At 56.8% G+C, this 57,671-nt stretch carries 48 protein-coding genes and 1 pseudogene (1 of these 49 running past the window's edge); 35 read left to right on the top strand and 14 right to left on the bottom strand.

The features are described 5' to 3' along the window. The 6 genes from JNM42_RS14780 to JNM42_RS14755 all read left to right on the top strand — a co-directional run. Positions 1-633, top strand: partial view of an FAD-binding and (Fe-S)-binding domain-containing protein gene (locus JNM42_RS14780; protein WP_294271698.1) — the 3' portion only. It extends 2,160 nt beyond the left edge of the window; 633 of the gene's 2,793 nt are visible here — the last part of the coding sequence; its start codon lies off the left edge, out of view; its stop codon occupies positions 631-633. A gap of 60 nt (positions 634-693) precedes the next feature. Next, a complete protein-coding gene (locus JNM42_RS14775; RefSeq protein ID WP_294271695.1) occupies positions 694-876 on the top strand; it encodes a hypothetical protein in 183 nt (60 codons plus the stop codon). A 12-nt stretch (positions 877-888) separates the two neighbouring features. After that, positions 889-2,712, top strand: coding sequence for a lactate permease LctP family transporter (locus JNM42_RS14770; protein WP_294271692.1), 1,824 nt, complete (start codon positions 889-891; stop codon positions 2,710-2,712). A 174-nt stretch (positions 2,713-2,886) separates the two neighbouring features. Continuing rightward, entirely contained in the window at positions 2,887-3,150 is a 264-nt protein-coding gene (locus tag JNM42_RS14765) for an L-lactate permease (RefSeq protein ID WP_294271689.1), read from the top strand. 281 nt (positions 3,151-3,431) lie between these two features. Beyond that, a complete protein-coding gene (locus JNM42_RS14760) occupies positions 3,432-4,019 on the top strand; it encodes a TRAP transporter small permease subunit (RefSeq protein WP_294271684.1) in 588 nt (195 codons plus the stop codon). Further along, positions 4,019-5,518, top strand: a complete 1,500-nt coding sequence (locus JNM42_RS14755; protein ID WP_294271682.1) for a TRAP transporter large permease subunit — start codon at positions 4,019-4,021, stop codon at positions 5,516-5,518. The genes JNM42_RS14760 and JNM42_RS14755 overlap by 1 nt, the downstream gene beginning before the upstream one ends. A gap of 154 nt (positions 5,519-5,672) precedes the next feature. Here the strand turns inward: JNM42_RS14755 and dctP are convergent, their stop codons facing one another. After that, positions 5,673-6,752 (bottom strand): TRAP transporter substrate-binding protein DctP, encoded by a 1,080-nt coding sequence (gene dctP, locus JNM42_RS14750; protein ID WP_294271680.1) that lies wholly within the window; start codon positions 6,750-6,752, stop codon positions 5,673-5,675. 314 nt (positions 6,753-7,066) lie between these two features. On the opposite strand from dctP, the gene JNM42_RS14745 reads away from it, so the two are divergent. Beyond that, positions 7,067-7,519: a universal stress protein gene (locus JNM42_RS14745; protein WP_294271677.1), complete on the top strand. Its 453-nt coding sequence runs from the start codon at positions 7,067-7,069 to the stop codon at positions 7,517-7,519. Positions 7,520-7,656: 137 nt separating this feature from the next. Here JNM42_RS14745 and JNM42_RS14740 read toward each other — a convergent pair whose 3' ends face one another. The 6 genes from JNM42_RS14740 to JNM42_RS14715 form a co-directional block, all read right to left on the bottom strand. Beyond that, positions 7,657-10,542: an adenosylcobalamin-dependent ribonucleoside-diphosphate reductase gene (locus tag JNM42_RS14740; protein ID WP_294271675.1), complete on the bottom strand. Its 2,886-nt coding sequence runs from the start codon at positions 10,540-10,542 to the stop codon at positions 7,657-7,659. Between the two features lie 356 nt (positions 10,543-10,898). Further along, on the bottom strand, positions 10,899-12,077 hold the full coding sequence (locus JNM42_RS14735) for an acetate/propionate family kinase (RefSeq protein ID WP_294271672.1): 1,179 nt from the start codon (positions 12,075-12,077) through the stop codon (positions 10,899-10,901). Further along, entirely contained in the window at positions 12,074-13,495 is a 1,422-nt protein-coding gene (locus tag JNM42_RS14730; protein WP_294271669.1) for a bifunctional enoyl-CoA hydratase/phosphate acetyltransferase, read from the bottom strand. Before JNM42_RS14730 ends, JNM42_RS14735 begins: the two co-directional genes overlap by 4 nt. A gap of 363 nt (positions 13,496-13,858) precedes the next feature. Further along, positions 13,859-14,863 (bottom strand): flagellar filament capping protein FliD, encoded by a 1,005-nt coding sequence (fliD, locus tag JNM42_RS14725; RefSeq protein WP_294271666.1) that lies wholly within the window; start codon positions 14,861-14,863, stop codon positions 13,859-13,861. Between the two features lie 305 nt (positions 14,864-15,168). Further along, positions 15,169-15,603, bottom strand: a complete 435-nt coding sequence (locus tag JNM42_RS14720) for an EamA family transporter (protein WP_294271663.1) — start codon at positions 15,601-15,603, stop codon at positions 15,169-15,171. A gap of 241 nt (positions 15,604-15,844) precedes the next feature. Continuing rightward, positions 15,845-17,524 carry an alpha/beta fold hydrolase gene (locus JNM42_RS14715; RefSeq protein ID WP_294271746.1) on the bottom strand — a complete coding sequence of 560 codons (1,680 nt, stop codon included), beginning with the start codon at positions 17,522-17,524 and terminating at the stop codon, positions 15,845-15,847. A gap of 842 nt (positions 17,525-18,366) precedes the next feature. Between JNM42_RS14715 and JNM42_RS14705 the strand changes: the two genes are divergently transcribed. Further along, positions 18,367-19,107, top strand: coding sequence for a c-type cytochrome (locus JNM42_RS14705; RefSeq protein WP_294271657.1), 741 nt, complete (start codon positions 18,367-18,369; stop codon positions 19,105-19,107). Positions 19,108-19,357: 250 nt separating this feature from the next. Here JNM42_RS14705 and JNM42_RS14700 read toward each other — a convergent pair whose 3' ends face one another. After that, positions 19,358-20,092: a UPF0149 family protein gene (locus JNM42_RS14700; protein ID WP_294271654.1), complete on the bottom strand. Its 735-nt coding sequence runs from the start codon at positions 20,090-20,092 to the stop codon at positions 19,358-19,360. Positions 20,093-20,096: 4 nt separating this feature from the next. After that, a complete protein-coding gene (queF, locus tag JNM42_RS14695; RefSeq protein WP_294271651.1) occupies positions 20,097-20,516 on the bottom strand; it encodes a preQ(1) synthase in 420 nt (139 codons plus the stop codon). A gap of 267 nt (positions 20,517-20,783) precedes the next feature. On the opposite strand from queF, the gene smc reads away from it, so the two are divergent. From smc to def, 7 genes are read left to right on the top strand one after another with little or no spacing between them, the layout of a single operon-like run. Further along, positions 20,784-24,284, top strand: coding sequence for a chromosome segregation protein SMC (gene smc, locus JNM42_RS14690; RefSeq protein ID WP_294271647.1), 3,501 nt, complete (start codon positions 20,784-20,786; stop codon positions 24,282-24,284). Between the two features lie 8 nt (positions 24,285-24,292). Beyond that, the gene (locus tag JNM42_RS14685; protein ID WP_294271644.1) at positions 24,293-25,564 is read left to right on the top strand and encodes a cell division protein ZipA C-terminal FtsZ-binding domain-containing protein; all 1,272 of its coding nucleotides are present in this window, start codon (positions 24,293-24,295) and stop codon (positions 25,562-25,564) included. A 17-nt stretch (positions 25,565-25,581) separates the two neighbouring features. Further along, positions 25,582-27,636: an NAD-dependent DNA ligase LigA gene (gene ligA / locus JNM42_RS14680; protein WP_294271641.1), complete on the top strand. Its 2,055-nt coding sequence runs from the start codon at positions 25,582-25,584 to the stop codon at positions 27,634-27,636. Continuing rightward, positions 27,633-28,505, top strand: a complete 873-nt coding sequence (gene galU / locus JNM42_RS14675; RefSeq protein ID WP_294271639.1) for a UTP--glucose-1-phosphate uridylyltransferase GalU — start codon at positions 27,633-27,635, stop codon at positions 28,503-28,505. The genes ligA and galU overlap by 4 nt, the downstream gene beginning before the upstream one ends. Beyond that, the gene (locus JNM42_RS14670; RefSeq protein ID WP_294271636.1) at positions 28,502-29,050 is read left to right on the top strand and encodes a hypoxanthine-guanine phosphoribosyltransferase; all 549 of its coding nucleotides are present in this window, start codon (positions 28,502-28,504) and stop codon (positions 29,048-29,050) included. The genes galU and JNM42_RS14670 overlap by 4 nt, the downstream gene beginning before the upstream one ends. 1 nt (position 29,051) lies before the next feature. Continuing rightward, complete coding sequence (locus tag JNM42_RS14665) at positions 29,052-29,807, top strand: S-methyl-5'-thioinosine phosphorylase (RefSeq protein ID WP_294271633.1); 756 nt, start codon at positions 29,052-29,054, stop codon at positions 29,805-29,807. Continuing rightward, positions 29,788-30,321: a peptide deformylase gene (def, locus tag JNM42_RS14660; RefSeq protein ID WP_366504459.1), complete on the top strand. Its 534-nt coding sequence runs from the start codon at positions 29,788-29,790 to the stop codon at positions 30,319-30,321. Before JNM42_RS14665 ends, def begins: the two co-directional genes overlap by 20 nt. A 9-nt stretch (positions 30,322-30,330) precedes the next feature. Here the strand turns inward: def and JNM42_RS14655 are convergent, their stop codons facing one another. Together JNM42_RS14655 and map are read right to left on the bottom strand one after the other, a co-directional pair. Then, positions 30,331-32,934 (bottom strand): [protein-PII] uridylyltransferase, encoded by a 2,604-nt coding sequence (locus JNM42_RS14655; protein WP_294271625.1) that lies wholly within the window; start codon positions 32,932-32,934, stop codon positions 30,331-30,333. Next, positions 32,925-33,734, bottom strand: a complete 810-nt coding sequence (gene map, locus JNM42_RS14650) for a type I methionyl aminopeptidase (RefSeq protein WP_294271623.1) — start codon at positions 33,732-33,734, stop codon at positions 32,925-32,927. The genes JNM42_RS14655 and map overlap by 10 nt, the downstream gene beginning before the upstream one ends. A gap of 368 nt (positions 33,735-34,102) precedes the next feature. Here map and rpsB point away from each other — a divergent pair, with 368 nt between their 5' ends. The 16 genes from rpsB (at position 34,103) to JNM42_RS14570 (ending at position 49,124) form a co-directional block, all read left to right on the top strand. Then, on the top strand, positions 34,103-34,846 hold the full coding sequence (rpsB, locus tag JNM42_RS14645; protein ID WP_294271620.1) for a 30S ribosomal protein S2: 744 nt from the start codon (positions 34,103-34,105) through the stop codon (positions 34,844-34,846). Between the two features lie 119 nt (positions 34,847-34,965). Then, entirely contained in the window at positions 34,966-35,859 is an 894-nt protein-coding gene (gene tsf / locus JNM42_RS14640; RefSeq protein WP_294271617.1) for a translation elongation factor Ts, read from the top strand. An 18-nt stretch (positions 35,860-35,877) separates the two neighbouring features. Continuing rightward, positions 35,878-36,603 carry a UMP kinase gene (gene pyrH / locus JNM42_RS14635; protein ID WP_294271613.1) on the top strand — a complete coding sequence of 242 codons (726 nt, stop codon included), beginning with the start codon at positions 35,878-35,880 and terminating at the stop codon, positions 36,601-36,603. 11 nt (positions 36,604-36,614) lie between these two features. Beyond that, on the top strand, positions 36,615-37,175 hold the full coding sequence (frr, locus tag JNM42_RS14630) for a ribosome recycling factor (RefSeq protein WP_294271610.1): 561 nt from the start codon (positions 36,615-36,617) through the stop codon (positions 37,173-37,175). A gap of 23 nt (positions 37,176-37,198) precedes the next feature. Further along, a complete protein-coding gene (uppS, locus tag JNM42_RS14625) occupies positions 37,199-38,029 on the top strand; it encodes a polyprenyl diphosphate synthase (RefSeq protein ID WP_294271608.1) in 831 nt (276 codons plus the stop codon). Continuing rightward, positions 38,022-38,876 carry a phosphatidate cytidylyltransferase gene (locus JNM42_RS14620; protein ID WP_294271605.1) on the top strand — a complete coding sequence of 285 codons (855 nt, stop codon included), beginning with the start codon at positions 38,022-38,024 and terminating at the stop codon, positions 38,874-38,876. Before uppS ends, JNM42_RS14620 begins: the two co-directional genes overlap by 8 nt. A 9-nt stretch (positions 38,877-38,885) precedes the next feature. Beyond that, the gene (ispC, locus tag JNM42_RS14615) at positions 38,886-40,070 is read left to right on the top strand and encodes a 1-deoxy-D-xylulose-5-phosphate reductoisomerase (protein WP_294271601.1); all 1,185 of its coding nucleotides are present in this window, start codon (positions 38,886-38,888) and stop codon (positions 40,068-40,070) included. A gap of 2 nt (positions 40,071-40,072) precedes the next feature. Continuing rightward, positions 40,073-41,440 carry an RIP metalloprotease RseP gene (gene rseP, locus JNM42_RS14610; RefSeq protein WP_294271599.1) on the top strand — a complete coding sequence of 456 codons (1,368 nt, stop codon included), beginning with the start codon at positions 40,073-40,075 and terminating at the stop codon, positions 41,438-41,440. A gap of 4 nt (positions 41,441-41,444) precedes the next feature. Beyond that, positions 41,445-43,799, top strand: coding sequence for an outer membrane protein assembly factor BamA (gene bamA / locus JNM42_RS14605; RefSeq protein ID WP_294271596.1), 2,355 nt, complete (start codon positions 41,445-41,447; stop codon positions 43,797-43,799). A gap of 51 nt (positions 43,800-43,850) precedes the next feature. Next, a complete protein-coding gene (locus JNM42_RS14600; RefSeq protein ID WP_294271744.1) occupies positions 43,851-44,324 on the top strand; it encodes an OmpH family outer membrane protein in 474 nt (157 codons plus the stop codon). Positions 44,325-44,329: 5 nt separating this feature from the next. Continuing rightward, positions 44,330-45,367, top strand: a complete 1,038-nt coding sequence (lpxD, locus tag JNM42_RS14595; RefSeq protein ID WP_294271593.1) for a UDP-3-O-(3-hydroxymyristoyl)glucosamine N-acyltransferase — start codon at positions 44,330-44,332, stop codon at positions 45,365-45,367. A gap of 5 nt (positions 45,368-45,372) precedes the next feature. Further along, complete coding sequence (gene fabZ, locus JNM42_RS14590; protein WP_294271590.1) at positions 45,373-45,810, top strand: 3-hydroxyacyl-ACP dehydratase FabZ; 438 nt, start codon at positions 45,373-45,375, stop codon at positions 45,808-45,810. Positions 45,811-45,828: 18 nt separating this feature from the next. Next, on the top strand, positions 45,829-46,599 hold the full coding sequence (gene lpxA / locus JNM42_RS14585) for an acyl-ACP--UDP-N-acetylglucosamine O-acyltransferase (protein WP_294271585.1): 771 nt from the start codon (positions 45,829-45,831) through the stop codon (positions 46,597-46,599). Beyond that, the gene (gene lpxB / locus JNM42_RS14580; RefSeq protein WP_294271582.1) at positions 46,596-47,783 is read left to right on the top strand and encodes a lipid-A-disaccharide synthase; all 1,188 of its coding nucleotides are present in this window, start codon (positions 46,596-46,598) and stop codon (positions 47,781-47,783) included. Before lpxA ends, lpxB begins: the two co-directional genes overlap by 4 nt. Then, positions 47,761-48,348, top strand: a complete 588-nt coding sequence (rnhB, locus tag JNM42_RS14575) for a ribonuclease HII (protein WP_294271578.1) — start codon at positions 47,761-47,763, stop codon at positions 48,346-48,348. Before lpxB ends, rnhB begins: the two co-directional genes overlap by 23 nt. Then, a complete protein-coding gene (locus tag JNM42_RS14570; protein WP_294271575.1) occupies positions 48,345-49,124 on the top strand; it encodes an RNA methyltransferase in 780 nt (259 codons plus the stop codon). The genes rnhB and JNM42_RS14570 overlap by 4 nt, the downstream gene beginning before the upstream one ends. A 38-nt stretch (positions 49,125-49,162) precedes the next feature. Here the strand turns inward: JNM42_RS14570 and ppc are convergent, their stop codons facing one another. Together ppc and smpB are read right to left on the bottom strand one after the other, a co-directional pair. Next, complete coding sequence (gene ppc, locus JNM42_RS14565) at positions 49,163-51,955, bottom strand: phosphoenolpyruvate carboxylase (protein WP_294271572.1); 2,793 nt, start codon at positions 51,953-51,955, stop codon at positions 49,163-49,165. 539 nt (positions 51,956-52,494) lie between these two features. Next, positions 52,495-52,947: pseudogene (smpB, locus tag JNM42_RS14560) on the bottom strand (SsrA-binding protein SmpB); the annotation flags it as partial. A gap of 70 nt (positions 52,948-53,017) precedes the next feature. On the opposite strand from smpB, the gene JNM42_RS14555 reads away from it, so the two are divergent. Both JNM42_RS14555 and JNM42_RS14550 read left to right on the top strand, forming a co-directional pair. Continuing rightward, complete coding sequence (locus JNM42_RS14555) at positions 53,018-53,461, top strand: type II toxin-antitoxin system RatA family toxin (protein ID WP_294271570.1); 444 nt, start codon at positions 53,018-53,020, stop codon at positions 53,459-53,461. Next, positions 53,454-53,774, top strand: coding sequence for an RnfH family protein (locus tag JNM42_RS14550; RefSeq protein WP_294271565.1), 321 nt, complete (start codon positions 53,454-53,456; stop codon positions 53,772-53,774). Before JNM42_RS14555 ends, JNM42_RS14550 begins: the two co-directional genes overlap by 8 nt. A 16-nt stretch (positions 53,775-53,790) precedes the next feature. Here JNM42_RS14550 and JNM42_RS14545 read toward each other — a convergent pair whose 3' ends face one another. Beyond that, the gene (locus tag JNM42_RS14545; protein ID WP_294271562.1) at positions 53,791-54,234 is read right to left on the bottom strand and encodes a DUF4124 domain-containing protein; all 444 of its coding nucleotides are present in this window, start codon (positions 54,232-54,234) and stop codon (positions 53,791-53,793) included. A 62-nt stretch (positions 54,235-54,296) separates the two neighbouring features. Between JNM42_RS14545 and guaB the strand changes: the two genes are divergently transcribed. Together guaB and guaA are read left to right on the top strand one after the other, a co-directional pair. Beyond that, entirely contained in the window at positions 54,297-55,757 is a 1,461-nt protein-coding gene (guaB, locus tag JNM42_RS14540; protein ID WP_294271559.1) for an IMP dehydrogenase, read from the top strand. A 58-nt stretch (positions 55,758-55,815) separates the two neighbouring features. After that, positions 55,816-57,393 (top strand): glutamine-hydrolyzing GMP synthase, encoded by a 1,578-nt coding sequence (gene guaA, locus JNM42_RS14535; RefSeq protein WP_294271554.1) that lies wholly within the window; start codon positions 55,816-55,818, stop codon positions 57,391-57,393. Positions 57,394-57,671 lie beyond the last annotated feature (278 nt).

Raw genomic sequence — 57,671 nt, 5'->3', positions numbered from 1 at the left:
CTGCTGGTGCGCGCCGGCTATGACCCGCGCCTGCCGGAAGGATTCGACAAGCTTTGCTGCGGACAGATGCTCGCCAGCAAGGGAATGGCCGAGGAGGCCGAGCAGATGGCCGACACGGTGACCGCTGCGCTGCTGAAAGCGGCGGACGATGGACACGGCGGCCATTATCCGGTGATCATGGATGCCAGCACCTGCTCGGTGCGCATGCAAAAGCACCTTGCAGGTCGCCTGACGTTGCTTGATTTCCATGAATTTGCCCACGATGCGCTGCTGCCCCGCCTGATGGTAACGCGCAAGCGAGGACCCATTGCCCTGCATATCAATTGCAGCGTCCGCCGCGTCGCTTCCGACAGCAAGCTGCGACGCCTGATCACGGCCTGCGCCGAAGAAATCGTCGAGCCCGCCGGCGTCACCTGCTGCGGCTTCGCCGGCGACCGCGGCTTCGTTGTCCCGGAACTAAACGTCCACGCCCTGCGCAAGGTGCACGAGGCCTTGCCCGCCAACTGCTGCGAAGGGGTCTCCACCAACCGCACCTGCGAAATCGGCCTCACCGCCGAGACCGGCCGCCCCTACCGTTCCATCGCTTACCTGCTGGAAGAATGCAGTCGGACAGAAACCATGGAAGCCTGCTGAACTGCTCGCTACCATCGCCACCCGTGTAACACCAATTTTAAAACTATAAGGAGGTTCACAATGCAAGCCTGGCCGCATGTCTACGATCCCTTGGGCAGCCTCTGGCTGTCATCGCTGATCGCCGCGATCCCGATCATGTTCTTCTTTCTTGACCTGTCACCCCCGCGCTTGAGGTCGAATGACTTCAGCATGCTCACCATCGCTCCGGGGTTGCTGTCCTCGAAGCCTGCTTTGAAAAGTTAGAAGGAGACTCTTATGACCTGGCAAATGAATTATGATCCTTTAGGCAATATCGGATGGTCTGCGCTTGTTGCGGCAATACCGATTTTCTTTCTGTTTTGGGCCCTGGCAATCAAACGCATGAAGGGCCAGTTTGCGGCGATGGGGGGCACCGGACTTGCACTGGTAATCGCGGTGACTATCTATGGCATGCCGATTGATCTGGCAGCGCTTGCGACACTGTACGGTGGCGCGTTCGGTCTGTTCCCGGTGTGCTGGATCGTCATCACAGCGCTCTTCATCTACAACATGTCGGTGAAGACGGGGCAGTTCGAGGTGATCAAGAACTCACTGGCTTCAATTACGGACGACCGCCGCTTGCAGGCACTGCTGATCGCGTTTTCCTTCGGCGCCTTCATCGAAGGCGCCGCCGGATTCGGAACCCCGGTTGCCATTACGGCGGCGATGCTGGCCGGTCTCGGCTTCAATCCGCTCTATGCTGCAAGCATCTGTCTGCTGGCCAACACGGCGCCGGTCGCCTGGGGTGCCATCGGGATTCCGATCGTCGTCGGCGGGCAGGTCGCGGGCATTCCCGACTTCGCGCTGAGCCAGATGGTCGGCCGGACACTGCCGATCGTAAGCATTTTCATTCCCCTCTATCTCGTTGTTGTCATGACCGGATGGAAGAAGGGTATCGAGGTCTGGCCCGCCTGCCTGGTCAGCGGAGCCTCCTTCGCCATTGCACAGTTTTTTTCGGCCAACTCGCCGATCACCGCACCGATGCTTCCGGATATCATTGCGTCGCTCTCATCGATCGTGTGCACGGTCCTCTTCCTCAAGGTCTGGCATCCGAAAGAAAGCTGGCGTTTCCCCGATGAACCCGTGAGCCTTGGCAAAGAAGCGCTTAAATACTCCGGCGGTCAGATTTTCCGGGCGTGGGCGCCTTTCATCATCCTTTCGCTCTTCGTCTGCGCCTGGGGCATCAAGCCGGTCAATCAAGCCCTCAACCAGATGACGAAGCTGGTCTTCGACTATGCCATACCTATTTCCGGTCTGGACAAGATGGTCATCGACCAGGCCGGCAAAGCCAAGCCTGCCGTCTTTAACTTCAACATCCTGAGCGCGGCCGGCACCGCCATCCTGTTCGCCTGGCTGTTCTCGATCATGGTCATGGGCGCATCGCTCAAGACGGCAGTTGGCGTCGCGGGCAATACGCTGAAAACCCTCAAATGGCCGATTGTGACCATTGCGACGATCCTCGGCTTTGCCTACATCATGAACTTTTCCGGCATGGCGATCACGCTGGGTTACGCGTTTGCCACGACCGGTTGGGCCTTCCCCTTCTTCGCCAGCCTTCTCGGTTGGCTTGGAGTATTCATGACCGGTTCCGATACATCGACGAACGCCTTGTTTGGCAAGCTACAGGCGGTCACTGCCGAGCAGCTCGGTATCGACCCGGTGATCACGATGTCGGCCAATACCAGCGGCGGCGTTTGCGGCAAGATGATCTCGCCGCAATCAATTGCCGTTGCCACAGGCGCTACAGGATTGGTCGGTCGCGAATCCGAGATCTTCCGGTTTACATTCAAGCACTCGGTTTTCCTGGTGGTGGTCATCGGCATCCTGCACATGCTGTGGACGTATGTATTCCCCGGTATCGTTCCAACTTACGTCAAGCCTGTGGCTGCAGCGGCCGCCGCATTGGCGACCAAGGCCGGGCCGATCGTGATCAACCCGGAAGGCTTGATGTGGCTGGGAATATTCGTTGGCATCGTAGCTCTCGTGACCATCCTATCACGAGTCCTGGGCGCCAATCTGGCTGCCCCGACCGCAGGTCACGACGGAGTCCATTTCCACTGAGCAGTTTTCGCTGGCATAAGGATGTGCACAAAGGTGCCGCAGCGATGATTCATCGCTTCGGCATCCCATGGTCAATAACCATGTGGCGAGGTCTTCAAAGCATTCATTCTCCGATGTTGTCTGCTTTCCCGGATGGATTCCAGGCCACTGCTAAAGTGCTGGAGACAAAATAGCGTGAGGTCGCCGCAGTGTAACCAGCAAGCGATTAGCGCACAGCCGATTGGCATCGCCGATGCGCTGCTGGTCGCGACCAGCACGAGCGGCGGTTATACCGGAAGGATGATCTCGCCGCACTTGATCGCCGTGGCAACCGCTGCGATGGTTCTGGTCCAATCCTTCCACTCCGACGCAGATGCAATGAACCGGAATGAAACCGGGCAGGGTCTGCAGTTATTGTGTATAACGTGCTTGCCAATGATGGTCATCGCCCTGGCATAACGTTGCGCCCTTGTAATTGGCGTCTGGGGACAGGCTGCATCGACCGGCAGGTCGGGCGTCCCAATTTCTTCGCGTCAAGCATCTCCTTCAATCTGGCCATTGGGCAATTCCAGGCGGCTAGTCGCGACCCCGTTCCTGTTCTGAGGCAAATGCTGTATTGACTCAGCGATCCAAGTTGTTTTTTGTCGGGTAGACGGATACATTATCAAGCCTCAGAGCATAAATAGAGCGATCGGGACCGAGAAACCAAAATTTTGCAATGATCTTCGGAGGGATGTTTAGTGAATGCTTTACTCAAGCTCTCTAAATTGATCGATGCACTGACCGAGCGGATCGGCAAGTCGATCATCTGGCTGGTATTGATCGTCACATTGATCAGCGCTGGCAATGCCATCATGCGCTACACCATCAACTACAGTTCAAACGCCTTCCTCGAAATCCAGTGGTATCTGTTCGGGATGATATTTCTGCTCGGCTCCGGCTACACGCTGATGAAGAACGAGCATGTGCGTATCGATGTCATCTCCGGCAAATTTTCGAAGCGCGGCCAGGCCTGGATCGACATTTTCGGCATCCTCTTTTTCCTGATGCCGATGGCGATTGCCATCATGTGGATGTCGTGGCCGATTTTCCTGCTCGCACTGCACAGCAACGAACAGTCCAATAATTCGGGCGGACTCGCCGTCTGGCCGGCACGCCTGATGATACCGGTCGGCTTTTTCCTGCTCGTGATGCAAGGGGTCTCGGAGCTGATCAAGCGCATCGGCTTCCTGCAGGGCTTGTGCCCCGACCCGACCGAGAAACTACACACGCTGACTCCTGAAGAAGAGCTTGCACTCGCCATCAAGGCACAGAAGGGAGACCTGTGATGACCGAGTTCATGATCAACAACATGGCGCCGATCATTTTCGCCTCGATGGTGCTGTTCATGCTCATCGGTTTCCCGGTCGCTTTTGCCCTGGCCGCCAACGGCATATTCTTCGGCCTGGTCGGCATTGAGCTCGGCCTGCTCGGTCCACAGCTTTTCCAGGCGCTGCCAGACAGAATCTATGGCGTGATGGCCAACGACACCTTGCTGGCCATTCCTTTCTTCACTTTCATGGGTCTGATCCTCGAACGATCCGGGATGGCCGAAGACCTGCTTGATACCATCGGCCAGCTCTTCGGCCCACTGCGCGGTGGACTGGCATTCGCGGTGATCTTCGTCGGAGCGCTGCTCGCGGCAACCACCGGCGTTGTCGCTGCCTCGGTCATCTCGATGGGTCTCATCTCGCTGCCGATCATGCTGCGCTACGGCTACGACAAGAAGCTGGCCTCCGGCGTCATTGCCGCCTCCGGTACCCTGGCGCAGATCATCCCGCCGTCGCTGGTGCTGATCATCATGGCCGACCAACTCGGCAAATCGGTTGGCGACATGTATGCCGGCGCATTCATTCCCGGCTTCGTGCTGACCGGCCTCTATGTGGGCTACGTTATCCTCATCGCCATTTTCAAGCCGGAGTGGGTGCCGGCGCTGCCACTCGAGGCGCGCTCGATTCGCGGCGTCAAGCTGCTGCTGAGGGTGCTGACGACGCTGGTACCGCCGCTGTTCCTGATCTTTCTTGTACTCGGCACCATTTTCCTCGGAATTGCCACCCCGACCGAGGGCGGCGCGATGGGTGCGACCGGAGCGCTGTTCATGGCCATCGGTCGCAAGCGCTTGTCATGGAAACTGCTCAGGCAGGCCATGGAAACGACGGCCAAGCTGACGACTTTCGTGGTCTTCATTCTGGTCGGCGCGCGGGTCTTCTCGCTCACCTTTTACGGTGTCGATGGACACAAATGGGTCGAGCACCTGTTGAGCGGCCTGCCCGGTGGCCAGATCGGCTTCCTGATCGTGGTGAACATTCTCGTTTTCCTGCTCGCCTTCTTCCTCGACTTCTTCGAGCTTTCATTCATCGTCGTTCCGCTACTCGGGCCGGTCGCCGACAAGCTGGGAATCGACCTGATCTGGTTTGGTGTGCTGCTCGCGGTGAACATGCAGACCTCGTTCATGCATCCGCCGTTCGGTTTCGCGCTGTTCTATCTGCGCTCGGTCGCACCGCCGACGATCAAGACGACAGACATCTACTGGGGCGCGATTCCTTTTGTCTGCATCCAGATCATCATGATTGCGCTGGTCATCATGTTCCCGCAGATGGTGACTTTCGGACTGGACAAGGACGTGAAGGTCGATCTCGATTCGGTGCAGATCGAGATGCCAAGCTCGTACTATGGCAATCCTGCGACGACACCAGGGCAGGAAAGCACACCGGCAGATTCAAAAGCCGCAGAAGACGCAGCCAACAAAGCCATCATGGATTCGATGAAACCGGAGCCTGCGAAGTAAGTCTCCTGCGTTTTCGCCGGTCAGACAAAACCCGCTTCGGCGGGGCGCGCCATTGAATTTGATCTTGGATGCCGCAAAAGAAAAACGGAGGCAATCGCCCCCGTTCGTCGGTTTGCCAGGAGAGTCCGCTACAACAGACCCACCAGCAGGCCGCTTATCGCTTGCTAAACATGAAGTTCGCGTACGAGCCTTCGGCAACACGGTGCCATACGTTCTGATCGTCCATGAACTTCCTGTAGTCCTCGTACACCTTCTTGAACTCGGCGTTGCTTGACGATGTTTCGGCATATACTTCCATCGCCGCCTTGTAGGAGGCATCCAGTACTTCCTTGGGGAATTGCTTCAGCACCGTACCGGAACCCACCAGTTGCTTGAGCGCTGTCGGGTTTTTGGCATCGTATTTTGCAATCATGTCGACATGGGCATCGGCACAGGCGAGTTGCAGAATGGTCTGGTACTCCTTAGGCAATTCGGCGAACTTCTTGGCATTGATGTAGGCCGATACCTGCGGGCCGCCTTCCCACCAGCCGGGATAGTAGTAAAACTTGGCCACCTTGTTGAAGCCGAGCTTCTGGTCGTCATACGGGCCAACCCATTCGGCCGCGTCGATCGTGCCTTTTTCCAGTGCCGGGTAAATGTCGCTACCTGGGATTTGTTGCGGAACGGCACCCAGCTTGGAGAGAACCGCGCCAGCGAAGCCGCCGATACGGATTTTCAGACCTTTCAAATCGGCTACGGTCTTGATTTCCTTGCGATACCAGCCGCCCATCTGCGTACCGGTGTTGCCACAGGGAATCGGTATGATATTGACTTTGGCGAAAAAATCGCCCATCAGCTTGGTGCCATTTCCATAACGGTACCAGGCGTCCATTTGCCGGTTGGTCATGCCGAAAGGGACGGCGGCGTCAAAGGCGTACGTCGGATCCTTGCCGTAAAAATAATACGAGACGGTGTGTCCCATTTCAACGGTGTTGTCCTTGACGGCATCGAGCACGCCGGGGCCGGGAACAATCTCGCCCGCAGCAAACACCTGAATCTGGAACTTGCCGCCGGTCGCTTCCGAGACGCGCTTGGCCATGTGTTCCGCACCGCCATAAATGGTGTCAAGGCTCTTCGGGAAGCTCGAAGCCAGGCGCCACTTGATGGTCGGGGCATTCTGGGCAAGCGCGGGCATGGCCACGGCACCGGCCGCAATACCAACACCTGCTTTTTTCAAAAATGAACGTCTTTCCATGATTTGTCTCCTCTTGTGGTTTAAATGCTGACAGCAAATTAATTATAGCCAATGCAAACGTGTTTGGCATGCTAGCACCGATTAGTTTATGTTTATTTCCTTGAGTGCTGGCTGAATTGCAGACTGAAAGAATTGTAAGTTTACAGACTTGGCAGGATCGTCAACTCACCGCATTTCAGCCTGAACGCAGGTTTTGGATGATCACTTGAGCTAACCTGTTTGTATAATCAGGCGTGCCACGAGGTCGCCCAGAGTGCTTGTCCAGGGGCCGCTGAGGTTAAAATGGTTTTTTCCGGAATGAATGGAGCAGGAAAATGTACAAGCGAATACTGGTGGCCGTTGACGAAAGCTTCATGACCAACCGTGTATTGGAAACCGCGATTGAACTGGCCAAAGTCAGTACGGCGCAACTGATTATTTGCCACGCCATCGATGAGACGATTTTTTCCAGTCGCAAAATGGAAATGATGCTGCCGAACAGTGTGGGCAAGGCCGAGTACAAGTTGCGCCTTGGCGCATCGGGTTTCCTGGGCAAGGCTGCCGATACGGCGCGTGCAGCGGGGGTCGAGGTTGAAACCCGACTGATCGAATCGGAAGTGAAACATGTTTCCGACATGCTCGCGGATGCGGCGGAAGAGTGGAAGGCCGATCTGATCGTCATCGGCACGCACGGTCGGCGGGGAATGGAACGCTTCTTTGTCGGCAGCGTCGCCGAGCGACTGGTGCGCAAGGCAGAAACTTCGCTGTTGCTGGTGCGCGGCGAGTAACGGGGAGGGGGACCGCGGGCTTGGAGACCGATTTCCACGGCCTCCAAACGTCTATTCTGAAGCTGTTTCCGGAGAAATAAAATCCCCAGGGCTGTAGAAAGCAGACCCTGGGGATTCTGACTACGGGCTAAAGCGAGCTAGCCGCAAGTGCCAACGGCGCCGCAGGCAGTACAGAAGTCGCAACCGTCCTTGCGGATCATCGTGTGGTTGCCGCATTCGCTGCACAGTTTGCCGGCCGTCGGCTTGGCTGCCGTGCTGCCGGCCGGGACTTCAAGAATACCCATCTGTTGCAGCGGTATGCCCTTTTCATCGAGGATGCCGAGCATTGCGTAGCGGTGGATGATGAGTTGCGCCATATAGGCGACCGTTGACGGGTAGTTGGTCTGGCGCCGGGTGCCGGGGATGAAGGCCATGAAATCGCCAAGGGGCTCGGGGTAGTCGAGCAGTTTCCTGAGCTTCATGCCGATCCAGGCCGGGTCGAGGACACGCATGTCGAGCGAGAGGAGCTTGGTCAGGCCGTCAAGGGCGCGCGGATAGTTGCCGGAGAGCCACACCGAGTAGGGGCGGGTCACGCCGTCGGGCAGGGTGATTTCCTTCAGACCGAGAACGAAGTCTTCGTCGGTCGCCGGGTTGAAGATGTCGACCGTCCAGGAGAGCGTGCCGTCGGTGCCGGTCTTTGGCTCTTTGCGGCTGAACAGGGCGTCAAGCACCGGCGTCGGGCCTTCCTTCTTGAAGGCGCCGAGTTGTTCAACGCGGTACTGGATCAGGCGCGCCATCGCGGAGACGAGTGACGGCATGCGCTGGCGCTCGCCATGCGGCGGGAACGCCATGTCGAAACCTTCGCCATTCGGTGTCCTGGCCAGCGATTCGAGCTTGAGCGCCAGCCAGCCGTGGTCGTCGGCGCGCATGTCCATCGACAGAGTCTTGGCCACGGCACCGAGGCCACGCGGCTGCGCCGGTCCGTTGACCCAGGCTTCAAACGGCCAGGAGCGGCCTTCCTGCTCGACATGGCCGACGAACAGAGCGAATTTGCCGAGTTCGTGCTCGATCATGTAGGTCCATGCCATGTTGCCTTCCGGCAGATCCGGGCGACCCGGCCAGCGCAGGCTGGAGAGCACCGGGGCTGGCAGGTTCTTGATTGACAGGCGGCGGTTGGCATCGCCGCCGATAAAGTCCTGTGGCTGCTTCTTGTCATCAACCGGTTTGCTTGTCTCAACCGAGAGCACCGAGCCGAGAACGCTGTTCGGACGGTAGGTCGCCAAGCCCTTGAGGCCGGATTTCCAGGCGCTCATGTAGAGATCCTGAAAATCCTCGTAGGGGTAATCGGCCGGGACGTTGACGGTCTTCGAGATCGAGGTATCGATGTACGGTGCAACGGCGGCGACCATGTCCTTGTGAGCCTGCGCAGAGATTTCCAGCGCGGTGACGAAGTAGTCGGGCAGCGTCCCGACATCACCGCCCAGGTGCTTGTAGAGACGCCAGGCGTAGTCTTCGACGGCGTATTCCTTGAGTGTTCCATCCTGCATGCGCTTCTTGCGGTTGTAAGTCCAGGAGAAGGGCGGTTCGATGCCGTTGCTGGCATTGTCGGCAAAGGCCAGCGAGATGGTGCCGGTGGGCGCGATCGAAAGCAGGTGCGAATTGCGCAGGCCATGCTTGCGGATTTCAGCCTTGATCTCGGTCGGCAGACGCGAGGCAAAGTTGCCACCGGAGAGGTACAGTTCGGCATTGAACAGCGGAAAGGCGCCGCGTTCCCTGGCCAGTTCGACCGAGGCGAGATAGGCCGTGTTGCGCATGTGCTCGGAGATACGGGCGCCCATGACGGTGGCTTCCGGGCGATCATAGCGCAGGCAGAGCATGCACAGGGCATCACCGAGGCCGGTATAGCCGAGACCGACCCGACGCTTGTTGGCGGCTTCTTCGCGCTGGCGCTCAAGCGGCCAGGCCGTCACGTCGAGCACGTTGTCTAGCATGCGGGTGGACACCTTGACCACTTCGCCGAAAGCGGCAAAATCAAACTCGGCGTGCTCGGTAAAGGCGTGCCTGACGAACAGGGTCAGGTTGATCGAGCCCAGGCAGCAGCAGCCATAAGGCGGCAGCGGCTGTTCGGCACAGGGGTTGGTGGCCTCGATGACTTCGCAGTAGTAAAGGTTGTTGTCCTTGTTCATGCGGTCAAGGAAGAGAATTCCCGGTTCGGCATGATCGTAGGTGGACCTCATTACCTGGTCCCACAGGTCGCGGGCGCGAACCTTGCGGTAGACCCAGATACCGTCTTCGCGCAGATAGGCGCCGGCGGATTTCATGTCGACATTGGGTTCGGCGCGATGCACGAGCTCAACCTCGGCATCGGCTTCGACCGCCTGCATGAAGGGGTCGGTGACGCCGATCGAGATATTGAAGTTGGAGAGGTCGCCTTTGTCCTTGGCGTGGATGAAAACTTCAATGTCCGGATGGTCGCAGCGCAGTACGCCCATCTGCGCGCCACGGCGGGCGCCGGCGGATTCGACGGTTTCGCACGAACGGTCGAAAACGCGCATGTAGGAGACCGGGCCGGACGCGCGTGATTGCGTGCCCTTGACCTGTGCTCCTTGCGGGCGGATTGAGGAGAAGTCATAGCCGACGCCACCGCCGCGGCGCATGGTTTCTGCGGCTTCGGCGAGCGCGTTATAGATGCCGGGTTTGCCGTCGACGATTTCGACGATCGAGTCGCCCACCGGTTGCACGAAGCAATTGATCAGGGTAGCCGCCAGCGGGGTACCGGCAGCCGAGTTGATGCGACCGGCGGGGACAAAGCCGTTTTCCTGTGCCCACAGGAAGCGCTCTTCCCAGCGGGCGCGGTATTTTTCTTCCTCAGTGGCGGCCAAGGCACGCGCCACACGGCGGCGCACGTCATGGACGCTGGTTTCGCTGCCTTTGGCATATTTTTCGATGAGGACTTCGGCGGAGATTTCCTGATCGGCGAGTGAATCGCTACCCGGCGTTTCAGCGAGTTCGGTCAAGGACAGTTGATGTGCATTATGGCTCATGTTTTTCCTCTCTTTTTTTGTGGCTGCAAGGTGCGGTGTAGACGGGTGCGCTGGTTCGATGAGATCAAAGCGCAATGACTTTGTGCGACGAGGAGCAGGCTAATCATGCCGAGGTTTTTGCGGAGAATCAAGTAAAAAATACTACATATAGTGCCTCATGGCAGAAAAATTACTAAATGTAGTTGTTTTTGATTGTGCGCAGCAGCCAGCAAAGACAGTCGAATCAGCGTGATTCAGCGAATCGGGCTAATTTTTGCTGCGCCGCACAAAACTGGCTGTGTGGCGAGAGGTGGCAGCAGATATCAAGCGAAACGGCGTTTTGAGACCTGTGCGGTCTGTCCAGCGTATTTTCTGATTTATTGCCTGAGCAGCGCTTGGGTGTGGTCAGCGATCATCCATTCCTCGTCGGTCGGGATGACCAGCACGTCGACGCGGCAGGACGATGTGCCGATATGAATGCGCTGGCCGGTATTGGCCTCGGGATCAAGTTCGAGTCCGAGCCAGCGACAGCCCTCGACAATGCGGCGGCGGATTTCAGCCGCGTGTTCGCCGATGCCGCCGGTAAAGACCAGTGCGTCGATGCCGCCGATGGTTGCGGCCAGCGAGCCGATCTGGGTCACGGCGCGGTAGCAGAAGAGCTCGACGGCTTCGGCGGCAGACGCATCGCTGCTGGCCAGCAGCGTACGCATATCCTGGCTGAGGCCGGAAACGCCGAGCAGGCCGGATTCCTTGTACAGCAGCCTGGTAAGCTGCTTGACGTTGAGCCCCTTGTTTTCCAGCAGGTAGAGGATCACGCCGGGGTCGAGCGCACCGCTCCGGGTACCCATCATCAGGCCGTCGATCGCAGTGAAGCCCATCGACGTGGCCTGGCTGCGCCGGTCGATCATGGCGCACATGCTGGCGCCGTTGCCGAGGTGGGCAACAATGACGCGGCCACTGGCTTTGTCCGAGTGCTCAGGCAGTACGCGTGCGATATATTCGTAGGACAGGCCATGGAAACCATAGCGTTTGACACCCTCGGCGCAGAGCGCCCTGGGCAGGGCAAAGAGCTGGGCGACGCGCGGCTGCGTGCGATGGAAAGCGGTATCGAAACAACCGATCTGCGGTATCTGCGGCAGCCGTGCCGACAGGGCGCGGATGCCGGCCAGGTTGTGCGGCTGGTGCAAGGGAGCCAGTACGATGAACTGTTCCAGTTCGGCGAGCACCTCCGGCGTCAGCACCATCGGCTGCGAATACAATTCACCGCCATGCACGACACGGTGGCCGACCGCGCTGATTTTCCAGTCGTCCTCGTTGTGTCCGCCGAGCCAGCGCAACAGTTCGTCGAAGGCCTCCTGGTGCTGGACGCCCGGTTTCAGTCCGACGTCCGGAAACGCCTGGCCGCTGCCATGGGTGGCGACCAGCCTGGCTTCGGCGCCGAGTCCGTCGATCTGCCCGGACAGTGAGGGATGACGCGCCAGCCCGCCCTTCAGCTCGAACAGCGCAAACTTGATCGACGACGAGCCGGCATTGATGGTGAGGATGCCGTGTTTCATTCCGGGTTCGCTTGATTGTTACGGTTGGCGTGAGCAATCAGCGTGGCGATAACGCAGGAGGCGATGCGCGTCTCGGCGCTGTCGGCGCGGCTGGTCAGTACGATGGGCACCCTGGCGCCGAGAACGATGCCGGCGGTCAGTGCGTTGGCCAGATACTCCAGTTGCTTGGCCACCATGTTGCCGGATTCGAGGTCGGGAACGACGAGAATCTCGGCACGGCCGGCGACCACCGAGTTGATTCCCTTGGTTTTGGCGGCCTCGATTGACACGGCGTTGTCAAAGGCCAGCGGGCCGTCGAGCAGGCCGCCCTTGATCTGGCCGCGATCGGCCATTTTGCACAGCGCAGCGGCGTCGAGCGTGGACTGGATCTTGGAATTCACGGTTTCGACCGCCGAGAGGATGGCCACCTTCGGTTCCGGGATGCCGATGATGTGCGCCAGGTCGATGGCGTTCTGGATGATGTCGACCTTGTCCTCGAGCGTCGGAGCAATGTTGATTGCCGCGTCGGTGATCAGGATCGGGCGTGGGTAGGTCGGCACGTCCATCAGAAAAACGTGGCTGATGCGACGCGCGGTGCGCAGGCCAGCCGCGCGCGAAACCACTTCGGCCATCAACTCGTCGGTATGCAGGCTGCCTTTCATCAGCGCTTCGGCATCACCGTTGCGGATCAGGGTGACGGCCATTGCTGCTGAATCGTGGCTATGCTTGACGTTGACGATGCGGTGCTGTTTAAGATCCAGTCCGTTGTCGGTGGCGACGGCACGAATCTTCGCCTCTGGCCCAATCAGGATCGGGTCGATCAGCTCGGCTTCAGCCGCCATCAACGCGCCTTTGAGCGATTCGAGATCACAAGGGTGCACCACCGCCATGTCGATGGGTGCCAATCCCTTGGCCCGGGCGACCAGGTGTTGCAGTCGAGCGTATTTGTCCGAAATGGTGATATCCGGCAATTCGACGCGTCTGGTTCGCATCTTCTCGGTCGGGGCCAGCACTTCAGCGGTGCCGAGCACCACCTGCATGCCGTCCTGGTTGATGCACGAGCAGTCGCAAATGATGTGCTGATTGTGGGCGAACATCTGCTTGACCGTTACCGTTACGGTAATCGTGTCGCCGAGTCGCACCGGTCGCGTAAAATGCAGCGCCTGATCGATCAGGATGGTTCCCGGCCCGGGGAACTGCGTTCCCAGCACGGTGGTGATCAGCGACGCGCTCCACATGCCGTGGGCGATGACTTCCCTGAACATGCCGCTGTTGGCGAATTCCTGATCGCCGATCGCCGGATTCATGTCGCCGGACATGATGGCGAAGAGTTTTATGTCTTCGGCACGCAGCGAGCGAACCAGGACCGAACTGTCGCCGACGTTGATCTCGTCGAAAGTCCGGCTTTCAAGAAATTGTTGTTGAGTTTCAATACGCATGATCAAGCTCCGAAAAGGACTACTGTAACCACTCGTTCTCTTGCGCCATCGAAGTCGATGGGGTACGGAGGGTTATCTCGGTCGGAAACCTTGCGGTAGCAATCCCGATAAGCAACAGACGGCTACACGCGCAGGCCACACCGTGCCGGCGATGCCTGCGCTATACCCCGTATTCATGAATGCCGAATAATCAGGGCGCTCCCTTGTGTTATATATTGGACGATAAACTGCTGCGCTGCAACATAATAATTTCTGTTGCATTACGGTGATTGCGGGCTGTTCCGCAGATTCCTGTTGTTGCGTCGTCGCACTTGCCAGCCGGATCAAAGGCTGGCCTGGTGTCAGTGTTCCAGGACGAGGCTATCAGATTCTGAAGATCTGATTGTAGGCGGCGAGTGCCTTGGCGATTGGTGTGGACGGTCTGGCCGGGTCGCCCAGCCCGAATTCGGCCTGGAGTGCGGGCTTGTTGTCTGTTATGTAATCGATCGCACGGTCCAGATTGGCCAGCCGGTTGGGGATGAAATTGTTGGCAGAAGTGAGTAACCCGGCCGATTTGGCAAAATTGGCGCTGAACTCGTGAATGGTGCTGACCGCACCATCCTTGTTGCTTGCCAGAGCGGTATCCAGCTTGCTGGTATCGAGAGTGGCAAGGTTGGTCGTCTGGTCGATGCTCAAGCCAAGGTCGCGCAGGCCATGAAAGCCATTTTTTGCTCCATTGAAGATGTTTTCGACGCTCTGCTCGAGTTCGTAGAGGGAGATTTCTGCGGCCTGCGTTCCGGCCAGCAGACCATCGTTCTTCACCGTGCCGTCAAAGCGTTTGATCCACTCATTATATTGCCCGGCAAACGCCTGCAGTTCGCTCTTGATCGCCTCGTTGTCCATCGATTCGCTGACCTTGCCCAAGGCCTGGCCGGCCTGTTGCATGATGTTAACATTGGTTTTCATTTCGCTCAGTTCTGAAAACTGGGCTTTATAGGTGACATCCTTGTTGTTGATTACGCTCATCATGCGGTAGGCAGATTCCGGATTGAACAGCGACAAGTTGCGCCCACCCGGGGAGAGTCCACGCGCACTGGTCGAGAAGCCGAGCAGCGAAAGCGGTTCGCTCGCTCCGGATGCTTTTTTGTTTGCGCCGGTCAGGAAATCCAGGCTGGAAGAAGCCTGGCCCCCGTTGAACACCGAGCCAAGCAGCGAATTGACGGACTGCGCCTGAAGTGCGGCCATGCGCAGCTCCAGCGATGAAGAAAAATCTTCGCTTGTCCGTGTACCGGAGCGCACCGTCTCAGTATTGTTCGATTGGCTGCTGCTGCCAATCCCGATCGATTTAGCCAGACTGAATAAAGTGCTTGCAATGGTCAAGGGTGACATGTCGACTCCTGCCTTTTCATCGTATTGCCGGAAATTCCGGCGTCGTTCGCTTAGAATCAGGCAATAACAAGCAATATACAGGCCAGTTGCATAAACGGAAGCTGGATCAGTCAAGCGGGGTTTTTGGAGCCGGTCCGGGGGTCAAGGCCGGTTTCTGCAGTCGCGTTTGCCGGCCAAGCGGCAAAAACTGCCGCTACTCAGGGAAAAAATGGCCACTCAGCCCAATTCTCAGCTTCTGTCAGTTGAGAGTCAGTGAAGTGCACGCACCCGGTTCGTTTTTGTTACTTCAGGAATAGACCTTGGCCTCAGCGCTTGAAGGCGAGAACAAGAACGCCGGCAGCGACCATGGCAATACCGGTCCATTCGCGTAACGATGGACGTTCGCCCAGGAAGGTGAACGCAAAGACAGCAACGAGAACCAGGCTCAGCTTGTCGACGGGCGCGACTTTTGAAGCGTCGCCGATCTGCAGGGCACGGAAGTAGCATACCCACGAAGCGCCAGTGGCCAGGCCAGAGAGGGTGAGAAAAATCCATGTCCTTGAAGACAGCGTAAACGGATTGCTCCATTTTCCGGCCAGCAAGACAAATGCCGAGAGTACGATCATGACGATTGCGGTTCGCACCAGCGTGGCCAGGTCCGAATCGACGCCTTGAATTCCGATCTTGGCAAAAATTGCCGTGAGCGCTGCGAAAACAGCCGACAGAAGAGCCCAGTAAAACCAGGAAGTAGACGAAGCCATGGTATTTCTCTCTGCTGATAGCCGGACTGCCCATGTCAGGCCTGCTTGATCGGCAAATCAGCTCGCTTGTTGCGCTATGGAACCGTAATGATTTTCGGCTGAAGCCGGAAACTCATGACGTCTGGCCCTTTTCTGCAGAGTTCCGGAACCGTACCATGGCAATGCAGGCAAAGGCCAGGAAAGGACGTTGATTGCAGTCCGAGCAGATCGCCGCGAACAGTAATGGAGTTTGCTGAATGAACTATTTCTCGAAGACGTATGTGCCTGGAGCCGGGCCAAGATCAGGATAGCTTGCCGCCTGGGGATCGAGCGGCGCCACCATTGGTCCGCACTGCGGCGAAAGCCAGGCCAGCCAGTCCTCCCACCACGATCCTGGTTTCTTTTCTGCACGCGCGAACCAGTGTTCGAAATGCTCGTTACGCGCGGGTTCGGCCACCCAGAAACTGCGCTTCGGCGGATTGACAACCGGATTGACGATGCCAAGAATATGGCCGGAAGTCGATAGAACAAAACGCACCGGCGCCTTGACGTTGACGTATTTATGGATTCGGTAGGACTGTTGCCAGGGGACGATGTGATCGTCTTCGGCACTCACCGCATAGAGCGGCTGGGTGATACGGTCGAGGTCGATCGGCTCGCCGGCGATGGTCAGTGCATCGCGCTTCATCAGATTGTTGTGCAGGTACATCTCGCGCAGATAGAAGGAGTGCATCGCCGCCGGCATGCGCGTCGTGTCCATATTCCAGAACAGCACGTTAAAAGCTGGCAGCGGTTCGCCAAGCAGGTAACTTTTCTCGAAGTAGTGCCAGACCAGGCTGTTCGAGCGCAACAGGCGGAAACTCGCTGCCATGTCGTTACCGTCGAGATAGCCGACTTCCGCCATCTTTTCTTCAAGCGCACGGATTGCGCCCTCGTCAATGAACACTTCGATGTCACCCGGCCTGGAAAAGTCGGTCAGCGTGGTGAACAAGGTCCAGTGCGCTACCGGTGTTTTTTTCTGGCCATAATGGCGATTGGCCCACGCCATGTAGGTTGCCACCAGCGTACCGCCGATGCAGTAGCCTGTCAGATGCACCTGCGGCACCGAGCATAACTCGCACACGGTATTGACCACCTGATCGACACCCTCAAGCAGATAATTATCAAAACCGACATCGGCCATATCGGCGCCCGGGTTTTTCCAGCTGGTGATGAATACGCTGTAGCCCTGGTCGGTGAGGTATTTGACCATGCTCTTGCTGGGAGTCAAATCAAGGATGTAGAACTTGTTGATCCACGGCATGATGATGACGATCGGCGTTTTGTGCACCTGGGTGGTGGTCGGTGTGTAGTGGATCAACTCGACCAGGCGGTTGCGGAAAACCACTCGTCCCGGCGTTGTGCCGAGATCCTTGCCCACCGTGAAGGCATCGGCTTCGACCATGCGGATGTTTTTTTCCTTGACATCACGCAGCAGGTGCTTGAGGCCCTGCTTCAGGCTATCGCCTTTGGTCTCGACGCACTTGCGCATGGCGACTGGGTTGGTAAAAAAGAAATTGGTCGGCGCCATGGCATTGAGCCACTTTCTTACCCAGAAAGCCGCGCGCCTGCGCTCCTTGTGGGACAGGCCTGGCGTTTCGAAGAGCATGTCCTCAAGCCGGCGAGTGAACGCCAGATACGACTCCTTGATGATGTCCCAGGTCGGCGTTTCGCTCCACACCGGATCGGAAAAACGCGCATCGTCAGCGTGCGGTTTGATAACGTCATCACTCGGCAGCCCGAAGGCACGGCGCATGACGTGCGTCTGCAAGGCCAGCACGTCGCTGGACATTGCGCTCATCTCGCGCGACAACTCTTGCGGATGCATCATCCACGCCACTTGCGCATTGATTATTGAAGTCGTCACGCCAAAGGGGTCGACGCGCTGTTGCAGCGTCGACATCAACCCCTCGTAGGTTCTAACGCCCGTCAGGTCTATATCGGAAGACTTCTTGCCCACAGAACCGCTTCTGCTCATGACGCTCTCCACTCAATGACAAGCTGCTACGATCCCCCGGATCAACCCGTATTCGGCGGTCAGCCGCGTCGAATCGATGAATTGATCAATCGACTTGCCGCCTGCACTGTGCATCAGAAATCGGAAGAAACCGGGCGCTACTTTCGGGAAGCCGCTGAACGCGTTCCGAAGGGCACCATGATAAGGCCAATTGTCAAACTGACCAAGGCCGGTATTGAGGATTGAGCATTATGGCACGCCACGGAACCAACCCCAGAAAGGGGTTGATCCAGTCATTTTAAAACACACTATCTGTTCGCTGCCCTTTCAGGAACTTTCGTCGTTTCACTCAGGCCTGAAATTCTGGCAAAACAGCCATCCAGAGGGCAATTGCGCCCCGGTGGACAGCCATGTTCCAGTGCGCACTCCCGCTGTGTCTGATCGGTCAGCACCATCGTGTGTTCCGCCTCACAGCGGCCAATTGGGGAATCAAGAAAGGTCATGATGTACTCCTTGTGAACGTCTTATAACCACTATAGACGCTACTACAACAGCATTCAATGTCTTCAAGCCCGATAACTGCGGAAAGATCATTTCTGGCAATGATTGTGTCGAAATCTGGATGCTTGCCAACCGATTACTTTGTGTAGAATTGCGCCCTGAAAATTAATTTTTCTGGCTCGCATTCCTTGGACAAGCTATTGCTTGACTCGCGTTAATAAATGACAGACAGTAAATGAGCTTGAATGTAAACTCTGTTCCCCTGCAACAATTCAAAGGAGATGAGCATGTACAAGGTGCTGACTGTTGCCATCACACTGTCGCTGTCTGTGGTTTACGCACTGGCCGAACCAAGTGGCGAAAAGGCTGGCGGGATAGAGAGCAAGGACTACAAGTGGAACACGCAGAGCGCCGAGAAGACCATGGCCCTCAAGCTCGCAGGTGATGTCAAGGCAGGCCAGGAGGATTACAAGGCTTACTGTGCGGCATGCCACCTTGCAAGTGGCGGCGGCAATCCCGATGGCAGTATTCCGCAGTTGGCCGGTCAGCACTCCAGCGTGATTATCAAACAGTTGGCAGACATTCGCTCCGGCTTGCGTACCAATCCTGTAATGTATCCGTTTGCCATTAAACTGCCCGATGCCCAGGCTCTGGCAAACGTCGCGGCGTATATTGAAACGCTCTGCGTTCCGCGTGATTCCGGGAAGTATGAAGGCCCCGAATCAACTCAACTGATCGCTTACGGCAAGGCGTTGTACGACAGGGAATGCGTTCAATGCCACCAGGCAAACGGCGATGGCATCAAGGAGAAGTTATACCCCGTGATCGCAGGTCAGCATTACAAGTACTTGCTGCGCCAGATGATTGAAATCCGCGATGGAAAGAGAAGGAACAGCCACCCGGAGATGGTCAGGGTCATCGCGAAGTACGACAATGCCCAGTTGGTCGCCATCGCGGCCTATCAGGCGATGTTGGCCACCCGGATGCAGAAATTGACTACCCAGCCGCATTTCTGCAAGCCAGTTTGATCACCCTATTCGTGGCGCAAGCTCTCCGCCAAGCGGCTTTGAGGCGTTAACAGTTCAAGGTTCTGAGCCCTGTGTGGTTACGGAAATCTCGAGTCATCAATGGGATCACCCGAAGCTACATTTCAGGGAGCCTATGCGGCGACTTGCGCGAGAATATCGCAAGATACGTGGATGCCCGATCGGACATAATCCTTTCAATCTGATCAAACAAGCGCTGATCAATGGGGCATGTTCATTTACGCAACAATCGCTAATTCACACCGCAGCACTGCTTGAACTTCTTTCCGCTGCCGCAGGGGCAAGGCTCGTTGCGGCCAATCTTGGGTTCTTCCCGGCGCAGGGTCTGAATGCCGCGCCTGGCTAACCAGAATCGGTAAATGTCGGTTACGGCCTGTGCCAGATCATCCTCGCATTCGTTTTCGATCTGCGCGCGCTCTTCGCCTTGCGGCCATTCCTCGCCGTGTTCGATGGCGGCGGCTTCGGCTTCGCCGGTGAGCACCATCAAGGGGAAGAGGCGTTCGTCGAGGAAGCCGATCTCTTCGCGAATCGCTTCAGTTTCTACTTCCCCCTCCACTTCGCCGAGGAATTCGAACCAGTCGTCTTCGGCGGCATCGACACCGGCCAGATAGGCCTGGCACCAGGGGACATAGTCGCTCGGGCCATTTTCATCGTCATCCCTGGGGTAAAGCAGGAGGACCGGTGGTTCGCCAGCGGCCAGTTCGGCTTCCAGAGCAATGGCGAAGGCACGCAGCAGTCCGGCGGCTTCACGACCGGCTTCGCTGGCCAGCGCTTCTTCATTGCCCAGCGTATCGGCCAGCCAGTCTTCTTCAGGCATTGGCTGCGGGCCGGAGAGGGCGGCGCAAAGATAGCCCTGAATCTCGTCGAGGCGCAAGGCGTCCGGCATTTCAGGGTCGTCGAGCAGCGTTTCCAGACGGTCAAGCTGGTGGTCTGCGAGTTGGGCTTGCAGTGGTGTCCCGGAAGTCATTGTTTCAGCCTCGGCAATTGGATTGAGTGGCAAATTCGGCCAGTTCGACCCGGGGGGACGGTTTCCAGCCCTTTTTGCAGTGTTCGGCAACGACGTTGGTAAAAATACCGCCGCGCACGTAAAAACGGGCTGTCAGGCGCATGAAGCGGGGTCGGGTGGCGTTGACCAGATCGTCGAGGATACGGTTGGTCACCGCTTCATGGAAGCAGCCCTCGGAGCGGAAGGACCAGATGTAAAGCTTGAGACTCTTGAGCTCGACACAGGTTTTTTCCGGGATGTAGTCGAGAATCAGCGTGGCGAAGTCCGGCTGACCGGTTTTCGGGCACAGGCAGGTGAACTCGGGAATCTCCATGTGGATATGGAAGTCGCGCTGCGGTGCCGGATTGGGGAAGGTTTCGAGTATTCTGGCGGGCTGGGTGGTCATGATGGGTCCGGGTGCAAACGATTCTGGCTGGCAAAATGCTATTATAGGCGCCCGATTGTGCCAGTGCGGCGTCATACGATTCTTTCAGGAACCCCTATCCGCGCAACACCCTAGCAGGAAGTCATGTTGAAATACAAGGAAAAAAACTCAAGCGGCAAGCCACTCGGAACACCAGCTTTCATCAATGAAACAAGGCCTTGACTTAGTGCTTCCTGGTGAACTCGGTGGCTTTTCATTTTGACTGACTGCTAGGCTGCGTTCCACTTCATGCGCCTGACCAAACTCAAACTCGCCGGATTCAAATCTTTCGTCGATCCGACGACCATTGCCTTGCCCGGGCAACTGGTCGGTGTGGTCGGCCCCAACGGTTGCGGCAAATCGAATGTGATTGATGCCGTGCGCTGGGTGCTGGGCGAATCGAAAGCCTCGGAATTGCGCGGCGAGTCGATGCAGGATGTGATCTTCAACGGTTCCGGAACGCGCAAGGCGGTGTCGCGGGCAGCGGTCGAACTGGTTTTCGACAATTCGCTCGGGCGTATTGCCGGCCAGTGGTCGCAATATGCCGAATTGTCGGTCAAGCGGCTGCTGACACGCAGCGGGCAGTCGGAGTATTACATCAACAACCTGCACGTTCGGCGCAAGGACATTACCGATCTGTTTCTCGGTACCGGCCTCGGCCCACGGGCTTACGCCATCATCGGGCAGGGGACGATTTCTCGCATCATCGAGGCCAGGCCCGATGAGCTGCGGGTTTTTCTCGAAGAAGCGGCTGGCGTTACCAAGTACAAGGAACGGCGCAAGGAAACCGAGAACCGTATCGCCGATACGCGCGAGAATCTGGCGCGCGTCGAGGATATCCGGCTGGAGCTTGGCGCGCAGATGGAACGCCTGGAAGGGCAGGCCGCCGTGGCCCGGCAGTATCGTGACTTCAGCGCTGAACTGACGCGCAAGCAGCAATTGCTGTGGTTGCTGCGGCGTAACGAGGCGCAGGTCGAAAGCGAACGACTGGCGCGTGAAGTCGAGCGGGCGGGCATTGAACTTGAGGCGCAGAATGCCGCCTTGCGAGAAACGGAAGCCCGACTTGAAGAAGCGCGCGAAAGCCACTTTGCGGCCAGTGATGGGGTGCATGTCGCGCAAGGCGAACTGTTTTCGGCAAATGCCGAGGTGGCTCGGCTGGAAGCCGAGATCCGTCACCGTCGCGAATCGCAGCACGAGTATGAATCGCGTCTGGCTCAATTGGGCGATGACCAGGTGCACTGGCAGGCCCAGTTGCAGCAACTGGAGGCTGACCACGCCCGCTGGCTGGCCTTGTCCGCGCTGAGCGATGAGCGCGTTGAGCAGGGCGAAATGCGTCTGGCTGAACGGCAGGAACGTCTGCCACTGGCCGAAGAAGCGCACGCCAGCGCTCAGGACGAAGTCAATCGTCAGCGTACGGCGCTGGCCCAGGCGGATCAGCGCTTGCAGATTGAACAGGCCCATCGCGGCCATGCCCAGCGCTCGCTGCAGATTCTCGCCGGGCGTCGTGATCGGCTGGCGCAGGAACGCCAGGCACTGCCGGTACCCGACGCTGCCGAGTTCGAATTCAAGCAGGAAGCCCTGGCCGAATTGCGCCAGCGGATCGTCGACGCGCAGGAAGCATTGGTTCATAAGCAGCAGGAGTTGCCGCAACTTGAACAGCGGCGGCGGGAGGTGCTGTCCGAAGTGCAGCAGGTACAGAAGGAGCGTGCCGAAGCGCACGCCCGTCGAGCTGCGCTCGATCAGTTGCAGAAACGGGTGCAGGGTGACGGCAAGCTGGCCGACTGGCTGCATCGGCATCGGCTGGATCATCGCCAGCCCTTGTGGAAATCCTTGCACGTCGAGGCCGGTTGGGAAGATGCCGTAGAGGCCGTTCTGCGCGAGCGAATCAGTGCGCTGACGGCCGAGCACGCCGACCCGGCGTGGAGCAAGGACCGGCCGGGCAGCAAACTGACCTTGCTGTTGCCGGTCGAGGGTGCAACGGCAAGGTTTGCTGCTGACTGCCTGCTGACGCGGGTTCGTTGCGATGAGCAAAAACTGGCCGCGATTCTTGCCGACTGGCTCGGCGAGGTATTTACCGCTCCTGATCTGGCGTCTGCCTTGGCGCGTCGCGACAGCCTGTCTGGCAGCGCCTGCTGTGTCACGCCGGGTGGCGATGTCGTCAGCCGGCAGAGCGTCACGCTGTTTGCGCCTGACGCTGCAGAACATGGTCTGCTTGAAAGGCAGCGCGAGATTGACGAACTGGGCGGACTGATCATGCAGCGCGAGGCGCGGGTAGAGCAGGAGCAGGCGCGACTCGCTGAAATTGAAGCACGCATGGTGGGCGCCCAGAATGCCTTGCAGGAATCACGAAAGGAACTCGACGATCTGCAGGAGCAGGCACACGCCATTCAGGTGGAAACCCTCAAGCTGGCGCAGGCTCTGGAACGCTTCCGCGAGCGGCAGGCGCAGATTGACGCCAGCCTGGCCGAAATGGCTGCCGAGGAAGAGGGCGAAAACGAGCGTTTATCCATTGCCGAGCAGGCGATCGAGGTGCAACGCGAACAGATTCGCCAGTTGCAGCTTGTCACGGATGCTGCCAGGGCGAGCTTCGAGCAGGCCGAACGGGCATTGCGTGACGAGCGTGAGCAGGTCAATGGCGTCGAACGCGAACTGCACGAAGCGCAGTTTTCGCAACGCGAAGGCCGCAACAAGATCGAGGAAATCATCCGTAGCCAGGTACTGGCGCGCCAGCAGATTGCGCGCATTGTTGACGAGTTGGCACGCTGTACTGAAAACGCCGAAGCGCTGCAGGCCGAGGATCTTGAACCGAAACTGCAGGAGGCGCTTGAGCAGCGGGTTTCACGCGAACAGGCGCTGGCGCTCGTGCGCGATGGGCTGGAAGCGGCGACGGCCGCTCTGCGCACTCTGGAAGAGCAGCGCATGCAGCTTGAGCATGGTCTTGAACCCCTGCGCGAACGGATCGGCGAACTCAAGCTGAAGGAACAGGCGGCGCGTCTCAATTTCGACCAGCTGGCAGCACAATTGCTCGAAGCGCAGGCCGATGAACAAAGTCTGTCCGGTGATCTGGCCGGTTCTCGCGCCACGGCGTTGCTAAGTGCCATCAGCACACTGCAACGCTCGATCGAAGCGCTCGGCGCGGTCAATCTTGCGGCTCTCGAAGAGCTTGAAACGGCGCGTGAGCGCAAAGCCTACCTCGACGCGCAGTCGGAAGACCTGACGCAGGCCATGGAAACCCTGGAAAATGCCATTCGCCGAATCGACCGGGAAACGCGCGAGCTTTTGCAGACGACCTTCGATGCAGTCAACCGCAGTTTTAACGAACTTTTTCCGATTCTCTTCGGCGGTGGCGAGGCCAGGTTGATCATGACCGGCGAGGAAATTCTCGACGCCGGCTTGCAGGTGCTGGCGCAGCCGCCGGGCAAGAAGAATTCGACGATTCACCTTCTTTCCGGTGGTGAGAAGGCATTGACCGCGATTGCGCTGGTGTTTTCGATGTTCCAGCTTAATCCGGCACCGTTCTGCCTGCTTGACGAAGTCGATGCGCCGCTGGACGATACCAATACCGAACGTTTTTGCGCGATGGTGAGTCGCATGTCGGCCAACACGCAGTTTCTGTTCATCAGTCACAACAAGATCGCCATGGAAATGGCACAACAGCTCGTTGGAGTGACGATGCAGGAATCCGGTGTTTCGCGTATTGTTGAAGTGGATATGGATGAAGCGTTGCGCATGCGCGAGCAGATTGTTTAGGAAATGACATGACCGAACTGCAATTAGGTTTGATTGGCCTGGGTGGTGCTGCCATTGTTGGCGTGGTGGCCTATAACAAATGGCAGGACTACAGGCACCGCAAGCTTGCTGAACAGCTCTCGCAGGCCCGGCACACGGATGTTTTGCTTGATCAGCCGGATGTAGGCGATACCGGCGCTGGCTTTGCCAAAAGCACTTCGGAAGTTGACGGTGAGCCCGACCTGAGTGTGACGCCTGCAACGGTATCTTCACCTGAGATTGATGCGAATGCTGCACACCCTTCGTTATCGGGCGAGCGTATAGAGCTGCGTCATGATCTTGAGCGTCAGGAACCGACCCTGTTGCGCCTTGAAACTTCAGCCGATCCTGACCTTGCTCCGGATCATGCACCCGATCCAGCTTCTGGGATGGGGTTATCCATACTGGCCGATCAGGCAACCAGAGATATTGCCGAGCCGCATCACTTGCTGTCTCCACTGATCGATTACGTCGCGGCATTCGAAACCGTTGAGCCGGCGCCGGCCTACCAGATCCTCGAAGCGCAGCGCGAAGTCCTGGCGCGTATCCGCAAACCCGTTCACTGGATCGGCTACAACGAACTTTCACGCGAGTGGGAACCGATCGTCGATGACGTAGAGAGCGAATATCGCCACATCCGGGTCGGCTTGCAACTGGTTGACCGCCGGGGGCCGCTGGATGATAGCGATCTGTCGGTTTTCCATATCGCCATGCAGGATCTGGCCGCTGAACTGATGGCCATTACCGATTTGCCAACACGCCAGCCGGCGCTGGACGGCGCTGCGAAGCTTGATGCCTTCTGCGCCAGTGTCGACATTCAGATCGGCATCAATGTGATCAGCCAGGGGCAGGCGTTCCCCGGAACCAAGCTGCGCGCGCTGGCTGAGGCGGCCGGCATGGCGATCGATGGCGAAGGGCGGTTTGTGCGTAGTGACGACGAGGGCAATATACTCTTTGTGCTGCTCAATGCAGAAGCGCCCGGTTTTTCAGCCGAGTCGATGAAGACCATGAGCACGCATGGCCTGACCTTCCTGCTCGACGTCCCGCGCGTTGCGCATGGCGAGCGCGTGTTCAACCAGATGCTCGATCTGGCGCGGCGGTTTGCCGATGTCCTGCGCGGTGCGCTGGTTGATGACAACCACCATCCACTCTCTGAAGGCGCGCTGGAACCGATTCGTCGCCAGGTTGCGCAGTATCAGTCGATTATGGCAGCGCAAGGTCTACCGGCTGGCGCTCCGCTGACGCAGCGCCTGTTCTCCTGAGTCAGGACGTATCGCTCATGAGTGCCCGCGAGCGTGCCCTTGAGTTGCGGGCCGAGATCGAGAAGCACAATCATCAGTACTACGTCCTCGATGCGCCGCTGATAACTGACGCCGACTACGACCGCCTGTTTCGCGAGTTGCAGGCGCTCGAGGCAGAGCACCCTGAGCTGGCGAGCGCCGATTCGCCGACGCAACGAATCGGCGGCAAGGCGCTGGAAGCCTTTGCGCCGGTGCGTCATGCCGTTCCCATGCTTTCGATCCGCACTGAGACCGACACCGAAGCGGGTGGCGCCTTGAGCTTCGATGCACGGGTGCGTCGCGAGTTGAAGCGTGAACAGATCGACCCGCCGATCGAATACATCGCTGAACTCAAGTTTGATGGTTTGGCCATGAGCTTGCGCTACGAGGACGGCGTGCTGGTGCGTGCCGCAACGCGTGGCGACGGTGAAACGGGCGAGGACGTTACCGCGAACGTGCGCACGGTTGGGCAGATTCCTCTGCGCCTGCACACGTCGGAACCGCCAGCCGTACTTGAGGTACGCGGCGAGATTTACATGAAACGAGCCGATTTCGAGCGTTTCAACGCACGTGCACTGGCCGCTGGCGAAAAAATGCTGGTCAACCCGCGCAACGGCGCAGCCGGAGGCATTCGCCAGCTAGATTCGCGAATTGCCGCCAGCCGGCTGCTTTCATTTTTCGCCTATGGCCTTGGTCAGGTGCAGGGCTGGCAAGTGCCTGAAACACACAGTGGCCTCCTCGATGCACTAGCCGACTTGGGTCTGCCGGTTTGTGCCGAGCGTGCCATCGTGTACGGGCCGCAGGCCCTGGCCGATTTCCACCAGCGCATGGGCGAGCGGCGTGCCAGCCTGCCGTTCGACATTGACGGCGTAGTCTATAAAGTCAATTCGCGCGCGCTCCAGGAGCAACTTGGATTCGTCACACGAGAGCCGCGCTGGGCAGTGGCGCACAAGTTCCCTGCCGAGGAGGCCAGCACCCAAGTGTTGGGCATCGATATCCAAGTCGGGCGAACCGGCGCCCTGACCCCCGTGGCCCGTCTGGCGCCGGTTTTTGTTGGTGGCGTGACGGTGACCAATGCCACGCTGCACAATGAGGACGAGGTTCGGCGCAAGGATATCCGTATCGGTGACACAGTCATTGTGCGACGTGCCGGCGATGTGATTCCGGAAGTGCTCCGCGTGCTGCTCGAGAAGCGAGCGATCCTGGCACCCCGGTTCAACATGCCGGTGCGTTGCCCGGTCTGCAACTCAATCGTCGTTAGGGCCGAGGATGAAGCAATTGCGCGCTGTAGCGGCGGCTTGTATTGCCCGGCCCAACGCAAGCAGGCGCTGATCCACTTTGCATCGCGCCGGGCCATGGATATCGAGGGGCTCGGTGACAAGCTCGTCGAGCAGTTGGTCGATAGCGGTATCGTGCGCACCCCTGCCGATCTTTATAAAATGGGGCTGTTGGCGCTGGTCAATCTTGAGCGCATGGCTGAAAAATCGGCAAACAATCTGCTGGACGCGATCGAGAAGAGCAAGCAGACGACGCTGGCACGTTTTATCTATGCGCTGGGTATTCGCAACGTCGGTGAAGCAACCGCCAAGGATTTGGCGCGTCACTTTGGCCGGCTTGATCGGGTGTTTGCGGCAAATGAGGAACAGTTGATGCAGGTTAGCGATGTTGGCCCGGTGGTGGCGCAGTGTTTGCGCCAGTTCGCTTCTGAGCCGCATAATCTGGAAGTGATCGAGCAGTTGCGGGCTGCCGGAGTCATCTGGAATGAAAGTGAGGGTGAAGGCAAAGCGTTGCCGGCTTCAGGCAGTATCATGGCGGGGAAAGTTTTCGTGCTCACCGGAACCCTGCCATCGCTGACACGTGAGGAAGCCAGGGAATTGATCGAAGCGGCAGGCGGCAAGGTCAGTGGATCGGTTTCAGGAAAGACGGATTTTTTACTCGCCGGTGCGGAGGCGGGTTCCAAGCTGGAAAAAGCCCTGAAACAGGGCGTGACGGTGATTGATGAAGCGCAATTACGCTCACTTCTGGCGCAATCACAAAGGAATAATTTTTCATGAAAAAAGTCAAAAAAGCAGTTTTCCCAGTCGCCGGTCTCGGTACGCGCTTTCTGCCGGCGACCAAAGCCAGTCCGAAAGAGATGATGCCGATTGTCGATAAACCCCTGATTCAGTACGCAGTGGAGGAGGCGGTGGCGGCCGGCATTACCGACATGATTTTCGTCACCGGCCGTACCAAACGTGCCATAGAAGACCATTTTGACAAGGCGTATGAACTCGAAAGCGAACTGGCACTGAAGAACAAGGTCGAAATGCTGGAGTTTGTGCACAACCTGCTGCCAAGAAGCATCAACTGCATCTATATCCGCCAGTCTGAAGCCCTCGGACTTGGTCACGCGGTACTTTGTGCCAAGCCGGTGATCGGCGACGAGCCCTTTGCCGTCCTGCTGGCCGACGATCTGCTCGATGGCGAGCCTCCGGTCATGAAGCAGATGACCGATATTTACGACTACTACCGGTGCTCGGTGCTCGGAGCCATGGACGTGCCAAAAGCCGAGACCGGTAGCTATGGCATCGTCAAGTCAAGCCCTGTCGCCGAGCGTCTCGAACGTATTGAGCGTATCGTTGAAAAGCCCAAGCCCGAAGACTCACCGTCGACGTTGGCGGTGGTCGGTCGTTACATTCTGACGCCGCGTATTTTCCATCATCTGGAGAAGGTTACGCCGGGTTCAGGCGGCGAAATTCAGCTTACCGACGGTATTGCCTCGCTACTGATCGAAGAACAGGTTCTGGCCTACCGCTATGCAGGAACCCGCTTCGACTGCGGTTCCAAACTGGGCTACTTGCAGGCGAGCGTTGAATTTGGTCGGCGTCATCCGGAAGTGGGTGCTGCTTTTTCAAACTATCTGGCTAATCTGGAAAGCGCATGAACGACCCGCAAGCGGCGAAGGATCTTCTCGCCAGCGCGGATCTGATTCACTCGGCTACGGTGGTCACCGAGGCAGTAGGTCGAGTCGCAGGCGAAATTACCGAAAAGCTGGGTGAGACGAACCCCTTGCTGCTGTGCGTTATGAGCGGCGGCGTGCCCTTTGCCGGTCAGTTGATGACACTATTGAATTTTCCACTTGATTTTGACTATATGCACGTTACACGCTACGGCCAGGACAAGTCTGGTGGAGCGCTGTCCTGGCGTTCTGCACCGTGGACCCCGGTCAAGGGGCGCACGCTTCTTGTCGTCGATGACATCCTTGACGAAGGACTGACGCTGGCGGCCATTGTCGAGCGCATGATGCAACTTGGAGCCAAGGCCTGTTTTACTGCGGTGGTGACCGAGAAGAAAAATGGCAAGGAAAAACCGATAAAAGCCGATTTCGTCGCGCTGACGGTTCCAGATCGCTTCGTGTTTGGCTATGGCATGGACATCCGTGGTGCGTGGCGGAACCTCCCGGCGATCTATGCCGTCAAGGAAGAATGAGATGCTGGCCGTAATTGGCGGTAGTGGCCTGTCGCAACTGGCCAATCTGGATGTCTCCCATCGCGAGGTACTGCGTACGCCGTACGGTGAGCCGTCGGGTGCTATTACCTTCGGCCAGATTTGTGGCCGCCCCGTCGCTTTTCTGGCGCGTCACGGTTATGGCCACACGATTCCTCCGCATGAAGTGAATTATCGGGCGAATATCTGGGCGCTCTGGAAACGCGGTGCCGTCGGCATTATTTCGGTGGCCTCGGTCGGCAGTATTCGGGCGGATCTCAGACCCGGCGATGTCGTTATCCCGCATCAGATCATGGATTATACCTGGGGTCGAAAATCCACGTATCACGAAGGACAGCAATGCACGGTCACGCATATTGACTTTACCGAGCCCTATGACCGCAAGTTGCGCGAGCAACTGCTGACTGCGGCGAGTTCCGCCGGTATTGCCGTGAGTAACACCGCGGTTTATGCCGCGACGCAAGGGCCGCGTCTTGAAACTGCTGCCGAGATCAACCGCTTTGAACGCGACGGTGCCGATGTGGTAGGAATGACGGGAATGCCCGAAGCTGCCCTGGCGCGTGAATTGGCTATTCCCTATGCTGCCATCAGTGTGGTGGCCAATTACGCGGCAGGCCGGGCCGATAGCCGTGACGGAATCAGCTTCGAAGCGATTCAGGGTGTTTTGCACGAATCGATGGGGCATGTGCGTAGCCTGATCGAAGAAATGGTGGGTTGTTGTGATCAGACCGGTTCTTAAAATGGGTGATCCGCGTCTGTTTCAGCAGGCGCGCCCGCTTGAACTTTTTGCCACGCCGGAATTGCATTCCCTGATTGTCGACATGGAAGACACCATGCAGCACCTGGAGGGTGCGGGTCTTGCCGCACCGCAGATTGGGGTTGGTCTGTGCGTGGTCATTTTTGGCTTTGAGGATAATCCGCGCTATCCGGAAGCGGGCAGCGTTCCCTATACGGTGCTGATCAACCCCGTTCTGACGCCACTTTCAGATGAGATCGAGGAGGGCTGGGAAGGCTGTCTGTCGGTACCGGGACTGCGCGGTATGGTGCCGCGCTGGCGGTACCTGCGCTACACCGGTTTCGATCCATTCGGGCAGCCGATCGAGCGCTCGGTCGATGGCTTTCATGCACGGGTAGTCCAGCATGAGTGCGACCACCTGAATGGCATTCTCTACCCGATGCGAATCAGGGATTTCAGCCGATTCGGGTTCACCGAGGAACTTTTTCCGGACGCAAAAGACCTTCCCGAGGAATGAATTCCTTCATCACTTCAGCCTGTCCAGCAGTTCCGTTTCCAGTTTGATCCTGCTCGCACTTTTGTCTAGATCACCGCCACTGATCAGAAAGGTATCTTCGACCCGCTCACCGAGTGTGACAATTTTTGCGGTGTGCAGATTGGCGCCGTGTGCCGCCAGCGCCATGGCAACGATATACAGCAGACCGGGACGGTCGGAAGCGCTGATCGAAAGAACAAAGAGAATTCCTTCTTCATCCGGCTGCAGCGTGACCAGCGGCTGGATGGTGACTTTCGGCTGGATCGGGAAGTGCTTGACTTGACGTGAAATGCGCCCGCTGGCCGGTGCCTCGGGCGGAGCCAGGCGGGTGAGCCGGTCGATCAGTTCATGTTCGATGTAGCTGATCATGCTGCGGTCACTGTCACGGCCACTGACGTCGAGCAGCATGAAACTGTCGAGTGCATAGCCGTGGCGCGTGGTGTGAATCCTGGCGTCCATGATGTTGTAGCCGGCACGGTTGAAGAAGCCGACGAGACGGGCAAAAAGTTGCCGCTGGTCGAGGGTATAGACCATGACTTCGATGCCTTCGCCGTGCGGATAGATGCGTGCCTTGACGATCGGTTGTTTACTGTCGATACGGTAGTTCAGAATGCGCGCATGCCAGGCAATTTCTTCCGCTGAATGGCGCAGGAAGTAAACAGCATCGAGCTGGTTCCACAGGCTTTCATGCGCTGCCTCCGGAATCGCAAAAAAGCGCATCAGTCGCATCGCTTCCTCTTGCCGCTCCTGAATGATGCCTTGCGTCAAAGGCGCCTGTCCGCCGGCAATCAGGAGGCGGCGGGTCTGGTTGAAAAGCTGCTCAAGCAATTGGCCCTTCCAGCTATTCCAGACCTTGGGACTGGTGCCGCGAATGTCAGCGACAGTGAACAGGTAAAGTGCGGTCAGGTGGCGTTCGTCCCTGACCATCGCGGCAAAGGCAGCAAGGACATCCGGGTCAGAGAAGTCCTGTTTCTGGGCGACGCTCGACATGACCAGGTGGTTGAGTACAAGCCAGACCACCATTTCGCTGTCTTCAGCACTGAGTCCGTGACTGGCGCAAAACTCCTGCGCGTCAACCGCCCCGAGCTCCGAGTGACCGCCACCGCGCCCCTTGGCGATATCGTGGAAGAGGGCAGCAATGTAGAGCACCCATGAGTGATCAAAGCCGCTGATCAACTGGCTGCAGAAAGGGTACTCATGGCCAAATTCGGTTTCGGAAAACCGGCGCAGGTTGCCAAGAACCTGCATGATGTGCTGGTCGACGGTGTAGGCATGAAAAAGGTCGTGTTGCATCTGGCCGACAATGGCACCGAAGTTGGGCAGGTAACGGCCGAGGATGTCAAACTGGTTCATCCGCCTCAGTTCGTGCATCACACCGCGTTTTTGCTTGAAAATCGCAAGGAACAATGCCTTGTTTTCCGGGTTCTGGCGGAATTCATCGTCGATCAGGATGCGTGCCCGCCACAGTGAGCGCATCGTGCGTGCGGTCATGCCTTTCAATTCGGAGTGCTGCTGGAGGAGCAGAAAGGCTTCGAGGATGGCTGAGGGCGTCTCGTTGAAAACATCTTCGTGCACGACGTCGAGCAGTTGGTGCGTGTTCTGGAATCGCTCATTTATGGCGTGCGGGATTTGTTCGGGCAAGGGGAAAATCGCGGCCCCCATGTTCTGCAGGAGAATCGTGTTGAGCTGGATCACTGTTTTCGCTGTCTGAAAATACTCTTGCATCAATTGCTCGCTGACACGCCGTGTCGGTGTCGCCGAAAAACCGAATTGCTCGGCGAGCGCCGTCTGATAATCAAACAGGAGGCGATCTTCACGACGGCCAACATGGAGATGCAACTGGATTCGCAAGCGCTGTAAAAACCGCTCGCGCCACTCCAGTCCCTGTGCTTCCTCGTGCGTAATGAAGCCATGCTGTTCGAGATCCTGCCAACTGTTGCCGAAGCCAGCCGCCTGGGCGATCCAGAGAATGCTTTGCAGATCGCGCAAGCCTCCCGGACTTTCCTTGCAGTTCGGTTCGAGACTGTAGGGCGATTCCTGAAAGCGCAGGTAGCGGTCGTCCTGCTCAATTCGTTTGGCCAGGAAAAACATCTGAGGGTCAAGAATGTTATTGAATTCAGACGAGAATCTTGCGAACAGTTTGTCATTGCCAATCAGCAACCGGGCTTCGACCAGCGCTGTCATGACAGTCAGATCGCCCGCCGCCTCGCCAAGGCACTCCTCAATCGTGCGTACGCTGTGACCAATTTCCAGCCCGATATCCCAGAACAACCCAACGAGTTGCTCAAGCCGTTCGGTGAGCAGCGCATCAGGTTGCTCGGCAAGAAGCAGCAGCAAATCAATGTCAGAAGCAGGGTACAACTCGCCGCGTCCATAGCCACCGACCGCCACCAGAGCAAGGGAATCCGGAAAGCGCAGTTCCTTCCACAATTCGCGCAGAAGTTCATCAATCAGTTGGCTGCGTTCATGCAGCAGGCGGGGAGCATCCGCTTCAGCGAGATAGCGCTCACGGATTGCGCTCTGGCCTGTCTGCAGACGCGACTTGTAGCGCGCGAGGAGGTCAATGCGGGCGGCTGAGTCGATCTTCATGAGCATGACTTGATCCATTCCGGCGGCGTGCGCGCTCCTGCGGAAAGAGTCAGTACCTCGAATCCGCTTTCGTTGACGAGAATGGTGTGTTCCCATTGGGCTGACAGGGAGTGGTCTTTGGTGACAATCGTCCACCCATCGGCCAGTTCGCGTATCGCCGCCTTGCCGGCGTTGATCATCGGTTCGATGGTGAAAATCATGTTGGCCTTCAGTTCGATACCGGTTCCCGGCGTACCGTAGTGCACGACCTGCGGATCTTCGTGGAAGCGGACACCGATACCGTGGCCGCAGAATTCGCGTACCACAGAGTACCCCGATTTTTCGGCATGGCGCTGGATGGCGTGGCCAATGTCGCCAAGATGGGCGCCAGCCCTGACCTGAGCGATGCCGAGCCAGAGACATTCGAATGTCACCTCACACAGCCGTTTGGCCTGAATCGAAACTTCGCCGACATGAAACATGCGGCTGGTATCACCATGATAGCCTTGCTTGATGGTCGTGATGTCAAGGTTGACGATGTCGCCGTTCTTCAACTGCCGGTCGCCGGGGACGCCGTGACAGACCTGATGGTTAACCGATGTACATATCGATTTCGGATACGGTTTGTAGCCGGCCGGTGCGTAGTCAAGCGGAGCCGGGATACAGCCCTGAACATCGACCATGTAATCGTGGCAAAGTTTGTCGAGCTCACCGGTGGTTACGCCGGGTTTGACGAAAGGGGTGATGTAATCGAGCACTTCGGCCGCCAGACGGCCAGCGACCCGCATTTTTTCGATTTCTTCAGGCGATTTGAGAGTAATGCTCATGTTTTTTCGTGGCCATGCGGATGAAGTGGAGTGGCGAAGGATAAAGTAAGGCGCACGCTTAGGCAATTTACCTCTTGAATGGTTCGGGACGCCCGTTCGATCAGCAATCGGCCATTGCTTAACACGAGTACAAGGCCGAAACAAAGCCGACAGTGGAATTTCACCGGGTCCGATGATACAATCGCCGGGTTTTGCTGACCTGTGTTGGTGAAACTTGAATGATGAACGCGTGCCATGGTGGCGCGCAGGATGTGTCGGTAACGGCACGTCAACTACGCACATTCGCCTGTTCAAGGGTGTCCGCCAACTTTTCAAGGCGGGCTGTAGGTGGGCGAATGGTGGTCTAACCCTGATATGAAAGAAAAAGTATGTCTACAACCATGCGTCAAATGCTGGAGGCAGGTGTTCACTTCGGCCACCAGACCCGCTTCTGGAACCCAAAGATGGCTCAGTACATCTTCGGGGCCCGTAGCAAGATCCACATCGTCAATCTCGAACAGACACTTGCCAAGTACAACGAAGCCATGGCTTTTGTGCGCAAGCTGTCGTCCAACAAGGGCAATATCCTGTTTGTCAGTACCAAGCGGCAGGCGCGAGAAATCATCGCCGAAGAAGCCAGCCGTTCAGGTTCCTCGTATGTTGACCAGCGCTGGCTGGGCGGCATGCTGACCAACTTCAAGACCATCAAGCAGTCGACCAAGCGGCTCAAGGACATGGAAGCCATGACCGAAGACGGTTCCCTTGAAAAGCTCGGCAAGAAGGAAGCGTTGATGACGCAACGTGAACTGGCCAAACTGCAGAAGTCGATCGGTGGCATCAAGGAAATGAACACCCTGCCCGATGCCTTGTTCGTCATCGATGTCGGCTATCACAAGATCGCCATCACCGAAGCCAACAAGCTGGGTATTCCGGTAATCGCAGTGGTCGATACCAATCACTCGCCTGAAGGCATTGATTACGTCATTCCGGGAAACGATGACTCGTCCAGTGCGATCCGTCTGTACGCGCGCGGTGTGGCTGACTCAATTCTTGAGGGTCGCAGTCAATTCGTTGAAGAAATTGTTGCTGCCGGGGCTTCCGGCGACGAATTTTTCGAAGAAACCGAGCAGTAACCGGCAGGTTTTTTCGACTGCTTGCAGGCAACGAGAAATGTGAGCAGCTCGTTTTGTTTCAACTGTTTTGGATGAGGGACGGCTGCTTATTAAGGCCGTGTCCGCAAGTGGAGAAAATAATGGCGGCAATTACCGCAAGCATGGTGGCTGAACTGCGTGCAAAGACCGACGCACCGATGATGGAATGCAAGAAGGCGCTGACCGAGGCCGATGGCGATCTGGGCAAGGCCGAAGAAATTCTGCGTGTAAAGCTGGGCAACAAGGCGACCAAGGCAGCGGCCCGCATCACTGCCGAAGGCGTAGTTGGCGTCAGTATTACGCCTGATGGCAAGCTGGGAGCAATCATCGAGATCAACTGCGAGACTGATTTTGTCGCCAAGAATGACGAGTTTTTACAACTGACCAAGGCCTGCGCCGAGTTGGTAGTCAACCAGAACCCATCTGATGTGTCGGCGCTGTTAACACTGCCTATGGGTGAAGGAACCGTCGAATCGACACGCACCGCTTTGGTTGGCAAGATTGGCGAGAATCTCTCGGTGCGCCGCTTCGTGCGTGTCGAAGCCAGAGGCAAACTAGTGTCCTACATCCATGGCGGTGCCAGAATTGGCGTTCTGCTTGATCTGGTTGGCGGCGACGAGCAACTGGGCAAGGATCTGGCCATGCACATTGCCGCGTCCAAGCCCAAATCACTGGATGCGACGGGTGTTCCTGGCGAACTTCTGGACACCGAGCGCCGCATTGCCATCGAGAAAGCGCGAGCCGACAACAAACCCGAAGCCATGCTCGACAAGATCGCCGAGGGTACCGTTCAAAAGTACCTGAAGGAAGTAACCCTGCTGGCTCAGGTGTTCGTCAAAGCCGAAGACGGAAAACAGACCGTTGAGCAATTGCTCAGGAGCAAAGGCGCTTCGGTTGCCGGTTTTACGCTGTACGTGGTCGGCGAAGGGATGGAAAAACGCTCGAACGACTTTGCCGCCGAAGTGGCTGCCCAGGCTGCGGCAGCCCAGAAGTAAGACATAGGGTTTAATGCCATGACTGAAGCCGGTACTCCCCGATTCAAGCGTATCCTGCTCAAGCTCTCGGGAGAAGCCCTGATGGGTGCGGATGCTTACGGAATCAACCGTCAGACGATTTCTGAAATCGTCGGGGAGGTCAAGAGCATAGTTGATTTGGGCGTTCAGGTTGGCGTTGTCATCGGTGGCGGCAATATCTTTCGCGGTGTAGCCCCCGCTGCCACCGGCATGGATCGCGCTCAAGCCGACTACATGGGTATGCTGGCCACCGTAATGAACGGTCTGGCATTGCAGGATGCAATGCGTGTCGCCGGGATGGTTGCCCGCGTCCAGTCGGCACTGAGTATCGAACAGGTTGTCGAACCCTATATTCGTGGCCGGGCCATCCGTTATCTGGAGCAGGGCAGGACGGTTATCTTTGCCGGTGGAACCGGCAACCCATTTTTTACCACCGATACGGCCGCAGCTTTGCGCGGTGCCGAAATCGGGGCGGAGATCGTACTCAAGGCGACGAAGGTCGATGGCATTTACTCGGCCGATCCAAAAAAAGATCCTCTGGCGACACGCTATGACCGGATCAGTTTCAATGAGGCGATTTCAATGAACCTGGCGGTGATGGATTCGACTGCTTTTGCGCTGTGCCGCGACCAGAAACTGCCAATCAACGTCTTCTCGATTTTCAAGCGCGGTGCGCTGAAGCGGGTTGTAATTGGCGAGAATGAAGGCACGCTGGTATATTGCTGAGGGAGATTGACATGTCGATTGCAGATGTAAAAAAAACGAGCGAACACAAGATGCAGAAGTCGCTTGAGGCACTCAGGATCGATCTGGCGAAGGTTCGTACCGGACGTGCCCATATCGGTTTGCTGGATCATGTTCAGGTCGATTATTACGGTTCTATGGTGGCAGTGAATACGGTGGCCAACATCACTATGATTGATTCTCGAACACTGGGTGTTCAGGTTTGGGAGAAGAGCATGGCGCCCAAGGTTGAAAAAGCCATTCGGGATTCCGATCTCGGCCTGAATCCGGCGTCCCAGGGCGAACTCATTCGCGTTCCAATGCCGGCATTGACAGAAGAACGGCGCCGCGACCTGATCAAGGTGGTCAAGCACGAATGTGAAACCGCACGAATTGCCATGCGCAATCTGCGCCGTGATGCCAACGCGACACTCAAAGATCTGCTCAAGAGCAAGGCGTGCTCTGAGGATGATGAGCGTCGGGCACAGGACGATATCCAGAAACTCACCGACAAGTATGTCGCAGAGGTTGACAAACAGTTCGCGCAGAAAGAAATCGAGTTGATGGCTGTTTGAAGACGACCAAAAGGATACGCCAGATGGCTGTCTTCACCAGTTCCACTCGGGATATACCGGGCGCTGCCGCGCTGCCGCGACATGTGGCCATTATCATGGATGGCAACGGTCGCTGGGCCAGGAAGCGCTATTTGCCGCGCTTTGCAGGGCATCGTCGAGGTGTCGAGACGGTCCGCGATACAGTCAAGTATTGCCTTGAGCGTGGGATCGAGTATCTGACGCTCTTTGCCTTCAGTTCGGAAAACTGGCGACGCCCCGAAGAGGAGGTGAGGCTGCTCATGCAGCTTTTCGTGCGTGCATTGCAGAAGGAGGTATCCCGGCTTGATCGCAACGGCGTCCGCCTGAGAGTGGTTGGCGATCTGTCGCGCTTTGATCCGGATTTGCAGTCGCTGATTTTTGCTTCGGAACAGCAGACGGCTGGCAATGAGAAACTGACACTGACCATCGCGGCCAATTACGGTGGTCGCTGGGATATTCTGCAGGCCGTCAATCGCATGGCTGTGGAACATCCGGAAAAGCAGGGTGAGTGGAGTGAAGCCGACCTGGCGCCTTATCTGGCCATGAGTTATGCACCGGAGCCTGATCTCTTCATTCGCACCGGCGGGGAGGAACGGGTCAGTAACTTTCTGCTTTGGCAACTGGCCTATGCGGAATTTTATTTTACCGATACGCTCTGGCCGGAGTTCGACTCGGTGGCCTTCAGTGCGGCGATTACCTCGTATCAGCAGCGTGAACGTCGTTTCGGGCGAACGAGCGAACAACTGATCGGCAATCAACCCGCCGAGGTACCTGATGATTTGACTCTTGATAGCGCAGGTTCGACCCGTCCGATGGACATGAAGATCAATGCTTAAAACGCGGATTATTACCGCGCTCCTCCTTTTTGCGGCCTTTTTTTCGGCACTTTTCTATCTGCCCCTTCTCGGCTGGATCCTATTCGCTACGCTCGTAGCCGCAGTGGCTGCCTGGGAGTGGGGAGCACTAATGGGTTTGGGTGCTTGGTCAAGGCTTGCCCTGGGTGCGGCTTTAGTATTGATTTGTGCGGCTGTTGCTGCATTTGATCCAGTCGCGCTGGGACTGCAGGGAGTGTCGGATTCTGGCAGCAATTTTTCTGATGCGGCATGGCGACTGGGGCGCTGGTTTTATCTTCCGGCGGCATTTTTCTGGTTGTTTGTGGTTCCTTTATGGTTGAGAAAGCGCTGGTCATTGCCTAAATCCGCGCTCGGATTGGCAATCGGCCTTTTGTTAATCCTGCCGACCTGGCTGGCATTAGTGCAACTGAGGCAAGCGGGGGCACTAGCACTTATCGCTATCATGGCCACCGTCTGGGTGGCGGACACCGCTGCTTATGCCTTCGGACGCACCCTGGGTCGACACAAGCTGGCGCCAAACATCAGTCCGGGAAAGACTTGGGAGGGCGCGCTTGGTGGGGGCGTTGCCGTCATCGTTTATGGCTTTATCCTCTCCCCCAAACTGCCTGCTGTTCTTTCTGACCATTACGCTGTGCTGCTCTTCGTCCTGGTCCTTCTGACAGCAATCAGTATCGCTGGTGACCTGTTCGAGTCGCTGCTCAAACGTCAGGCCGGGCTCAAAGACAGCAGCAACATTCTGCCCGGGCACGGCGGTGTGCTTGATCGTATCGACAGCCTGACTTCGACCCTGCCGATGGTTGCGCTGGTCTGGCTGACTGCCTTGAATTGACGGCGGGCGATGATCGTGCAAAAGCTTACGATTCTAGGATCAACCGGTTCCATTGGCGTCAACACACTCGATGTCATTCGCCGCCACCCGCAACGTTTTCGGGTGATTGCCCTCTGCGCCCATAATCAGATCGACCGCCTGTTTGATCAATGCCTTGAGTTTCAACCACGTTTTGCTGTGGTGCGTGATGCTCAATTAGCTGTCGAACTGCAACGCCGCCTACAGGCCGTTGCTTGTTCAACCCTGGTCGAGTCTGGGCCGGAAGCCCTGGTACGGATGGCCGAACTTCCGGAAGTTGATTCGGTAATGGCGGCCATTGTCGGTGCAGCAGGCCTGCAATCCACTCTGGCCGCTGCACTTGCCGGCAAGAAAGTTCTGTTGGCCAACAAGGAAGCCCTGGTCATGGCTGGGCCGATCCTGATGCGGGCCGTAAGAGAAAATAGCGCAATATTGCTACCAATTGACAGTGAACATAATGCTATATTTCAATCACTTCCAAATGATTATTCAGGTAATTTATTAAAGAGTGGCGTGCTCAGTTTAATGTTGACTGCCTCAGGCGGTCCATTTCTGAATACTTCGCTTGCCGACCTCGAATGCGTTAGTCCCGAGCAGGCCTGCGCGCATCCCAACTGGGTCATGGGACGGAAGATTTCAGTCGATTCGGCGACCATGATGAACAAGGGGCTCGAAATGATTGAGGCGCACTGGTTATTCAACGTCCCGGCTGAACAAATCGAGGTTGTCATCCACCCGCAAAGTGTCATCCACTCGCTGGTTCGATATGTAGACGGTTCGGTCATCGCTGAACTCGGTAATCCGGATATGCGAACGCCGATTGCTCACGCACTGGCTTATCCGGAGCGGATCGACGCAGGAGTTGAGCCACTTGATCTGTGCAAAATCGCCTTACTACAGTTTGAGCGACCAGACTTTGAGCGTTTCCCCTGCCTTGCGCTGGCTTACCGTGCACTACGCGAGGGTGATAGTTCCCCGGCAACTCTCAATGCCGCCAATGAGGTTGCCGTTCAGTCATTTCTCGATGGAAGGATCGGCTTTGCATTAATCCCGAAAATCATCAGTGCGGTCCTGGACAGGACACGGGTAACCCCACTGGACTCACTTGCCGATGTGCTGGCCGCAGACCATGCTGCACGCCGGATAGCCGAGCAAGTCATCGGCGGGTTGGCTTGATCATGAGTAACTTCCTTTACTACCTGGCGGCATTTGCCCTGATTTTAGGTGTGCTGATCGTGGTTCACGAGTATGGGCACTACCTCTTAGCACGGTGGGTCGGCGTCAAGGTACTGCGTTTCTCGGTGGGGTTTGGCCGGGCGCTATGGTCCAAACGCATCGGTCGTGATGGAACCGAATGGGCGCTCGGAATATTTCCCCTGGGTGGTTACGTCAAAATGCTCGATGAACGCGAAGGCGATGTTGCTCCTGAAGAACTGCATCGCAGCTTCAACCGGCAGAGCGTAGGGCGGCGCATGGCCATAGTGGCTGCCGGTCCTGCAGCCAATTTGCTGTTGGCGATTGTCGTGTACTGGGGCCTCTTCTGGCACGGCATCGAAGAACTGAAACCCATTCTTGGTACGCCAGTCGCGGCAAGTCCTGCCGCTGCGTCCGGCATGCAGAGCGGCGAGCGGGTACTCAAAGTCGGTGGAGACGTGGTGCAAACCTGGCAGGACATGCACTGGGTATTGATTCGTCACGCTGTTGATCAGGACTCGATCGAATTCGAGGTAATCAACCCGCACAATGAGATCACGATTCGCCACCTTGATGTCTCGTCAGTCCGAGCGGGAGGCTGGGAGGGAGATGCCCTGGCCAGGCTGGGAATCAGCTTTTATCGCCCCAAAATTCCAGCGGTGCTAGGAAAAATCAGCCCGGACAGTGCTGCAGCGGCTGCCGGACTACAAGTGGGAGACGAGATTCTGGTGATTGACGATAAGCCGATCAGTACCTGGCCCGATGTTGTACAGAATGTTCGCAATTCGCCGGGTAAAACACTGGACTTTGAAGTTGTACGCCAGGGTGAACGATTTGTCTTCGAAATTACACCGCTACCCGTTGAGGAAGGTGGACAAAAAATTGGCCGGATTGGGGCCAGCGTCAAGGATACCGGCGCTGCGCGAAGTGAGATGATGATAACGGTTCGATACGGAGTGATATCTGCGCTGGGCAAGGCCATCAACGAGACCTGGGATAAATCGGTTTTCAGCCTGGTAATGATCGGAAAAATGATTACCGGTGAAGTGTCATGGCGCAATATCAGCGGTCCGGTAACGATAGCGGACTATGCCGGCCAGTCGGCAAAACTCGGTATGAGCTACTACCTTAAATTTCTGGCGCTGGTCAGTATCAGTCTCGCCGTGCTGAATTTGCTGCCCATTCCGATTCTGGATGGTGGCCATTTGCTGTATTATGTCGTCGAAATCATAAAGCGTGGGCCGCTCTCTGAGCGCAGCATGGAAGTTGGCCAGCAAATCGGTCTGGCGCTGATGCTGATGCTGATGGCGTTTGCTTTCTACAATGATATCAATCGATTGATTTCCGGCTGACCTAATGAAGAAAAACCTGCTGGCAGGTCTGATCGCCTCACTTTTTGTTTCTGGCGCTTTTGCTTTTGAACCGTTTACCGTCAAGGATATTCGTGTCGAAGGGATTCAGCGCACTGAAGCCGGTACGGTATTCAGCTATCTCCCGGTCAAGGTCGGGGACACCCTGACCGACGAAAAGGCGGCACAAGCAATCAAGGCCTTGTTCGCCACCGGTTTTTTCAAGGATGTACGCATCGAGATCGATGGCGATGTCGTTATCGTGGTGCTCGAAGAGCGACCGGCCATCGCCCAGATTGACTTTGTTGGTCTCAAGGAATTCGAAAAAGATCAACTGATCAAAGGCCTGAAGGAAGCAGGATTCGCTGTCTCGCGTTCCTATGACCGCGCCATGCTCGAAAAAGCCGAGCAGGAATTGAAGCGCCAATATCTCACACGCGGCAAATATGGTGTGGCTATCACCACGACGGTGACGCCTTTAGAGCGCAACCGGGTTTCGATCAACTTCAATGTTGACGAAGGCGATGCCGCCAAGATCAGGCAAATCAATATTGTGGGTGCTCAGGCTTTCAAGGAAAAGGACTTGCAAGCTCTTTTCCAGTTGCAAACACCTAACTGGATAAGCTGGTATACCAAGAACGATCAATATTCAAAGCAAAAACTTGCCGCTGACCTGGAGACATTGCGCTCTTACTATCTCAATCGCGGTTACCTCGAATTCAATATCGAATCGACCCAGGTATCGATCAGTCCCGACAAAAAGGATATTTTCATTACGCTGACTATTGCCGAAGGCGAACGCTATATCGTGTCTTCGGTCAAGCTGGCGGGCGATCTCATTTTGCCGGAAGAAGAATTCAGGAAGGCAATGAAAATCAGGCCGGGTGACGTTTTTTCTCGTGAAAAATTGAATGAGAGTACGAAAGCCATCAGCGACAAGCTTTCGGCCAAGGGCTATGCCTTCGCCAACGTCAATGCGGCGCCGGAACTGGACAAGGAGAAAAGGCAGGTTGCCTTTACCGTATTCGTCGATCCGGGCAAACGGGCTTATGTTCGCCGCATCAACGTATCGGGTAATACTAAAACCCGTGATGAAGTGATTCGACAGGAAGTTCGTCAGATGGAAGGTGCCTGGTTCGACGATGAGCGTGTCAAGCTTTCGAAGGAGCGTATTGACAAAACCGGCTACTTTGGCGAAGTCAATATCGAAACGCCACCCGTGCCAGGCACCAGCGACCAGGTCGACGTAAATATCAATGTAACAGAGAAGTCAACGGGTAATATTTCCCTGGGTGTTGGCTATTCCCAATCAGAAGGGGTGATTCTCTCAGCGTCAATTTCACAGGCCAACATATTCGGTAGCGGGAAATTCGTGTCATTACAGGTCAATACGGGCAAGATCAACCAGACCCTGGCCTTTAGCTACACCAATCCTTACTTTACGGTCGATGGCATCAGCCAGGGCTTTGATGTTTACACCAGAAAATCCAACCCGACATCACTCGGGTACGAATTCAAGACGACTTCATATGGCGGCGGACTGCGTTTCGGCATTCCGCTTTCCGAGAAACAGGCACTTACCTTCGGTGTGGCCATCGATCAGACGCAGGTTGAGATCAACCCCTTGAATCCCAACACACCAAACCAATACCTGAGATTCAACAATCAGTTTTGCGGTTCGGGCAGTTCGGACATTCCGACCGACCTGTTCACCATTCCTTCATCATGCACCAACCTTACGTTGCCGGTGACGCTTGGCTGGATCAGCGATACCAAGGACAGCGCGATTTTGCCGACACGGGGTGCGCTGCAAAAGGCGGCGATTGAGGTGGCTATCCCCGGAGGAGATCTCACGTTCTACAAGTTGAGCTATCAGCAACAACGGTTTTTCCCGATCACCCGCAACATGGTGCTCATGCTCAACGGAGAACTTGGCTACGCCAACGGCTTGTCCGGGCAGCAAGTACCTTTCTACCGGAATTTCTATGCTGGAGGTATTGGATCCGTGCGTGGTTACGATCCTGCCAGTCTGGGGCCCTATGAGTTTACAAATGGCAATGTAGTACGGCTTGGAGGTACGCGGCGCGTGGTCTTCAATGCCGAGTTGTCGATGCCGCTGCCTGGTTTCGGTTTAGATAAATCGGTGCGATTTGGTCCATTCTTCGATGCCGGCCAGGTCTATCCAGACGGAAATCTCCCGAGGGGTGTATTCGACCAAGGCGCAATCCGGACATCGGCAGGTCTTGCGGCGACCTGGATTTCCCCATTCGGACCGCTCAAGTTCAGTGTTGCCGGAGCACTCAACAGCGAGAAAAATGATAAACTTCAAGTCTTCCAGTTCCAGTTTGGACAGGCCTTTTAACCCAGGAGAGATAGCTTGAACAAGAAAATTGCCACGTTGCTGGTCGCGTTGATGGCTTCGCTGCCAGTGCCTTACGCGTCGGCATCAGAAACTTTGAAGATTGGTTACGTCAATACCCAGCGCATTTTTCGTGACGCGCCTACTGCCGTCAAGGCGGCCAAGAAGATTGAGACTGAATTTTCCAAACGCGATCAGGATTTGCAGCGTCTGGCCAAGCAGGTTCAGGCCTTGCAGGAGTCGCTTGAAAAAAATGCTGTGACTATGGCCGAAACGGAACGTCGTTCAAAAGAGAAGGACCTTAACGAACTGTCGCGCGAGTTTCAGCGCAAGCAACGCGAGTTCCGTGAAGATTTGAACCTGCGTCAGAACGAAGAGAATGCCGCAATCATCGAAAAGGCGAACAAGGCGATCAAGCAGCTCGCCGAGAGTGAAAAGTACGATCTGATCGTTCAGGATGTCGTCTGGGTCAGCCCAAAACTCGACGTGACGGACAAAATAATCAAGGCCTTGTCCGAAGGCAAGTAAAAAGCGTGCCTGTGCAAGAAGGTCTGCGGCTCGAAGAAATTGTCTCCCAACTTGGCGGATCGCTTGAGGGTGACGGTTCCGTCCTTGTCTCACAAGTTGCTAGCCTGGCTTCGGCAGGTGCCGGGCAGATTGCTTTTATTGTCAATCCGAAATACCGGCAGCAGTTGCTGAGCACCCGCGCCTCAGCGGTTATCGTATCGCCTCAGTTTGCCGGGGATACCGCGCTGCCGAGGATTGTGCATCAAAATGCCTACGCATATTACGCCCGAGTTGTGGCCTTGCTGAACCCGCAAGGATCGCGTCCTACTGGCGTTCATTCCTCCGCCGTAGTGCGCAGCAAAATTCCTGGCTCGGCTTCTATCGGCGAAAACGTGGTGCTCGGCGATAACGTGGTGCTCGGCGAAAACGTCACCCTGTATCCCGGCTGTGTCATTGGAGACGGTGTTTCAATCGGTGACGATTCGCTGATCTACCCGAATGTGGTGATCTATGGTCATTGCGTGATTGGACGACGAGCGATCATTCAGGCAGGAGCGGTCATCGGTAGCGATGGTTTCGGTTTTGCCAAGGACGGAGAGCGCTGGCTCAAGATTCCGCAAATCGGTCGCGTTGTCATCGGAGACGACGTGGAAATTGGCGCCAATACATCGATCGATCGTGGCGCACTTGACGATACCGTCATTGGTCATGGAGTTAAACTCGACAATCAGATCCAGATTGCACATAACGTGCTTATCGGCGAGCACACGGCGATGGCCGGTTGTGTTGGTATCGCGGGTAGCGTAACCATCGGGCGTCGCTGTACTGTCGGAGGTGCCGGGATGATTTCCGGCCATCTCGAACTTGCTGACGATGTTCATGTTTCGGGGGGCACACTGGTCGCCAAGAGTCTGCTCAAGGCAGGGCAATACACCAGCGTTTTCCCCATCCAGACGCACGCCGATTGGTTGCACAACGCTGCACAGATCAAACGACTGGCCAGGCTGGCCGAGCGGGTTACCGAACTTGAGAAAAAACTTGAACTAATGGAGAATACATTTTGAATGCAATGGATATTAATGAAGTAATCGAACACCTCCCGCACCGTTATCCTTTCCTGCTGGTCGATCGTGTCATTGACTGTGAGCCGGGAAAATCAATCCATGCCTACAAGAATATCTCAATCAACGAACCCTTTTTCGTCGGCCATTTCCCCAATTTTCCGGTGATGCCTGGTGTCCTGATCACGGAGGCTCTGGCGCAGGCGGCCGGTATCCTGTCCTTCAAGACCCTTGGCGTAAAGCCCGACAACAGCTTTCTGTTCTACCTGGTTGGCGTAGACCGCGCGCGCTTCAAGAAGCCGGTATCTGCCGGCGACCAACTGCATCTGCATGTCCAGATCCAGCGCCAGATGCGTAACATCTGGACCTACAAAGCGGAAGCAAAGGTTGACGGAGAGATCGTTGCCGAGGCCGGATTGATGTGTGCCAAGCGCGAACTGGCCTGACTGTGATTTGAAAAAAACATGATCCATCCAAGTGCAATCATTGATCCCGGGGCGCAACTGGGCCATAACGTATCAATTGGCCCATTTTGCATTATCGGCGAGCATGTCGAGATCGGAGACAATACCTCGATTGGTCCGCATGTTGTTATCTCCGGGCATACGCGTATTGGCCGCGATAACCGGATTTTTCAGTTCAGTTCGATCGGTGGGGTGCCGCAGGACAAGAAATACTCGGGAGAGCCGACGCGCCTCGAAATCGGTGACCGCAACACCATTCGCGAGTTCTGCACGTTCAACCTCGGAACGGCGCAGGACGCGGGTGTAACCAGGCTCGGGAACGACAACTGGATCATGGCCTACGTGCACATCGCGCACGATTGCCAGGTCGGAAACCACACAATCTTCGCCAACAACGCCCAACTTGCCGGGCACGTGCATATTGATGACTGGGCAATACTTGGTGGCTTCACTGGCGTGCATCAGTTCTGCCGCGTCGGCGCCCATACCATGACGGCTGCAGCGACCGTGGTGGTGCAGGACGTTCCCCCCTACGTGATGGCCGCCGGCAACACGGCAACTCCTTTCGGCATCAATGCCGAAGGATTGAAGCGCCGCGGCTTTTCACCCGACGCCTTGCTAACGTTGAAGCGTGCTTATCGGACACTCTACAAATCCGGATTAATGCTTGATGAAGCTCGCACCAAGCTCCAGGAAGAAGTCAAGGCACATCCTGAAATCCAGCCCATTCTCGATTTTCTTGCGGTATCGAAGCGCGGCATCATCCGATGACGGCTGGCGTAGTTCGTATCGCCATGGTCGCCGGCGAGGCTTCGGGTGATCTACTGGCCAGCCACCTGATTCGCTCACTCAAGGCCAGACTGCCCAATGCCGAATTCTATGGTGTGGGTGGTCCGAAAATGGCGGGTGAAGGATTCAAAGCCTGGCATCCACTGGAAAAACTCTCGGTTCGCGGCTATTTCGAGGTACTCAGGCATTTCCGGGAGATCGCCGGTATTCGCCGTGACTTGAAGCGCCGCCTGCTGGCCGATCCGCCCGATGCGTTTATTGGTATCGATGCGCCGGACTTCAATCTGGCGCTTGAAAAAGTACTCAAAAACCGAGGAATTCCGAGTATTCATTACGTCAGTCCGTCGATCTGGGCTTGGCGCGGGAAACGTATTCACAAGATTGGCGCCGCGGTATCGCGCGTTTTGGCACTTTTCCCCTTTGAATCGCCACTGTACGAAAAACAAGGCATTCCGGTGAGCTACGTCGGTCACCCGCTGGCCGATATCCTGCCCGTTGACGATGCGCGTGATGATGCGCGCGAGTTGCTTGGACTTCCAGCGCAGCAGCCGATTTTTGCCCTCCTGCCCGGAAGCCGGCAGTCCGAACTTCACTACATGGCCGAAACCTTCATCGAGACGGCACGCCAGATTAACCGGAAAATGCCGAATGCACTGTTTCTGGCTCCTCTGGCCACCCGAGAAACCCGCTTGTTGTTCGAGACTGCGCTATATCGTTGCGCGGCGAACGAACTGCCGATCCGCCTGCTGTTCGGTCATGCCCATGAAGCGATGATGGCGTCCGATGTGGTACTCGTCGCCAGCGGCACCGCGACACTCGAAGCGGCGCTACTCAAACGACCGATGGTCATTGCTTACAAGATGGCATCGCTGACCTACCGTCTGATGCAGCATATGGAAGGTTATTTGCCTTACTATGGTCTGCCCAATATTCTGGCCGGTAAATTCGTTGTTCCCGAATTCATCCAGGACGACGCGACCTCCGAAAATCTGGCACAGGCACTGCTCAATCTTTATGCCGACAAGGCGACCTGCACCCGCATCAGCGAAATTTTTCGCGAGATACACTTGCAACTAAAGCAGAACACAGCGGAAAAGGCCGCAAAGGCGATTCTCGAGTGCCTGCCGGTCGCGGTGTGCAACCATGCCCTTACTGCAAGCATCTGAAGGCCTGGTTTGCGGCGTTGATGAAGCCGGTCGCGGTCCGCTGGCCGGTCCGGTGGTGGCGGCGGCGGTGATTCTCGACCCTGCCTGCCCGATCAAAGGTCTGAATGACTCCAAGCAGCTATCAGCCAGGCGTCGCGAGGCACTGGCGATCGAGATTCGCGCCAAGGCCCTGGCTTGGGCGATAGCCGAGGCCAGTGTCGAGGAAATCGAGCGCATCAATATCCTGCAGGCCAGCTTGCTGGCCATGCGGCGTGCGGTTGAAGCGCTTGCAACCCCGCCGAGTCAGGCGCTGATCGACGGCAAGCACTGCCCGCACTTGCCTTGCCCGGCGCAAGCCATTATTGGCGGCGATGGCAAGGTGGCTTCGATTGCGGCGGCGTCCATCCTGGCCAAGACCTTTCGTGACGCCGGCATGCTGGAATTGCATCTGCTCTATCCGCAGTACGGCTTCGACCGCCACATGGGTTATCCAACGGCGTTGCACCTCCAGGCGCTCAAGGAACATGGTGTCAGTCCGGTACATCGTCGCAGCTATGCGCCGATCGCTCGGCTCCTGCGCTTATGAGACAGATCGCCTCGCGCGAGAATTCGCATTTCAAAGCGCTGAAGAAGCTCTGCCGCAGTGGTCGCGAACGGCGTAAGACAGGGCAGGTGCTGCTCGACGGTATGCATCTGATCGAAGTTTGTGCCCAGCTTTCAGTCCCGTTGCAGGAACTGGTGGTCAGCGAAAGCGGCTTGCAGCGTATCGAAATTGCCGACTATCTCGCAAGCGGTGACACCAGCGATCTGCTCACTGTATTATCCGACGTCCTGTTTGCCGAACTGGCAACGGTCGAGACGCCGAGCGGCATCATGGCGATGATCAGGCAACCACTTCCGGCGCACGCACTGAATCATGCGATCGACACGGTACTGCTCGATGGTATTCAGGATCCTGGCAACCTTGGCTCGATCCTGCGTAGCGCGGCTGCAGCGGGCTTTCGGCAGGTTCTTCTTGCGTCCGATTGTGCCCAGGCGTGGTCACCGAAAACCCTGCGCGCAGGGATGGGAGCGCATTTCCGGCTTGACCTTCATGAAGGCTGCGATCTGCCGGCCTTTCTCGGAGCTTATCGTGGACAGGCCGTCGTAACCGCGCTGGATGCGCCGGCCGCCCTCTATTCGCTGGCCCTGAGCGAACCTGTAGCCTGGGTTTTTGGCAGTGAAGGGCAGGGTGTGCGGCCGGATGTAGCTGAATCCACGCGACTTCGGGTTCGTATCCCGATGCCGGGAGAGAGCGAATCGCTCAATGTGGCTGCCGCTGCTGCGATCTGTCTGTTTGAGACAGTCCGGCAGCGTCGGTAGCCTTTCCGCCCTATCTTTTCTGCACCTTGTATGCAGATTCAGCCGCTGTTGCGCAGGCCAGCGGCGATGCCGTTGATTGACAGATGAATGCCGCGTCGCACCCGTTCGTCGACCGGTTCAGTTGATTGTGCTGCCCGATGACGGCGCAGGAGTTCAATCTGCAGGTGATTTAGCGGATCCATATACGGGAAGCGATTACGTATCGAACGGCGTAGCAGTGGATTGTCTGCGAGCAACTCGTCCTGTTGCTCGATAGCCAGGAGATAACGCCTTGTTCGCTCGTATTCGGCTCCAATTCGGCCGAAAATCTGTTCACGCAATGTCGAATCGCTGACCAGTTCGGCGTATCGCGAAGCAATCGTCAGGTCGGCCTTGGCCATTACCATATCCATATTGGACAGCAGGGTACGAAAGAAAGGCCAGTTGCCGTGCATTCGGCGCAGCGCTTCCAGTCCGTCCGGGTTATCCTTGAGCCAGGCCTCAACAGCCGAGCCAAAGCCAAACCAGCCGGGAAGCATCAGGCGGCACTGTGCCCAACTGAATACCCAGGGAATGGCACGCAGATCCTCGATGCGTCCGGAAGGCTTGCGCGCGGTAGGGCGGCTACCAATGTTCAGGCCGGCAATTTCCGCGATCGGCGTCGATTCGTGGAAGTAGCGATTAAAGCCCTCGGTCTCGTAAACCAGCCCGCGGTAGGCCTGGTAAGCCAGTTCGGAAAGGCTTTCAAGTACCGCGCGGTAAGCCGCCGGCTCGGTTTCATGTTCAAGATCGAGCAGGGTCGCTTCGAGTGTAGCAGCGGCCAGAATTTCGAGGTTGCGGCGACCCACTTCGGGATTTGCATACTTGGATGCAATGACTTCGCCTTGCTCGGTGATGCGGATCTGACCGGAGACGGCACCGGCCGGCTGTGCCAGGATCGCCAGGTAGCTTGGGCCACCGCCGCGTCCAACCGAGCCGCCGCGTCCATGAAACAGTCGCAGACGTACCCCGGTCGCAGCAAACACGCGCGTCAGTTCAACCTCGGCCTTGTACAACTCCCAGCCGGAAGTGAGAAAACCTCCGTCCTTGTTGCTGTCCGAATAACCGAGCATGACCTCGTGCTCGTTGGCGCGTGAGGCGACCAGTGCGCGGTAGACGGGAAGGTCGAAGAGGCGCTGCATGACTGCCGGGCAGTTTCGCAAGTCGCCGATCATTTCGAATAGCGGGATGATGTTGATCGCCAATTCCGGAACATTTCTGGATGCCAATGCTGGTGTCAGCAAGCCGGCTTCCTTGAGCAGTAACGCGACTTCGAGCAGGTCGGAGGCCGCGCTGGTCTTCGAAATGATGACGTTGGGCAAGGCTGCGTTGCCGTAGCGCGCGCGCAGCTCGTGCGCAGTAAAAAAAATTGCCATTTCGCCTTTGGTCTCGTCAGAGTACTCGATATGCGGCGAATAGAGCGGACGCGGACTGGCGATCTCCTCGCAGAGCAAGGCAATACGGGCATCTTCATCGAGTGCGGCATAATCAGTCAGATGCTCGATGCGAGCGGCGCGAGCCAGAAGTTCGGCGACCGTTCGCTCGTGCACCTCGGAGTTCTGGCGCAGATCGATCGGCGCCAGATGGAAGCCAAAGATCTGCACGGCACGTACCAGGCGGCGCAGGCGGCCACCAGCGATCAGAGCGGCACCATGTTGCACCAGCGATTCGACAAGAACTTCAAGGTCGGTATGCAATTCTGCGGCAGTGGCGTAGGGCTGTGCTTCGCCAATAGCCTCCCGCAGCGCCTCATGCTGGTCGAGCGATTTTGCGGTGGCGGCCAGGCGTGCGTAGATGCCGGTCAAGGCGCGACGGTAGGGTTCGTCCGATCGATTCGGTGAATGGTCTGGCGAACGCTCGGCTAGTGCGGCCAGCGCCGGCGAGACCTTGAGCAGCATTAGTGAAAGCGGAAGCTCAGCGCCGAGTGCGTGGATCTCCGCCAGGTAGAACTCTAGCGCAGCAGTCGATTGCAGACGCAGCGCCGTTTTCAATATATCGGCGGTAACAAAGGGATTGCCGTCGCGATCGCCGCCGATCCAGCTACCGACCCGGAAAAAGGGCGCAAGCTGCCAGTTTTCATCTGGGAAGCGCTTGCTCAGCAGATCCTGCAACTGGCCATACAGGCGCGGCAGTTCGGCAAAGAAGGTATCGTCGTAGTAACTGATGCCGTTTTTGATTTCGTCGACAACCGCCAGCCGGTTCGGACGTAGCGCCCGAGTGCGCCACAGTCTGAGCACGGCTCGACGCATCGTTTGATCGCTTTCCTCCTGCTCTTCGGGAGTCAGTTGCATGCGGTCGCTGTGATCGAGCAGGGTAGCGATCTCGTGCTGACAATACAGGATACTCTTGCGTGAAACTTCTGTCGGATGCGCGGTCAGTACCGGCGAGACCAGAGCGACATCAAAAAAGTCACGGATCTTCCCGACCGTTACTCCGGCTTCCTGAACGCGGTCAAGCGCGTGCTGCAGGCTACCCTCGCGCGGCAGCGAGCCGATCAGGTCATGCGCACGGCGGCGGCGGATGTGATGCTGGTCCTCGGCGATATTCGCCAGATGCAGGAAGTAGCTGAAAGCCCGGACGACCGAGATCATCGAATCGCGTGGCAGGTCGTTGAGTATGGCTTCGAGTTCGGATCGCGACGCCGGGTCAGACTCGCGGTCCGGGTTCTGGTTCAATTGGACGGAGGTCTTGCGGATGAGCTCGATGACTGCAAAAACTTCTTCGCCCTCCTGCTCGCGTACGGTGTCGCCGAGCAGGCGACCGAGTAGTCTGGTGTCATTGCGCAGCGGGAGGTCTTTGTCGGTGTTGGACATGGTTCGGGCTTGAAGAAGAATTGTAAATCGTCACCACCAGGCCACCAGGAGCACCATGAATTAGCAAAAAAAGAAAAATGAAGTTCAGTAATCCTGGTTCCGGCTTGGCCGGTTAGGGTTTTTCCTGGTGTAACTTTTGCTTCTTGGTGTCCTGGTGGCGTTAGTATTACTGGGCTTTACGATTGACCAGCAAATCGCGCAGCGAGTTCGCTGAAGGTTTGAGTGGCAAGACTAAAGGTTGACGTTCAAGGAATCCATTTCATGCCAAGCACGATACTATATCAGCAGTGGACGGTTAATCGAGAGAGTGATTTGCTCAATGCCGTGAATGAATTCTATTCTTGATTTTTACACCGCTCGTAGGATTTCATTGACTTTGCCAAAGGCCGATGAATCACTGATTAGCCGCATTTTGCCGACCGGGATGTTAGTCCATCCCTGAATGGATGGGTTGCCTGCAAGGCCCAAGTTCTGGCAAACAAAACCCCATCGATACGGATCTGTCGGCGGAATGGTGGAGTGTCCTGTTTCGGCGAAAATCAGGTCTTGACACGCATCAGGCGGGCTTTTTCACGATCCCAGTCACGTTCCTTTTCGGCTTCGCGCTTGTCATGTTGCTTCTTGCCTTTGGCCAGACCGATTTCAACCTTGATACGACCCCGCATGTAGTGCAGATTCAATGGCAATAGCGTGTAACCGGCGCGTTCAACCTGACCGATCAATTTGCTGATCTGGTTGGCGTGGAGCAACAGCTTGCGTGTGCGGATCGGGTCAGGATGAACGTGGGTTGAGGCTTCGGGCAAGGCGGTGATGTGCATCCCGAATAGAAAAACCTCGCCGCTGCGGATAACGACATAGGATTCCTTGATGTTCGCTCGTCCAGCCCGGATCGCCTTGACCTCCCAGCCTTGCAGTGAAATGCCCGCCTCGAATCTTTCTTCGACGAAGTAGTCGTGGAAGGCTTTCTTGTTGGCGATGATGCTCATGGTGCGGCTCTCAGAGGTTGTGCTGCAAGGATGCTAGAATGCGAGATTCTACAGGATTCACGAGGCACGGCTGACGATGGCCATGGTTGAGAAATCAGTTCTGATCGAGCGTTCAGCGCAACAGATGTTCGATTTGGTCGACGAGGTTGAAGACTACCCCAGTTTTTTACCCTGGTGCAGCCAGACTCGGGTTGAGTTCCGGGATGAAAGCAGGACGGTCGCCACGCTGCATATCAACTATCGCAGCGTCAAGTCGCACTTCACCACCGAAAACCAGAAGGAAATACCACTACGCATGTGCATCAAACTGGTTGATGGCCCGTTTCGCCGGCTCGAAGGGCTGTGGCATTTCAGGCCGCTGGCCGAAAATGCCTGCAAGATCGAATTCCGGCTTTCTTATGATTTTTCCAGCAAAATGTTCGAAAAAGTCATCGGTCCGGTTTTCAGCCAGATTGCCAACACCTTTGTTGATGCCTTCGTAAGACGCGCCGACGAGGTTTATGGAGTGATTAATGCCTGAGTTGATGCGCATCGAAGTGATATATCCGCTGCCCGAGAAACAGGAGATTTTTACAGTCAGCTTGCCAGCGGGTGCAAGTGTGCGTCAGGCCATTGAAGCCTCCGGGGTTTTGCTGAAGTATCCTGAGATTGACTTGAGCAAAAACAAGATAGGCGTCTTCGCCAGACTTGCCAAGCCGGATACGCCTTTACGCGATCGGGACCGAGTGGAAATCTACCGGTCGTTGATTGCCGACCCGAAAGAAGTGCGCAAGCAACGGGCGGCAGAAGGCAAAGTAATGAAAAAAGGCGCGGGCGAAGTGGAGAGCGAGTAGAGAACTGCTCTCCAGCTTACTTACAGAAAGATTGCACGGCCTGACGCGTCTTGGCGATTTCCTGTGCACGCTGTGCATCGTCCATGTAATAACGCTCACCCTTCTCGTCACGCAGGGCGATTCGTTCGCCGGATTCAAGAAGCTGCTGTTGACGGCGCGCGTTATCACAGTTTTCGTTCCTTTCAGAGGCCGCCGCTTGCTGTTTGCTTGCTTTCTCCGTTTTCTCCTGGGTTTCTTTCAGGTTTTTGCGGAACTCCAGTTCTAGATCAGCTGTGGTTTTCTGCGTCGGGCTTCCGGTCGCAGGCGGCGCTGATTCGATTTTCCGCAGTTCGCGGGCATTGCCTGGGGGGGGCATGTCTGAGTAATGAGTTTTGCCGCTTTCATCCTTCCACTCGAAGACCTGGGCGTGCACCGCAGCAGCGGCGAGAAGGGCGGCAACAATAAGGGCATTGCGTTTCATGGTCATCCTGTCTAAATAGAGCATGCTGTATAATACTTTTTTGTGACCTCGGATAATAGGCCATGCGTTTAATTCAAAGGGCGCTGACGTTTGACGACGTCCTCCTCGTTCCAGCTCATTCCACAGTTATGCCTCGCGATGTCAGCCTGCGCACCCGCCTGACACGTAACATTACACTCAATATGCCGCTGGTGTCAGCCGCCATGGACACCGTGACTGAAGCCCGTCTCGCCATCGCCTTGGCACAGGAGGGCGGGATCGGAATCGTGCACAAGAATCTCAGCGCGAAAGCACAGGCGGCTGAAGTTGCCAAGGTCAAACGTTTTGAATCGGGCATTCTGAAAGACCCGATTACCGTACCGCCGACCATGTCGGTGCGCGAAGTCTTCGAGCTCACCCTGTTGCACAAGATTTCCGGTTTCCCCGTACTTGAAGGCAAGGTTGTGGTCGGCATTGTGACCAACCGCGACTTGCGCTTCGAAACCAACCTTGACCAGCCGGTACGTAATATCATGACACCGCGCGAGCGGCTGGTTACGGTCAAGGAGGGCGCCACCGTAGAGGAAGGCAAGGCCTTGATCCACAAGCATCGCCTAGAGCGTGTGCTGGTCGTCAATGCTGCTTTCGAGTTGCGTGGCCTGATTACCGTCAAGGACATCATCAAGACCACCGAACACCCCTTTGCCAGCAAGGATGCTTCAGGTCGCTTGTGTGCCGGTGCGGCTATTGGCGTTGGCGCCGGCACCGAGCAGCGCGCCGAATTGCTCGCCGAGGCCGGAGTCGATGTCATCGTTGTCGATACCGCGCACGGACACTCTCAGGGTGTTCTTGAGCGGGTGCAATGGGTAAAGAGGAACCTGCCGCTGGTTGAAGTGGTTGGTGGCAACATTGCTACCGCCGAGGCCGCGCGCGCACTGATTGATCACGGCGCCGACGGTGTCAAGGTGGGTATCGGTCCGGGTTCAATTTGTACGACACGGATTGTTGCCGGCGTTGGCGTGCCCCAGATTACAGCCATCCAGATGGTGGCAGATGCACTCAAAGGTACCGGGGTACCGATGATCGCCGATGGGGGGATTCGTTACTCCGGGGATATCTGCAAGGCTATGGCAGCCGGTGGCAATGCCGTCATGCTCGGCGGTCTGTTTGCCGGTACCGAAGAAGCGCCGGGTGAAGTCGAACTCTTTCAGGGGCGTTCCTATAAATCGTATCGCGGCATGGGTTCGCTGGGCGCCATGGCGGCGGGGGCGGCGGATCGGTATTTTCAGGACAGCGCATCCAACATCGACAAACTGGTACCGGAAGGTATTGAAGGACGTGTACCCTACAAGGGATCGGTGATTGCTGTGATTCACCAGTTGATGGGCGGGCTGCGCTCTTCCATGGGCTATCTGGGCTGCGCGACCATTGACGAATTGCACGAGCGAGCCGCATTCGTCGAAATTACCTCGGCTGGCGTTCGCGAGTCGCACGTCCATGATGTACAGATCACCAAGGAAGCACCGAATTACCATGTCGAATGATTGATTTTGTTTCCTGTGGGGCGGCTGGCAGCCGCCCTTGTTTATTCAAGGCTTGAAAATGGCTCACCAGAAAATACTCATCCTCGATTTCGGTTCCCAGGTCACTCAGCTTATCGCCCGCCGTGTGCGCGAGCAGCAGGTCTATTGCGAGCTGCATCCCTTTGACGTGAGCGAGGATTTTATCCGCAAGTTCAATCCGCAAGGCATCATCCTGTCCGGCGGACCGAACTCGGTTTATGAGGCCGAAGAGTGGCGAGCGCCGCAGGTGGTTTTTGAACTCGGTGTCCCGGTGCTGGGGATTTGTTACGGCATGCAGACCATGGCCCAGCAACTCGGAGGCCTTGTTGAAAGTTCCGGCAAGCGCGAGTTTGGTTACGCGGAAATCCGGGCTCGCGGCCATTCGGAGTTGTTCAGGGGAGTCCAGGACCGGACCAACGACGCGGGGCACGGCCTGCTTGACGTGTGGATGAGTCATGGCGACAAGGTTACGCAGCTTCCGGCTGGTTTCAAGGTGATCGCCAGTAACGAAGCGTGCCCGATTGCCGCCATGGCGGACGAATCGCGGAAGTTCTACGCCGTTCAGTTCCATCCGGAAGTCACGCATACACTGAAGGGCAAGGAAATAATCGCCCACTTCGTGCACAAAATCTGCGGCTGTGGCCGCGACTGGAACATGCCGGACTATGTGAACGAAGCCATCGAGAAAGTGTGCGCCCAGGTCGGCAGTGAGGAAGTCATCCTCGGCCTCTCCGGCGGTGTTGACTCCTCGGTCGTTGCCGCGCTCTTGCACCGCGCCATCGGCAAGCAATTGACCTGCGTATTCGTTGACAACGGCCTGTTGCGTCTGAACGAAGCGGAGCAGGTGCTGCAGACCTTCGCCAGCAACCTCGGCGTCAAGGTGATTCACGTTGATGCCAGCGAGCAGTTCATGGGGCATCTGAAAGGCGTTTCAGATCCAGAAGCCAAACGTAAAATTATTGGTCGCGAATTTGTTGAAGTCTTCCAGGCTGAATCCAGAAAACTTGCAGAAAGGGGTGAAGCGGCAAAATGGCTGGCGCAGGGAACGATCTATCCGGACGTAATCGAGTCGGCCGGCAGCAAGACAAAAAAAGCGCACACCATCAAGAGCCACCACAATGTCGGCGGCTTGCCGGAAACGCTCAATCTGAAGTTGCTTGAACCGCTGCGCGAACTGTTCAAGGACGAAGTTCGAGAACTTGGAATAGCCCTAGGACTGCCGCATGACATGGTCTATCGTCATCCGTTCCCCGGCCCTGGCCTGGGCGTGCGCATTCTCGGCGAGGTGAATAAGGACTATGCCGACCTGCTACGCCGTGCCGATGCCATTTTCATCGACGAACTGCGTGCTGCCGGCTGGTACGAGAAGACAAGCCAGGCTTTTGCCGTTTTCCTGCCGGTGAAGAGCGTTGGCGTCATGGGCGATGGGCGGACTTATGAATACGTCGTTGCCTTGCGTGCCGTGGACACCCAGGACTTCATGACTGCGCACTGGTCTGAATTGCCGCACAGTCTGCTCGGCAAAGTCTCCAATCGCATTATCAATGAGGTACGTGGAATCAACCGGGTGGTGTACGACATTTCAGGAAAGCCGCCGGCGACGATTGAGTGGGAATAAAATATCATCATTTCAAGTCGTCTCACGCCGTCCGGATTTTCTGCAATTTACCAGCTATAACAACCAGTTAGCGTCTCATGGCGTCTCACGCCGTCCTAGTAAAGCCCGACTAAAGTGTCGGTATTGCTGACGGTATCGAGATCTGGTCCTTGAACGACCCAAGTTGATACCGTCAACTACGTTGACGGTATCGGTTGACGGTATCAGTTTACGGAGGATCAGATGCTCACTGACATGCAGTTAAGGGCGTTGAAGCCCACTGGGAAGATTTACAAAGT

This window comes from Propionivibrio sp., assembly GCF_016790145.1.
GTDB lineage: Bacteria > Pseudomonadota > Gammaproteobacteria > Burkholderiales > Rhodocyclaceae > Propionivibrio.
Note: the sequence above shows the minus strand (reverse complement) of the source record. Positions and strands in the feature narration are given on the sequence as shown.

Coding starts and splice junctions, on each gene's coding strand:
- JNM42_RS14775 (WP_294271695.1), top strand. CDS start 694: ATGCAAGCCTGGCCGCATGTCTACGATCCCTTGGGCAGCCTCTGGCTG.
- JNM42_RS14770 (WP_294271692.1), top strand. CDS start 889: ATGACCTGGCAAATGAATTATGATCCTTTAGGCAATATCGGATGGTCT.
- JNM42_RS14755 (WP_294271682.1), top strand. CDS start 4,019: ATGACCGAGTTCATGATCAACAACATGGCGCCGATCATTTTCGCCTCG.
- dctP (WP_294271680.1), bottom strand. CDS start 6,752: ATGGAAAGACGTTCATTTTTGAAAAAAGCAGGTGTTGGTATTGCGGCC.
- JNM42_RS14745 (WP_294271677.1), top strand. CDS start 7,067: ATGTACAAGCGAATACTGGTGGCCGTTGACGAAAGCTTCATGACCAAC.
- JNM42_RS14740 (WP_294271675.1), bottom strand. CDS start 10,542: ATGAGCCATAATGCACATCAACTGTCCTTGACCGAACTCGCTGAAACG.
- JNM42_RS14735 (WP_294271672.1), bottom strand. CDS start 12,077: ATGAAACACGGCATCCTCACCATCAATGCCGGCTCGTCGTCGATCAAG.
- JNM42_RS14730 (WP_294271669.1), bottom strand. CDS start 13,495: ATGCGTATTGAAACTCAACAACAATTTCTTGAAAGCCGGACTTTCGAC.
- fliD (WP_294271666.1), bottom strand. CDS start 14,863: ATGTCACCCTTGACCATTGCAAGCACTTTATTCAGTCTGGCTAAATCG.
- JNM42_RS14720 (WP_294271663.1), bottom strand. CDS start 15,603: ATGGCTTCGTCTACTTCCTGGTTTTACTGGGCTCTTCTGTCGGCTGTT.
- JNM42_RS14715 (WP_294271746.1), bottom strand. CDS start 17,524: ATGTCGACGCTGCAACAGCGCGTCGACCCCTTTGGCGTGACGACTTCA.
- JNM42_RS14705 (WP_294271657.1), top strand. CDS start 18,367: ATGTACAAGGTGCTGACTGTTGCCATCACACTGTCGCTGTCTGTGGTT.
- JNM42_RS14700 (WP_294271654.1), bottom strand. CDS start 20,092: ATGACTTCCGGGACACCACTGCAAGCCCAACTCGCAGACCACCAGCTT.
- queF (WP_294271651.1), bottom strand. CDS start 20,516: ATGACCACCCAGCCCGCCAGAATACTCGAAACCTTCCCCAATCCGGCA.
- smc (WP_294271647.1), top strand. CDS start 20,784: ATGCGCCTGACCAAACTCAAACTCGCCGGATTCAAATCTTTCGTCGAT.
- JNM42_RS14685 (WP_294271644.1), top strand. CDS start 24,293: ATGACCGAACTGCAATTAGGTTTGATTGGCCTGGGTGGTGCTGCCATT.
- ligA (WP_294271641.1), top strand. CDS start 25,582: ATGAGTGCCCGCGAGCGTGCCCTTGAGTTGCGGGCCGAGATCGAGAAG.
- galU (WP_294271639.1), top strand. CDS start 27,633: ATGAAAAAAGTCAAAAAAGCAGTTTTCCCAGTCGCCGGTCTCGGTACG.
- JNM42_RS14670 (WP_294271636.1), top strand. CDS start 28,502: ATGAACGACCCGCAAGCGGCGAAGGATCTTCTCGCCAGCGCGGATCTG.
- JNM42_RS14665 (WP_294271633.1), top strand. CDS start 29,052: ATGCTGGCCGTAATTGGCGGTAGTGGCCTGTCGCAACTGGCCAATCTG.
- JNM42_RS14655 (WP_294271625.1), bottom strand. CDS start 32,934: ATGCTCATGAAGATCGACTCAGCCGCCCGCATTGACCTCCTCGCGCGC.
- map (WP_294271623.1), bottom strand. CDS start 33,734: ATGAGCATTACTCTCAAATCGCCTGAAGAAATCGAAAAAATGCGGGTC.
- rpsB (WP_294271620.1), top strand. CDS start 34,103: ATGTCTACAACCATGCGTCAAATGCTGGAGGCAGGTGTTCACTTCGGC.
- tsf (WP_294271617.1), top strand. CDS start 34,966: ATGGCGGCAATTACCGCAAGCATGGTGGCTGAACTGCGTGCAAAGACC.
- pyrH (WP_294271613.1), top strand. CDS start 35,878: ATGACTGAAGCCGGTACTCCCCGATTCAAGCGTATCCTGCTCAAGCTC.
- frr (WP_294271610.1), top strand. CDS start 36,615: ATGTCGATTGCAGATGTAAAAAAAACGAGCGAACACAAGATGCAGAAG.
- uppS (WP_294271608.1), top strand. CDS start 37,199: ATGGCTGTCTTCACCAGTTCCACTCGGGATATACCGGGCGCTGCCGCG.
- JNM42_RS14620 (WP_294271605.1), top strand. CDS start 38,022: ATGCTTAAAACGCGGATTATTACCGCGCTCCTCCTTTTTGCGGCCTTT.
- ispC (WP_294271601.1), top strand. CDS start 38,886: ATGATCGTGCAAAAGCTTACGATTCTAGGATCAACCGGTTCCATTGGC.
- rseP (WP_294271599.1), top strand. CDS start 40,073: ATGAGTAACTTCCTTTACTACCTGGCGGCATTTGCCCTGATTTTAGGT.
- bamA (WP_294271596.1), top strand. CDS start 41,445: ATGAAGAAAAACCTGCTGGCAGGTCTGATCGCCTCACTTTTTGTTTCT.
- JNM42_RS14600 (WP_294271744.1), top strand. CDS start 43,851: ATGGCTTCGCTGCCAGTGCCTTACGCGTCGGCATCAGAAACTTTGAAG.
- fabZ (WP_294271590.1), top strand. CDS start 45,373: ATGGATATTAATGAAGTAATCGAACACCTCCCGCACCGTTATCCTTTC.
- lpxA (WP_294271585.1), top strand. CDS start 45,829: ATGATCCATCCAAGTGCAATCATTGATCCCGGGGCGCAACTGGGCCAT.
- lpxB (WP_294271582.1), top strand. CDS start 46,596: ATGACGGCTGGCGTAGTTCGTATCGCCATGGTCGCCGGCGAGGCTTCG.
- rnhB (WP_294271578.1), top strand. CDS start 47,761: ATGCCCTTACTGCAAGCATCTGAAGGCCTGGTTTGCGGCGTTGATGAA.
- JNM42_RS14570 (WP_294271575.1), top strand. CDS start 48,345: ATGAGACAGATCGCCTCGCGCGAGAATTCGCATTTCAAAGCGCTGAAG.
- ppc (WP_294271572.1), bottom strand. CDS start 51,955: ATGTCCAACACCGACAAAGACCTCCCGCTGCGCAATGACACCAGACTA.
- JNM42_RS14555 (WP_294271570.1), top strand. CDS start 53,018: ATGGCCATGGTTGAGAAATCAGTTCTGATCGAGCGTTCAGCGCAACAG.
- JNM42_RS14550 (WP_294271565.1), top strand. CDS start 53,454: ATGCCTGAGTTGATGCGCATCGAAGTGATATATCCGCTGCCCGAGAAA.
- JNM42_RS14545 (WP_294271562.1), bottom strand. CDS start 54,234: ATGAAACGCAATGCCCTTATTGTTGCCGCCCTTCTCGCCGCTGCTGCG.
- guaB (WP_294271559.1), top strand. CDS start 54,297: ATGCGTTTAATTCAAAGGGCGCTGACGTTTGACGACGTCCTCCTCGTT.
- guaA (WP_294271554.1), top strand. CDS start 55,816: ATGGCTCACCAGAAAATACTCATCCTCGATTTCGGTTCCCAGGTCACT.